Genomic DNA, 57671 nt, shown 5'->3' with positions numbered 1-57671 from the left:
TGGCGATGCGCAGCTTCCCCGGCCCCCGTCGGACCTCCTCCAGGTAGGGCCGCTCCGGCGGCGGCGCGTGGTGCGGGTCGCCTACCGCGGGCCCTTGCGTGGCATCCAGCATGGCCGCGCTGTCGCGGACCGAGCGCGTCACCACATGCTCGATACCCAGGCCGTTGATGGCTTCTCCCGAGTTGGGCCCGATGGAGTTGCGTCCGCGCGTGGGCTTCAGACCAAAGACGCCGCAGAGCGCCGCGGGAATGCGCAGCGAGCCGCCGCCGTCATTGCCATGGGCCACCGGAACGATGCCCGCCGCCACCGCCGCCGCCGAGCCTCCACTGGAGCCGCCAGGGCTGCGTCCCAGGTCCCAAGGGTTGCGCGTGGGCCCATGCAGCACCGGCTCCGTCGTCGCGTTGTTGCCGAACTCCGGCGTGTTCGTCCGTCCCAGCAACACCACGCCCGTGCGACGGAAGCGCTCCATCAGGAAGCTGTCGAACGGCAGCATCAGGCCTTTCGTCAGCCGGCTCCCCAGGTCCGTCGGGACGCCCGCCGCGTGCAGCGCCAGGTCCTTGATGAGGAACGGCACGCCCGTGAAGGGCCCCTGCGGAAGCCCCTGCTGCACGGCGTTCTTCGCGTCCGCTTCCCGGACATCGATGACCGCGTTCAGCTTCGGATTGACGCGGGCGATGGCGTCGAGCGCCGCTTGCGTCAGCTCCGCCGGAGTCACTTCCTTGCGACGCACCAGCTCCGCCAGCCCCATCCCGTCGTATCGCGTGTACTCGTCCAGGTGCATAAGCCCTCGTGGCGCACCGGACGGCGGTTTGCGTCCCTGGTGCGGCGCGAGGATACAGCCAGGCCTCGGGCCGCCGCGATGACGGCCCAAGGAACCCCCTGACTTCAGTACCGGCAGGCGCGGGTTTCGCAGTAGCCCTGTTGCCCCTTGCACACGCAGTCGGAGTCGTCGCTGCACCGCGTCAACGGGCACGTCGGACCCCCACCACCGCCACCTCCGCCAGGCAGGGTGTAGCGACACCCATTGGCGACGCAGCTCACGCTGCTCGCGCCGGGGCACGCGGCCCAGCACTCGCTCACCGTCGAGCACCGGACCGCGACACAGACGAGGCTGGCCGCGTCCTGGGGCTCGCTCGTCTCCGCGCGGAGCTCCTCGCTGGACTCCATCGGAGCGGCTTCGCTGGCGGCCGGCTCGGCGGAGACGGCCGTGGTGAACGACAAGAAGAGGGCGAGGCTCCACGGAAGGACACGGCGCAGGGACATGACGGCTCCATCGAGGCTCCAGTCGTCCTCGCGCCAGTGCGGGACGCCGTGAGCAGGGACAATCGTATCAGGATGGCTCTGGCATCGCGGGTGCGAGCCCGTCGCTTCCAGGCCGGCGGCTTTCTCGTGACGCACAGCGGCGTCCTCTGAAAACGCTGTGTCACGGTGGGCGGGGATTGCTCGATATGCCCGTCGTGCGGGGAGTATCCTCCCCCCTGGCGAAGACGGAGCCGTCCGTCCGCGCACATTCAGAAGGAATCTCCTCCATGTTCATGTCCCAGCATCGTCGGCGCCAGGCATCCCTGGCCCTCCTTCCTCTCACCCTCTGTCTCGGGCTCGCGTGTGGCCCCGTGCAGGAGGGTGAGGCCCCTGTCGCGCCCGCCCCCGAGGTCCAGTCACAGCCCCTGGCCGCGCCGGGCTTCGCGGAGCTGCACCACCACATGTTCGCGGAGGAGGCGTTCGGCGGCGGGTGGTTCCATGGCAGCCACACCGGCTCGCTGACGAGCTGTGACGGCGGTCTGCCGGAGAGCGACCACGCGCGGGTGCGCATGGACCTGAGCAACTTGCTGAACCTGTGCCCCGGCGTGGACCTGAGCGGCAACCCGCTGCTCGCGGCGCTCTTCGGCATCGGCGGCGCGGTGGGCTCGGAGTTCATCGGTAAAATCGAGGGCACCGAGGGCGACACGGGCATCCACCTGGGGCGCATGTCGGTCAACACCCAGTGGCCGCGTTGGGACACCATCGCGCATCAGCAGGCGTGGGAAGGGTGGCTGCGGCAGGCGCACCAGGGCGGCATGTCCCTGGTCATGGTGTCGCTGGTCAGCAACGAGTTCCTCTGCAAGGCGCTGCCGTACCAGAACATCTCCCGGCCCTGTGACGAGATGGCGGACGTGGAGCTGCAGCTCCAGATGGCGCGGGCCTTCGACGCGCGCACCGACTGGGCGGAGATCGCCCTGACGCCGTCGCACGCGCGCAACATCATCGCCGCGGGCAAGCTGGCCATTGTCCTCTCCATCGAGACGAGCAAGCTGTTCGGCACCAAGGACTGGCGCACGGAGCTGGACCGCTTCCACTCCCTGGGTGTCCGCTCGCTCCAGCCGGTGCACCAGTTGGACAACCGCTTCGGCGGCGCGGCGCTGCACAACCCCATCTTCCAGGCCGCGCAGTTCACGGAGAACTGCCACATCGACACCGACTGCGGCGTGACGACGGACACCATGACGCTGGGCTTCGACGTGTACCGCGACGCGGCCGGCAACTGCCGCAACACCAAGGGTCTCACCGCCGACGGCAAGGCCCTGCTCCAGACGATGATGGGCAAGGGCATGCTCATCGATGTGGCCCATCTGTCGGAGAAGGGCCTGCAGGACGCCTTCGCCGTCGCCCAGACGAACACCTACTACCCGCTGGTCATCTCCCACGGCCACTTCCGCGAGGTGATGAACCCGAAGCTCGCCAACGACGAGAAGACGACGCCCGCGTGGGTGGTGCGCTACCTGCGCCAGACGGGTGGCATCTTCGGCCTGCGCACCGCGCATGACGAGACGCGCGCGTACACCCGCTCCGGTGTCGCCAACAACTGCCACGGCTCCACGCGCTCGCTGGCCCAGGCCGTCGAGTTCGGTCGTCAGGGCCTCAAGGTCCCCATGGCCCTGGGCGCGGACCTCAACGGGTTCATCCAGCAGACGCGTCCGCGCTTCGGCAACAACGGCGCGTGCTCGGCGACGTTCCAGGCGGAAGCGGATGCGCACCTGCGCCAGCAGAACGTCTCCGGGCCCGCGCGCCTGGGCACGGGCTTCGACGAGTTCGGCCTCGCGCACGTGGGCTACCTGCCCGACTTGCTGAAGGACCTGGGCCGCGTGGGCGCGAACACCACGGGCCTGACGGGCTCCGCGGAGACCTTCCTCAAGGTGTGGGAGCGCGCGTCCAATCCGCGCACGGGCATGGCGGACGCGGCGGCGGATATCGACACCACGGGCGTGGCCACCTACGTGGACAAGGGCACGCGCGAGGCCGCGTACCCGGTGCTGTGCGGTGAGCACTACGCGCCGGACTCCAAGGCGGTGGGCGAGTCCTGCCGCTTCAAGGAGGAGTGCATCAGCGACGCGTGCACCGCGTCCGGGTGCAACATCGCGGGCACCTGCATCTGCGACGAGGAGGCCGATTGCTCGAGCTCCCAGTACTGCGGTTGGGGGCTCAACACCGGCAAGTGCCAGCCGAAGAAGGCCAAGGGGGCGACCTGCCTGTATGGCAAGGAATGCCTGTCTAATAGCTGCCGTTGGACGCTGACCTGTAACTGAGCCGGGAGCCGGGGTGCGCATCGCCGTTGCGCGGCGCACCCCGGGGGCGTAGGGAGTCGAGACTCCCATGTCCGCATTCGCCCAACTGCTCGAAGCCGTTCGGAAGGAAGCCCGCCCCGGTCTCTGGTCCAAGGGGGTGGGGCTCGCCCGTGACGGGGCCGTGGTCCTCCAGTCGAAGACGGACAGCGAGTTGGAGCTGAGGGTCCGCTCGGCGGGGCGCCCGGTCCCCTTCACGGTGGCCCTCTATCCCGCCGACGACGCCTGGGAGTGTGACTGCCCCAGCCTCGTGGACCCGTGTGAGCACGTCGTCGCGGCGGCCATCTCGCTCCAGCAGGCGGAGCGGGCGGACGCGCCCATGGAGACGGCGGCGACCCGCTGGTCTCGCATCGTGTATCACTTCACGCGCACGGGGGACGGCCTCCAGCTCAAGCGCACGCTGGCCCACGCGGACGGCAAGGAAGAGGCGCTGGACGGCAGCCTCGCGTCGTATATCGCCAAGCCCGCGCAGGCCGCGAAGCTCCAGGTGGAGCAGGCGGACCTGCTCGCCGACCGCATCCTGGAGCAGCGGCGCACGCGCGGCACGCTCAACCCGGAGACGCTCGACGCGCTCCTCAAGGTGCTGGTGCAGGCGCGCAACGTCCTGTTGGACGGTCGCCCCGTCGCCATCCCCGACGAGGTGGTGGTGCCCCGGGCGCTCGTCGAGGAGCGCGGCGGGCAGCTCGTGGTGACGGTGGCTCGCGACGCGCGCGTGTCCGAAGTCGTGAGCCCTGGCGTCGCCCGCGTGGGAGACGCGCTGGCCCGGATGGGGGAGACGGGCATGACGGGGCCGTGGCTCCAGAATCTCCCCATCGTCCGCACGTACAGCGCGGAGAATCTCGGCGAGCTGACGTCGAAGGTGCTGCCGGAGCTGGGCCGCCGGATGCCGGTGGACGTGCGCACGAAGCGCGTGCCGTCCATCGACCGCGAGCTCAAGCCGCGCATTCTCCTGGAGCTGAACCAGCTCGAGTCCGGCCTGTCCGTGCTGCCCACGCTCGTCTACGGCGCGCCGCCGACGGTGCGAATCGACAACGGGAAGATGGTGTACCTGCGCGGCGCGGTGCCGCTGCGCGACGAGGCGGTGGAGCAGCGGCTCATCCACGACTTGCGCGAGGAGCTGAACCTGGTGCCCGGCCGGCGGGTGACGGTGCAGGGGCCGGAGATGGTGCGCTGGGCGGACCGGCTGCGGCGGTGGGGCGGAGACCTGGCCGGTGACGGCGCGTCGGTGGTGAGCCCCGACGTGAAGCTGCGCCCGTCGCTCACGGTGGAGTCCGCGGGCGGGGTGGGCATCCCCGAGGTGCGCTTCACGCTCGAGTTCCAGGTGGAGGGTGGCAAGGGCGGCGAGGCCCGCTCGGTGGACGCCGCGGCGGTGGTCCGGGCGTGGCAGGAAGGGCTGGGGCTGGTGCCGCTGGTGGGGGGAGGCTGGGCGCCCCTGCCGCGCGCGTGGCTGGACAAGCATGGTCAGCGCGTCGCGGACCTGCTCGCCGCGCGCCAGTCGGACGGACGCGTCGCGAACCACGCGCTGCCGCAGCTCTCCTCGCTGTGCGAGACGCTGGAGCAGCCGCCTCCGCCGGGCCTGGACAAGCTGGCGCCGCTCGTCGAGGGCTTCGAGAAGCTGCCGCCGCCCGTGCTGCCCGAGGACCTCAACGCGTCGCTGCGCCACTACCAGCAGACGGGTGTGAGCTGGCTGGGCTTCCTCAAGAGCGCGGGGCTGGGCGGCATCCTCGCGGACGACATGGGCCTGGGAAAGACGCTGCAGACCATCTGCGTCCTGGGGCCGCGCTCGCTCGTCGTCTGCCCCACCAGCGTGCTGCCCAACTGGGTGGCGGAGCTGAAGCGCTTCCGTCCGTCGTTGAGCGTCTGCGTCTACCACGGCCCCGGCCGCGAGCTGGACCCGGCGGCCGACGTGACGCTCACCACGTACTCGATTCTGCGCCTGGACGCGGCGGCGCTGGGGTCCAAGGAGTGGGCGGCCCTGGTGCTGGACGAGGCACAGGCCATCAAGAACCCGGACAGCCAGGTGGCGCGCTCCGCGTTCGGCCTCAAGTCCAACTTCCGCCTGGCGCTCAGCGGTACGCCGCTGGAGAACCGGCTGGACGAGCTGTGGAGCTTGATGCACTTCACCAACCCGGGCCTGCTCGGGGGCCGGCGGCAGTTCGAGGAGAAGGTGTCGCGCCCCATCTCCGAGGGCAGCGCGGCGGCCTCCGCGGACCTGCGTCGCCGCATCCGCCCCTTCGTGCTGCGCAGGCTCAAGCGGGACGTGGCGCCGGAGCTGCCCCCGCGCATCGAGTCGGTGATGCACGTGTCGCTGGATGAGCGCGAGCGCTCCATCTACGACTCCGTCATGGCCGCGACGCGCAAGGAGGTGGTCGCCCTGCTCAACGAAGGGGGCAGCGTGCTCAAGGCGCTGGAGGCGCTCCTTCGGCTGCGGCAGGCGGCGTGTCACCCCGCGCTCGTCCCCGGGCAGAAGGCGACCTCTTCGTCGAAGGTGGAGACGCTGGTGGACGCGCTCGACACCGCGGTGTCGGAGGGCCACAAGGCGCTCGTGTTCTCCCAGTGGACGTCGCTCTTGGACCTCATCGAGCCGGCGCTGAAGCAGGCGGGCATCGGGTTCGACCGGCTGGATGGCACCACCGTGAATCGCGGCGATGTCACGTCCCGCTTCCAGTCCGAGGATGGGCCGCCGGTGTTGCTCATGTCGCTGAAGGCGGGCGGTACGGGCTTGAACCTCACGGCGGCGGACCACGTCTTCCTGGTGGACCCGTGGTGGAACCCGGCAGTGGAGGCGCAGGCGGCGGACCGCGCGCACCGCATCGGCCAGGAACGGCCGGTCAACGTCTACCGCCTGGTGTCCCAGGGCACCGTCGAGGAGCGCATCCTCGGGCTCCAGGACAAGAAGCGCGCGCTGATGGAGGCCGCCTTGAGTGAGGCGGCCGGCGCCGCGGCCATCACCCGTGAAGACCTTCTGGAGTTGTTCTCGTGAACTGGCTTCGACTGACCACCGTGGGGGTTTTCCTGATGATGTCCCTGGACGCCGAGGCGAAGAAGTCGGACGCGGCCACCCTGCTGCGCTCCCTCATCGAGCAGGATTGGCAGTACCAGCTCGAGCACAGCCCGACGTACGCGTCGGTGCAGGGGGACCGTCGCTGGAACGAGCGCTGGGATGACCTGAGCCTCGCGGCCATCCAGGCGGACCATCAGCACTCGCGCCAGGTGCTGGAGAAGTTGAAGAAGGTGGAGCGCGCGAAGCTGTCCGCCGAGGACCAGCTCAACCTGGACCTGTTCCGCAAGGACCACGAGACGTGGGTGGAGGAGCACCGCTTCGGCTGGTACCTGCTGCCCGTGAATCAGATGGGGAGCATGCCGGAGGGAATCAAGCAGCCGCCCGGCGTGCAGACGGCCTACCAGCTCGCGGACACGCTGCGCTTCGAGACGGTGAAGGACTACGAGGACTGGCTCGTCCGGCTCCAGGGCTTCGGCACCTATGTGGACCGGGTGGTGGCGCTGATGCGCGAGGGCCTGCGCCAGAAGAAGGTGCACCCGCGCGTCATCCTCGAGCGCATCCCGCCCCAGATTCAGCGGCAGTTGGTGGAGGACCCGACGAAGAGCGGCTTCTACAGCCCCTTCCTGCGCTTCCCGAAGAAGCTCCCCGCCGCCGAGCAGCAGCGCCTCGCGGAGGCGGGCCAGAAGGCCGTGCGCGAGGGCGTGGTGCCCGCGCTGCGGCGCTTCCACCAGTTCCTCACCGCCGAATACATCCCGGCCGCGCCCGAGGACGTGGGCATCTGGCGGTTGCAGGACGGCGCGGAGATGTATGGCTTCTTCGCGCGCAAGTACACGACCACCTCGATGACGCCGGAGCAGATCCACGCCCAGGGGCTGGCGGAGGTGAAGCGCATCCGCGGGGAGATGGAGGCCATCATGAAGCGGACGGGCTTCCAGGGCTCGCTCGCGGAGTTCTTCCAGTTCCTGCGCACGGACCCGCGCTTCTACGCCCGTACCGGCGACGAGCTGCTGATGCGCTACCGGGCGCTGGCCAAGCAAATCGACCCGCGGCTGGTGCGCCTGTTCAAGACGCTGCCGCGCCAGCCCTACGCGGTGGAGCCGACGCCCGAGGCGATGGCGCCCGACGTGACGACGGGCTTCTACTATCCGGCGGCCTCGGACGGCTCGCGCCCCGGCACGTACCTCGTGAACCTCTACCGTCCGGAGACGCGCCCGCTCTGGGAGATGGTGCCCCTCACGCTGCACGAGGCCGTTCCCGGACATCACTTCCAGACGGCCCTGGCCACCGAGCAGACGGGGCTGCCGGAGTTCCGTCGCTACGGCTACTACGTGTCCTACGGCGAGGGCTGGGCGCTGTACTGCGAGACGCTGGGCGACGAGCTGGGCCTCTACGCGGACCCGTACGACAAGTTCGGCCAGCTCTCGTACGACATGTGGCGCGCCGTCCGCCTCGTCGTGGACACGGGCATGCACGCGAAGAAGTGGACGCGCCAGCAGGCGCTCGACTACTTCATGGAGAACGCGCCCCGCCAGGCGTTGGACATCACCAACGAGGTGGACCGCTACATCGCCTGGCCCGGGCAGGCGCTCGCATACAAGGTGGGGCAGCTCAAGATTCAGGAGCTGCGCACGCGCGCCGAGCAGGCGCTGGGCTCGCGCTTCGACGTTCGCGAGTTCCACGACGTGGTGCTGCTGGGGGGCTCGCTGCCGCTGGACGTCCTGGAGCGCAAGGTCGACGCGTGGGTGGCGGGACAGCAGCCTCCCTCCGGAAAGAAGGGGGCTTCGTCCCACGCACCGGCGCCGTAGCTACTTGCCGAACTTCACGGTGGCCCGCATCAGTTGCTTGATGGCGCGGTGGGCGCGCGGGCCACCGGCCTTGATGAGGCGGTCATTCAGGTCGTCCACCAGCCGGTGGCGGAGGGGAGGCTCGGTGGTGAGCAGGGCCTCGTAGCTGGCCCGCAGCTCCTCCTCCCGCTCCGCGAAGGCGCGCAGCTCCTGCTCCCGCGCGGCGAGCTGCTCCTTCAGGGTGAACAGCTCCGCCCGCTCCTCGTCGCGCACGGCGAGCCGCTCGCGCAGGGTGGTCAGCTCCAGTTGCTCCGCCTCCCACTGCGTGCGCCGTGACTCCAGCTCTCGCAGCCGCGCCTGGGTGGCCTCGCTGTCCGCGAGCAGCGCGTGGTGACGTGCCTCGGCGTCCTGGGCCGCGGCCTGGGCCGTCCGGGCGTCCTCGCTCCGCTGGTGATGCGCCTGCCGCAGCTCCTGGCGGAGGTCCTCCATCCACAGGGATGCACGAGCCACCCAGCTCATGTCCTGGGGCGGCTGCTCCAGGCTGAGGGCCAGTTGCTCCAGCCACGCGCGGCGCAGCGCCCGCTGACCCTCGATGTACCCCGTGCCTCGCGCCAGGGACTGGCTCCAGTCACTCGCGAGGAACTCCTCCAGCGAGCCCTCCGTCTCGGCGAGGCCCGCCTTCTTCTGACGGTAGTAGTCATTGAAGGCGAACAGATGGGTGGGCACGCCCGCGACCTTGCCCAAAAGCGTCACGTGGTAGGACGAGGCCACCAGCACCTCGCTCTGGCGAATCTTCTCGACGGCCTGGGACAGCCGCCCCTGGAAGAGCAGGCCCACCAGGTCGATGACGTCCGCGAGCGGAAAGTGCTCCGGGAAGGCCGTCTTGCGCATGGCCGCGACGCTGTCCTCCACCACGGGCCGCTCGTCGATGTACGCGTTGAGGACGACGGGCGCGGCGCTCTCTCCGAACCGCGCGCGCAAGGCCTGGAGCTGCTCGTTCATCCGCGTGCTGGGCGTGGGCTGCACCTCCGGGTCCTCGCCCACGTTGGTGTAGACGTACGTGGAGAGGTTCATGTGCAGCGCGAAGCGGCCGGGGACAGGGGACAGGGCCCCCGCGAGCGCGGCCTCCTCCGTCGCGCGCTCCAGCTCCTCCAGCGCGTCGTCACCGGAGAGCCGCGCCTGAATCCCACAGGCCATCAGGGCCTCGGTGGACTCCGGGTCCCGACACCCGATGAGCGCGGGCCGCCACTGCCGCGCATGCGCCGCGACGCGGCCGGCGAACTCGGGCCCCACCTGGAGCCCGGACAGGACGTAGTGGACCGGGAGCCAGGTGCGCAGGACGGTCTCGATGAGCCCCAGCATCGCGTCTCCCCAGCGGGCGTTGAAGTACCCGCCGCCATAGACATGCAGGTGGGCGGGGCCCTGGAGCTGGAGAGGGGACACGGGCTCCAGTCCCAGCTCCCTCGCCGTGCGGTCCGCCTCCTCCTCGGGCGCGGACGAGAAGAAGACGAAGTCCTCCGTCCCGAGCACGCCAGGGAGCTGTCGCAGGGCCTGCGGGTCCGCCACCCTGCTCAGCTCATGCAAGGAGGCGACGACCGACGACTCCTTGCGCGCGCGGTGCCAGCGCACGACGCCTTGGAGCATGAGGATGTCCCCGAAGTTCCAGTAGCCGTTGAATCCTCCAGCGAGGAGGACCTTCGACAGTTCGGGGCTGTTGAGCTTCTTCAGGGTGATGGGCGTCGCGAAGAAGGAGAAGCGCATCCTTTTTCTTAACCACGGACATCACGACGCCGTCATCCGTAACCGACCTCAAGGGATGTGACAGTGCACGGTTTCACAGAGGCCCGGTCTCTTCCCGCGCGAATGTTTCACGCGCACCTCCGAGCACACCTCCCGCTCATCGCCCCGACTTCCTGGCGGGCGTCTGCTTGGGCGTGGGCGCGGGTGTGAGCCGTCCGTGTTTCCGCAGGGCCTTCACCAGTCCGTCATGGGGCAGGCCGTAGACGCGGACATTGTCCGCGCCCGTCATGGTGTCGGAGGCGAGCATCGCGTTGAGGATGGCTTCCTGCGTGGCCTGCACGGTGGCTTCGAAGAGGGGGTTGAGTCTGTCATTGCCGAGCACCATGACGTTGGCGAGATGGGCCTCCGTCGGAGGCTTCAGGTGCTGGGTGGAGAACGCGAGGAAGATGTCTCCCGAGTAGTTCTCACCCAACCCGCCCATCTTGGAGATGCCGAGTGGCACGCGTCGCGCGAGCCGTCCGAGCTGATGGGGCAAGAGGGGCGCATCCGTCGCGACGACGACGATGATGGAGCCCGCGCCCTCGAAGGGATTGGGCACGGCGGGCGGGGGTGCCTTGGTGTCGCAGGACGACAGGCCGTGCAGCATGGGGCTGCCAGGCTTCTGCGCGCCGAGGTAGCAGGGCTTGTTCCCCGGCAGCTCCTCGCCCACGGGGACGCCCTCGACGGAGAACAGCCGCCGCGAGCCGTAGTTGCATTGCACCAGCACCCCCAGGGTGTAGCCGCCCGCGGACTCGGGCAGTTTGCGTGAAGCGGTGCCGATGCCGCCCTTGAAGCCATGGCACACCATGCCGGTGCCTCCGCCGACGGAGCCCTCCACCATGGGGCCCGGGCGCGCCGATTCGAGGGCCTGGTGTGCGTGGTGGGGCTTGAGGTGGAAGCCGTAGATGTCATTCAGCATCCCGTCCCACGTCTCCGCGACGACGGGCAGGCCCAAGTCCCACGCGAGGTTCTTGTCCACCGCCCAGGAGATGACGGCCTCGCGCACCGCGCCGATGTCGTTGGTGTTGGTGATCATCACCGGGCCGTTGAGCTCACCGGACTCGTGAATCCAGTGGGTGCCCGTCATCTCGCCGTTGCCGTTGAGGGCGTAGGTGGCGGCGAACACCGGCTCGGAGACGCCGTCCTTGCCTCGGGGCAGCACCGCCGTGACGCCGGTGCGCACGGGGCCCTTGCCCTTCACGATGCGGCCCTCGCCGGAGATGAGCGTCGTGTGGCCCACCTCCACGCCGGGCACGTCGGTGATGGCGTCGAGCGGACCGGACTGGCCACCGAAGGTGATGCCCAGGTCCCTGGCACGAGCCCGAGGGCGCTCTGTCTGAGCGGCGCCGAGCGAGGGAGTCATTGACAGACAGAGCAGCACGGAGGGGAGCAGGAGTCGCCAGCGGTTGCGCATGCCCCGCTTCCTACTCCTCCCCGCCCCTCGCGTGTAGCGCGGAGGCGAGGGCGCCCGTGGATTCTCGAGCGCCCTCGCGGTGCGTCAGAACGCGGTGCCGTCCGCGCGCAGTCCGGGCGATGAAGAGAGTCCGGAGGGCAGCGCGGTGTGATGCACGAACACGCCGTTCGGGTCCGTGTCCGGAGAGCGGTTGTCGGACACGTTGTCCACGGTGGTGGCATAGCTGTATGTGTCCACGTCGGCGTTGTCCGGCTTGCGCAGGCGCACTGTGTCGCTGTCGTTGCCCAGGCCGAGCGCTCCACTGGAGGCGCGCACCGCGTTCGTCCTGCCCGGGGGAATGCCCGCCGTCCCTCCGAAGACGACCACGGCCTTGCCCGCGCCAAGCGTCGTCCCCACCGGGAAGACATGGCGTGAGAGGGCGGAGTCCCACACGCTCCACCCGGAGATGTCCAAGGCGACAGGGCCCACGTTCACCAGCTCCACGAACTCGTAGGCGACGTTGTTGCTGCCGCTGATGGCGGGCTCGTTGGCGAGCACCTCGTTGATGATGACGCGGCCGGTGCCGGTGGTGATGGTCAACGCGGCATCACTCTCGTCGAAGAGGGCGGCGTTTGATGCATCCACCACCCGCACGAGCGTGCTGCTGGACGCGATGGCCGGCAGCGTCCACGCGTAGCTGCCCTGGACGGCGGGCACGGAGGCGGCCAGCACGCTCCACGTCGTACCGCCGTCGGTGGTGGCTTCCACGCGCACGTCGGCGATGCCCCAGGCGTACCAGCGGATGGGGAGCATGGAGCCCGCCGCGTACGTGCCGCCATGGGGCTCCTTGAGCCGCACGAAGGGCGCCGTGGCGGAGCTGAACGCGTAGGTGCTCACGACGGGGCGATGGTCGCTCAGGGTGTTCAGGTAGTCGGGCACCCACTGGTCCGCGTAGAGGACCTCGGCGGTGTCGGAGAGGTAGCGGGCGGCCACCTCGTTGCTGGCCAGCGTGTGGTCCACCATGTTCTCGAAGCCGATGGCCGTGTCGTCGCCCACCAGCGACAGCTCTCGAGTGATGAAGGTGTAGCCGCTCGGGTCCGACACGAAGTCCTGGTACGGCGTGGGCAGCGGCTGCTGGGTGTCGGGGTCCAGGGTGATGGACTCGTCCACGTCGTCGTTCCAGTCGCCGATGACGAGCACGTGCGTCTGGGCGAGGTTCTGGTCCAGGTACTCCTTCAACGCGGCGCTCGCGCGCTCCCGGGCCTCACGGGGGCCGGTGGGGTCCGCGCTCTCCGCGCGCATGTGGACCACGATGGCGACGAGCGGCGTCTGCGCGCCCTGGATTTCGGTGGTGAAATTCACACGCAGGGGCGGGCGGTTGCCGAAGTCGCTCTCGCTGCCGATGCGCAGCAGCTCCGCGCTCTGGAAGGTGAGCGAGCTGTCGTAGAGGATGCCCAGCTTCTGCGTGCTGGCGCCGTACGGGCTGGTGCTGCCCGTGACGAAGCTGGCGTTGTTGGAGAGAAAGCCGCTGAACCCCGGGAGCTGGGCCTTGAGGGTGTCGAAGTCGGCGACGTCGACCATCTCCACCATGCCCCACAGGTTGGCGCCCGCCTCGAGCATGACGTCGCGCGCGTAGGAAATCTGCAGGTCATCCAGCGCGCCGCCCTGGGACGTGGAGTTCGGGGGGCCCTGGGTGTCCGAGCCGAAGTAGGTGAGGTTGTAGTGGCCCACCTTGAACACCGGGGGAGTGAAGCCGGTGATGGACAGCACCAGGCTCCGAGAGGCCGTGCGGGACGTGGAGTCCGTCGCGGTGACGATGAGGTCGAAGGTGCCCTGCACGGTGGGCGTCCCGGAGAGGACTCCCGAGGAGGACAGCGCGAGGCCGTCCGGCAGCGCGCCCAGGGGGACGGCCCAGGTCAGGGGCTCCATGCCTCCCGTGGCAGTGAGGGTGGACTCGTAGGACTCGTCCCGGGTGGCACCCGGCAGCGACGTGGTGGTGACGGTGAAGGACGTCAGGACGATGAGCTGGGATGCATACAGCGCCCGCTTGTTGTTGGCGTCCGTGGCCGAGACGACGAAGCTGAACTCCCCCGCCTGCGTGAGCGTTCCATGGAGGAGGCCCTGCCCGGACAGCGACAGGCCCGGCGGCAGGTCGCCCACGGGCGCGAAGGTGAAGGGCGCCTTGCCTCCGGAGGCAGTCAGCGTGAGCGAGAGGCTGTCACCCACTTGCTGGGTGGGGAACTGGAACTGGCCGATGCGCGGTGGCTCGTAGACGGTGAGGGAGAGGTCCGCGGTATCGCTCGCATCTGCCGCGTCCCGCACGCGCACGGTGAAGGTCGAGGTCCCCGCGGCGGAGGGCATCCCACTGAGCGTCCCGTTGGCGTTGAGAGTGAGGCCCGCGGGCAGCGCGCCCAGGGTGACGGCCCAGGTCAGGGGCGCCCGTCCACCGGAGACCGACAGGGCGATGGAGTACAGGCTGCCGGTGTAGGTGTCCGCCAGCGTCTCCGTGAGGATGGCCGGAGGCGTGGCGGGGCCGGCGTCCGTCTCGGGGCCCGCGTCCGGGACGAAGCCACCGTCCAGGTCGGGACCGCTGTCCGGGGTGAAGCCGCCATCCGTGTCGGGGCCCGCGTCCGTGTCGGGGCCACTGTCGGGTGTGGGGCCCGCGTCGGTGTTCGGGCCACTGTCGGGGTCGCCGCCATGGGGGCCCGCATCCGTCTGGACTCCGCTGTCCACCACTCCGGGAGTGGGGTCGGAGTCGGAGCAGGCGGCCAACAGGAAGAGGGCGAGCAGCGGCGCGAGTGCGCGATGCGACAACATGAAGAACTCCAAACGAGGAACGAAGTACGCGGAGAGAAGTGAATCCTAGCGCGGGGGCTTCTCGCGGACGCGGGTGGGTGGAGGCGGGGGCGTCAGGTCCGTTTCGGGCCCGGCGTCCGAGGCCACGAGACCGGCCCCCCGGCGCACGGTTCCTGGAGCTGGCCCCTCGGCTCCCTGCGCGAAAAAAGAACAGTCATGACCGAGCGTGAGCTGACGCATCTCGAGGTGCCGTGTTTCGTCGATTTCGCGGAAGCCCTCTCGGGGCGCGAGTTGATGGCCCAGGGCGTGGGACCCGACTTCGACCTGTGGCTCCTGGCCCTGGAGGGAGAACGGGATGACCGGGAGCAAGTCGCACCGGACCTTCCTTCCTTCGCGAAGTCGCTGGCGGACGCGCCCCAGACCTACGAGGTCCTTCGCTTCTCAGCGCCGGGTGCTCCACCCCAGTGCGTCCGCCTGCCCCCCAACCGACGCAACTTCCATTTCGTGCAGCCGCTCCCGGACGGTGAGCTGCTGCTGGTGGGCGGGCGCTGCAGGTACCTCGACAAAGACGCGCACGAGCGCAACGCGGTGGTCTTCTCCCGCGATGGGCGCGTGAGTCGCGAGCTGACCCTCGGGGACGGCATCCAGGACGTGCAGGCCACCGCCGATGGGCGCCTGTGGGTGAGCTACTTCGACGAAGGCGTACTCGGCAACCGGGGGTGGGGTCGTGGGGATATCGACAGCGAGCCGATTGGACGCAGCGGGCTGGTCCTCTTCGATGCGCGAGGCCAGCGACTGAGTGAGTACGACGCGAGGGCCGTGGGCACCGACGTCATCGTCGACTGCTATGCGCTCAACGTCGCGGCGAACGACGAGATGTGGCTGTACTTCTACACGGACTTTCCCCTGGTCCGGCTTCGCGAAGGAGGCCGTCCCGCCGTCTGGAAGACCCCCGTCGCCGGAGCGAGCGCGCTCGCCGTGGGCGCGACGCACGTGCTGTTCGGTGGCTCCTATTCAGCGCGCTCCACCTTCGAGCTGTTCGCCCTGCACGGTGGCGGCAAGGACACGCTCGCTCCCGCGGGCACCTTTGTCTTCGTGGACCCGGACGGAACGCGGTGGCAGCCCACGTGGATGTGCGGGCGCGGCCCCTGGCTCTATGGCGGCGAGGGCACGCGCGCTTTTCGTATCGACCTCGACACCCTGGTGGCGGCAACCCGGGTCTGGCACTGAATGCTCCTGACACTCACGACGACTCACTCTCCCGCGACGGACCTGGGCTACCTGCTGCACAAGAGCCCGCCCACGCCCCATTCATTCGACGTGTCGTTCGGTCAGGCACACCTGCTGTTGCTGACGTGTTCGTCGAGCAGGCTTATCTTCCCTGCGATGATGACCTGCAATGCAGCGTGGCCGAATGGCTGCTGTGACCGTGACGTGTGGCAAGCGGGGCTTTGTGCCGGGCACTACATGCAGCGTCGGCGCGGGAAGCCCTTCGCATCGTTGAAGGGGGCTCACGGAGTTGATCCGCGCGACCTTGTTCCCGTCAGATTCGAAGCGCCCCGTGCCGACGTCGAGGCACTGCAGGCCGAGGCGAAACGCCGGGACCTTCCCGAGGCTGCCCTTCACCGTGAGGCATTGGGTCAATGGGTGGCGAAACTCAAGGCCGAAGGGTAGGACACGACCTTGCCGCGCAGCCCGAAGATGAACGTGAGGTGCATGCCACCTGGGCACATGACCTTCAGAAAAGCCGCGCTGCTGTGTGGCCCGCCCCACGCGCGGGGCCGGGTGGTGCGCTTCCATCTCGCGGGCTCGGCGGGCCGCGCTCGAGGGGCAGGGCGCCGCCCTCTAGGCTAGGATTGCGCGGCAACCCTTCAAGGAGGACTCATGCGCACGTTCCTGATTGGTGGTCTGTTGGCGATGGCGGTGGGCTGTGGCGGTCCCATGGAACAGGAGGAGGACTCGAATCAGTCCTCGCAGGAATCGCCGCTCCCTAACTGCACCAACATGCCGACCAGCGTCAAAAGGTACTATCACGCGTCCATGACGAAGGTCATCGGTGAGCGCGGGTGCTCCTGCGGCAGCTATGTCAACTGGGGGCAGACATCCATCTACTACAACGTCCGCGACAACTGCTGACGCGAAGCGCAGGTGGTGAAGTTCATCGAAGGGCTGGTGTTCCACTACACACGGCCCGGAGTACACCGCTCCAGAAAACCTGGAGCGGCTGCGACAGCCCGGGGTCTCCACGAAGCGCTCGCTGGCGTTGCGTGAGCTGGTGCTGGGCGTCGAGGCCCTGGAGCGCTTCGTCCGGAAGGAGCCGCCGCGGCGCGTGCACGAGTGTGTCTTCGGCGTGTTCGCGCTGGAGAGCGAGCCGGTAGACCCAAGGCTGTAGGTCGGCGGAGTCAGTGCAGTCCAGGCGCTGACTCGGGCGTGATTCCAGGCTGGCTCGTCCGCGTGGCTTCCCGCCGCGCGTATGCCCCCATGCCTTCGAAGTCGACGACGAGGCAGGGCTCGTTGCCGAGGACCCACGCATCGTGCCCCGGTGAGATGGTGGCCACGTCGCCAGGGCCCAGCTCGCCCTGGGTGCCGTCGTCCATCTTCACCACCATCCGCCCGCTGATGACGTAGAGGGCGTGGGCCGTCTGGCAGCTCTCCGTGCCGGCGATGGGCTTGACGTCCTGGGACCACTTCCAGCCGGGCTCGAGGACGAGCAGTCCCACCATGCGCCCTTCGTCGAACTGGAGAATGTCCGCATGCCCGTGCCCCGCGAACGGCCGGCGCTCGTCGGGTGCCGAGAATCGCTTGATGAGTAACTCGCTCATGATGTTTCCCCCCGCGAGTCAGAGGAGGGGGGACGCTTCGCGCGCCCCAGGCACCCCGGGCCCGCCCATGATGTTTCCTATTGGAAACCTAGGGACGCGCCCGGCCTGTGTCAGCGCTCAGGTCATCAACTCCAGCGGCATGGACAACCCGGCCTCGAACCCAGGCTCCTCGCGCAGCTGCTCCAGCACGCCGTCCGTACAGTGCAGCGTCACCAGGGGAAGCAACCCCGGCTCGCTCACCCAGCGCACCGCGCTCATCAGGTGCCGCGCCCGCAGGAAGCCCAGCACCGCGTCGCGGAACTGCTGGCTCTCCTCGCCTGCCTGCTTGTGCACGGCCGCGCGACTGCGAGGCGCTGGGGCGGGTTGCTTGCCTGCCTGGCGTGAGGACGGCCGGGTCGCGGTGGGCTGCTCCCGGGGCATGACGATGGCTTCAATCCACATCGTGTCGCCCTCCTCGTGGCGTGGTGATTCCAGACCTGCTTGAAGATTATCGGACAAGGACGCGGTGCGGTTGTGTCCCTTTCGTCGTCGAACAAAAGGGTGGGGCGCCTGCACCCCCATCGCACGGGTTCGATTTGAACGGCCGCTGCCCGCCCCGTGGAGTCAGGGGACGACAGAGGGCCTGGTCGCTCGGCTGCTCCACGAGGCGGCGGCCGTCCCCATGAGGCGAGCAGGGCCTGTCACGTCGGGCAGGGCTCCGGCTCGCACGCGAGGGGGCCTGACTGGCGGAGCACCACTTCCTACCTTGTCGCCCATGAAGGACTCCAGTCGCCAGCTCCCGGTCTACGTGCCCGCCCGCACGGTCTGGGCCGTGGGGCTGCAGGTGTTGCTGCTCGCGATCTGCTGGTTGGTGCTCCGGCGGCTGTATCCGCTGCTCACGCTCCTGGCCGTGGTGATGCTCCTGTCCCTCGCCTTGGATCCGCTGGTGCGCAGGCTGGAGAAGTGGGGCCTCAAGCGCGGGCTGGGGGTGGCCGTGGTGGCGCTGCTGCTCCTGGGGTTGGTGGGCGTGTTGGTGGGCACGCTGGTGCCCGCGCTCGTCCAGCAGATAGAGGGGCTGGTTCAAGCGATGCCGGGGCTGTTGGAGCGGCTCTCTCAATCCCACTGGGTCCAGGAGCTGGGCGTGCGCTACGGCTTCGAGCTCAAGCCCGAGGAGCTCTTGCGCTTCGAGCCGGTGGACCTGGCGGGTCGCGCCGTCGGAGTCCTCTCCTCCACCCTGGGCCTGCTGGCGGCGGGCATCACCGTGGTGGCCCTCTCCGTCTTCAGCCTGCTGTTCGGCAAGGAACTCTACGAGAGCATCCTCCAGTGGGTGGTGCCGCGCCGTCGGCACCACGTGCGTGAGCTGGTGGGGCGCATGCGCGCCGCGGTGACCAACTACGTCGCGGGCACGCTGCTGGTGATGACCATCGGCGGCACCGTGGCCGCCACCGTCGCGCTCATCCAGGGCGTACCCTTCTTCCTGGCGCTGGGGCTCGCGGTGATGGTGCTGGGCGTCATCCCCTACATCGGCAGCGTCATCAGCGGCGTGTTGGTGAGCCTCACGACGCTGGCCACGGTGGGGCTGCGCCCGGCCGTCATCGCGCTGGTCGTCTTCATGGTCTACCAGCAGATTGAATCCAACGTGCTGGGCCCCATTGTCCAACGCCGCGCCATCCGGATGAACCCGCTGCTCATCTCCATCGTCGTGCTGTGTGGCGGCGCGCTGGCGGGCCTGCTGGGCGCGGTCATCGCCGTCCCTCTTGCCGCCGCCGTGCAGGTGCTCATCCAGGAAGTGCTCCGCGCGCGGCAACTGCGCTGGAGGCGCGCCCACCGGCGAGAGCACGCCCGGCGTCAGGCGGGGAGGGGCGCGGTGGAGGAGGGACTGTTGTTCGCCGGCCCCATGGACGACGCACCCGCGCGGGAGGGGCCTGGCGCCGCCGACGACCGCCACTGAGTGGTGGGCCCCGACGTGAAGAAGGGCTCCCGGCGGATGGCCGGAAGCCCTTCGGATTCAGCTCAATCCCTGGTCAGTGCCGCCCCTCCGGCCTGGGCCGCGCCGGAGGAGTGGCGCCGGGCTATCAGCGACCCGCGGGGGCCGCGCGGCCCTGCGAGGTGGCCGACTTGCCGGTGTCCACGGCGGCCACGGACGTGCCGACCGAGAAGACCATGTCGTCACGGTCGTTGTAGCCACCGGAGGTGCACGAGCTCGCCGTCCCGCTGAAGCGGAACTGCGGACGGATGGCGTGCGTGCCCGCCGTGGCGCCCAGGTTGAACGTGTGCGTGAAGGTCCGCGCGCCCGTCCCGGTGCAGGCGATGTTGGTGGTCAGCGCCGTCCAGGCCGGAGCGGACGCGTTCGTCGTGTAGTAGAGGTCGAAGAAGTCCGTCGTCCCCCAGCACCACACGGTGACTTCCACCGTCACCTGCTTGCCGACGGCGAAGGCGCCCTGGTCCGTCGTCTTGATGACCACCCGGTCGATGCTCTCGTCGACGTGGTAGGTGCCGGTCGTGCCATCCGCGCACGAGTCGTTGATGGTGTTCGGCTGGTTCGGCTCGGTGCCCGTGGAGAGCGTGCCGCGGCCGTTGACCAGCGTGGTGCCGGTGTCGCAGCCGCAGACGTTGCCGCACGTCGGCGCCTGGAGCGTGGTGTTGAACGTGGCCAGCGCGGGCGTGCAGACCGTGCTGGTGGTGAAGGTGCGAGCGGTGCTGTTGGGGCTGACGCCGCAGACGTCCGCCGCGCGGGCCCGCCAGAAGTACGACGTGGCGCTCGACAGGGCCGGAGTCACGGTCCAGTTGCTGGCCGTCAGACCGGTGCCGGTGCGGACGATGTTGGTGAACGCGGAGTCCGTGGCCACCTCGACCACGTAGCTCGCCGCGCTCGCGACATCCGACCAGTCCAGCGCCGCCGACGTGGCGACGCCCGTGGCCCCGTCCGCCGGAGTGGACAGCGTGGGCGCCGACAGCGTCGTGCAGCCGCGCGTGGTGTAGCTGAACGCGTTGGACCACTCGCCCACGCCACCGCACGAGTTGTTCGCCCTCACCCGCCAGTAGTAGGTGGTGTTGACGTTCAGCGCCGGGGACACCGTCCAGGTGCTGGAGACCAGCGAGTTGGCCGAGGCCGTCACCGTCGCGAACGTCGGGCTGGTGGAGACCTGGACCTCGTAGGTGGAGGCACCGGACACGTCCGACCAGTCGAGCACCGCGGCCAGCTCCGCGCCGGTGGCACCGTTGCTGGGGCTGGACAGGGTGGCGAGACCCGGCGCGGTGCAGGCCGGCGTGGCGCACGAGCAGGTGCTCGCCGGGCCGTAGCACGCGTTCGTGGACGCGGGGACGATGGAGTAGCAGTACTCGCGGCCGTTGGCGACCTCGGTATCCGTGTACGTGGTGCCGGACACGGTGGCGACCTTCGCCTTGCCGAAGTCACAGCCCATGCCCTCGGTCTTCATCACCCAGTACTGGCTGGCGCCAGAAGAGGCCGTCCAGTTCAGGGCAATCTGACCGTCACCCGGGGTGGCGGTGTGCGTGGGCTTCGCCGTGGGGGCGCCCGAACAGCCGGAGTTCACCGGGGCGATGGTGTTACAGGCGATGTTGTGGCGGGCGAACGCGGCGTGGATGGCCGTCATGTGCGGCGTGCCGTCGTTCAGGTTGCCGTTGTCGTCATCCGCCGCCAGCCACTGCATGTAGCCGTTGGTGGAGCCGCAGCCGTCGGACGTGCCGCCGGTGCAGTTGCAGGAGTGCCACGCGCCCACGTTGCCGCTGCCCTGGTAGAACAGCTTGTTGCCGACGATGAACGCGTTGTTGTCGTCGTAGTTGAACGGCGCGCCGGCCAGGTCGATCTTGACCAGGTCCCAGGCGGCCTGACGCGCGGGCGAGGCGGCGCAGTGGACCTGACGGCTGCACGGGCCGGTGCCGGAGCTGCAGTTGGGGCACACGAAGTTCTGCGGGGTGGCGGGAGGAGCGGCGACGCCGCCGTACGTGGCGGCCTTCCAGTCCGCGTCACGCACGCCGGAGCACTTGGTGTTGCACCACGCGGTGCCCACCTGCGACTCGTTCTGGTTCTGTCCGGTGCCGTCCGGCGTCACACCGCAGCCACGGCTGCCGGTCTGGAAGAAGCCGTAGCCCACGCACGAGGTCTGCAGGCGGTAGATGGCCGCGATGTCCGCGTAGCCCTCGCTGGAGTTCGACAGCACGCCGTTCGCGTCGAAGTTATCCAGGCCATGGCCCCACTCGTGGTCGAACACGGCGCCAATCTCACCGGTGTTCCGGCAGCCACCGCCGCTGCGGTAGAAGTTGACGGAAGAGCCGTTCCAGAAGGCGTTGCAGGTGCTGTTGATGTTGACGTTCGCCGGGAGCTGGCTGGACAGCCAGGTGTTGGCCGGCAGGTAGCCGCGGGCCTGCTCGGCCAGCTTGTTCAGCTCGTAGAAGCTGGAGCGCGACGCGGGGGTGTTGCCCCCGGCCGCGAGGCAATCGTGGTCGTTGTTCACGCCGCCCAGGGCGATGTTGCCCGTGGTGGAGCTGACGTTGATCGCGCCGCAGGTATCCGACACGCGGACATAGCGGCCGGACAGCGTGGTGGCCGTGGTGCCGGAGCTGTAGGCGAAGATGCCCGCGCCGTCCGTGAAGTTGTTGGGCGAGGTGAGGCCCGTGTTCGCCCAGGGCATGGGCGAGTTGGGCTTCATCGTGCCGCACACCGTGTTGTCCACGCAGGTGCCGATGTTGGTGGACGGGTAGATGCCGCCCTGGATCTGCGCGTCGAAGTAGTGGTTGTCGTCCTCGATGGCGAGCGTCTCGCCGGAGGCCGCATCCACCGTCACCTTCCAGCGCTGGTGGGCCGCGGGGTCCTGGAAGCCGTAGGCGTAGACCAGGCGATGCTCGTAGCCGGTGCCCGTGGCGCCGGCGAACGACTCACCCTGGGGCGCCATGGGGGCGATCTCCAGCGTGGGCTGCTGCCAGAGCTCCTGCTGGCTGGCATTGAGGCCGACGAAGCCGTTGCCCGAGATGAGCGCGTCGTTCGGCGCGAGCGCCGGGCGCGTGTCGATGCCGACGTTGGCCCACGCCTCGGTGCCGATGAGGATGAGGTTGCCGTGGCTGATGGTGGCGGCGATGCGCGCGTGGCGCACCGTCAGGCCGTTGACCACCTGCTGGATGTGGACCTGCCACAGGTTCTCGTTGACGCGCGAGACGCGGGGCGCGCCCAGCTGCATCAGGTCGATGTTGAACGCGGACTGGTTGTCGGCGATGAACTTGAAGACCAGGTCGCCGATGACGGACTCGTCCACGTCCGCCACGGAGCGGCCGATGGACTCACGCACGCCGTCCAGCGTCACGTTGTTGCGGAAGCCCTTGCCGGGGATGAGGGGAACAGAGCCCTCGATGCCAGACGGGGTGCCGGTGCGGGGGTCGATGTGGACGCGGAAGTCCTTCCCGTTGCGGGCGAAGAAGTCGTCCCAGCCCGCGGACGTCTCCTTGGCCATGGTCCGCGCGGCCTGCTCCAGCGGGGTGTTCTGGATGGGCAGGTAGAACTCAGGCTTGTAGAACGCCTTGCTGGCGATGGCGCTCTGCCCCTTGTCGGGGGGTTGCACCGCCCAGCTCGTCGCTGACACGAGCAAGGCAAGACATGCTGCTGACACCTTGGAGTGGCGCATGCAGTTCTCCTCTATGGGGGTCCCGAGGGTCGGACCCGAGGTGGCTCCCAGACAGACGGAGCCCGCAGACGCCTTACTGATGCCTCACTAAAAAATGAATATGCCTTATTCCCAGCCATCCCATTGAAACTGGATCCCTAGGAATTTCATGGGCCCGAAGTGTTGACTGGCCAACACGTTGGCGCACTATAAGTGAATACCGCTATGGCGCGGAGCATGGAAGTGTGCCACTCTCATCAGAATATTATTGACAGGTTGTCGCGGGTCAGCGCGGCCAGATGCGCACCCAGTCATCCTGGATGAGCTTGCCGCTGGCGCTGTCGGTGCTTCCGCTGGCCATGAAGCCGCGAGGCGCGCCGAGCGCCAGCGCTCCGGCCTCCACCCACAAGAGCAGGAGCAGCACCGCCGCGAGCGCGGGCACGCGCGTGGCCCATGCGGGGCGGCGCGCGGTGAGGACGACGAGCGGCAAGAGCAGCAGCGGAACGAGCGCGGGGAAGATGGTGAGCAGGCCGCGCGTGTAGCCGAAGAAGGCGACGGTGATGAGCGCGCGGTGGAGGACGACGAGGGTGAGCAGGCTGAACTCGCGCCAGGGCCGGGTGAGGGACAGCGCCGCGCCCGCGACGAGCAGCGCGAAGAGCGGCCACTTCAGCCCCGTGCCCTCGGGGACGAAGAGGTCCATCGGGGCGCGCGCGCCGCTCAGGCCCGAGGGGAGGTTGGAGGCGCCCAAGCCCAGGCTCAGTCCGTCCAGCCAGCGCGAGAGTTTGGTGCTCCAGAGGCGCGCGGCGTCCGCGGGGTGCTCGCGCATCCACTCGAGGCCCACCGCGTAGCCGTGCAGCAGGAGCTCGCGCTGGGCGGGGTTGGCCACGTCCAGGTGGCCCTCCTGGCCCAACTGGTTGACGGAGTCCGGCGTGAAGCCACCGGTGGCGCGGGCGTGGTTCGCCATGGCGAAGTTGATGGGGCCGTAGGCGGTGACGGGCGCGAGCACCGGCAGCGGCTCCAGCGTCGGCGTGCTCGCGTTCAGCTCGCCGAGCACCCGCGCGTTGCGCACGGCCCAGGGCGCGAGCACCAGGGCGCAGACGAGCGCCGCGGCGCCCCAGCGCGTGGCGAGCCTTGGCAGCGGCGTCGAGCCCCGGTACAGCCAGGCCCACGCGAGCAGGAAGGGCCACAGGTACAGGTGCTCGGCGCGGGTGAGCGAGCCCAGGCCCATGACGAGGCCCAGGAGCGCGGCGCCGCCCCAGCTCGGGCCCGCCTTGTGGCGCAGGACGAGCGCGAGGGTGGCGGACAGGAAGAGGGCGTAGAGGACCTCGTTGCTGTACGTGGTGGAGAGCACCAGCCAGCCGAAGCTGGAGGCGAAGAGGGCCGCGCCGACGAAGCTCCACGCGGTGCCCAGCAGCGTGCGCCACCAGGCCCAGGACAGCGCCACCGTGGCGGCGCTCAGCGCGGCGAGGCACAGCTTGTACGGATAGGCGTTGCCCTGGGGTTCACCCAGCACGCGGTACAGCACGCCCAGGAGCCAGGGGAACAGGGGCGGGTGGTAGGGCAGGGTGGCGGGGCCCTCGGTGCCTCTCACATGCTCCAGCGCGTACGCGTGGAAGAAGCGCGCGTCGCCGTAGAAGAAGATGGAGAAGGGCCACGCGCGGTCCGGCGCCGACTGGAGATACAGCCACCGCAGCAGCAGGCTGAGCGTGAACGTCACCGCGATGCCCAGCGCCACCGGGTGCCGCTGCCACAGTGCCCTCGCGCTGACGAAGAACCGGCGCATGCCACCCCCAGGAATCGGCGCAGGCTAACACCATGGGCGCGCGTGGGGCCCAGGCGTTCAGAAAAGCGCCCTTGCCATGCGTTGTGGATGGCGGGAGGCGCGACGCGCTTCCTAGAGTCCGGGCGCCGTGACGTCGACGGCATCCCCTCATCCCGGCTCGGAGGGCCGTGTGTCCCAAGCAGGTGAGAAGTCCATCCTGGCCATCGACCTGGGCACCTCGGCCGTGAAGCTGGCCGTCGTCACCCTGCGAGGCAGGATTCTCGGCGGAGAGGTGGAGCCCCTGGCGCTCGACCTCCTGCCCGACGGAGGCGCGGAGCAGGAGCCCGAGGCCTGGTGGAGCGCCGTCGTCCGGGGCACGCGCCGTCTGCTGGAGTCGGGGAAGGTGGCCGCGCGCGACATCGTCGCCGTCAACTGCGGCGCGCAGTGGTCCGGCACCGTGGCGGTGGACGCGAAGGGCAAGCCCCTGCGTCCGGCGCTCATCTGGATGGACTCGCGGGGCGCGCCCCACGTCCAGCGCGCGGCCGGTGGACTGCTTTCCATCGAGGGCTACGGCGCCGCGCGCCTGCTGACCTGGATTCGCCTGACGGGCGGAGTGCCCAGCCTCTCCGGCAAGGACCCGGTGGGCCACATCCTCTACCTCCAGGCCGAGCACCCCGACGTCTACCGCGACACCTACAAGTTCCTGGAGCCGAAGGACTGGCTCAACCTGCGGCTGAGCGGACGCTTCGCGGCGTCGTACGACTCCATCACCCTGCACTGGGTGACCGACAACCGCGCGCTCCACCGCATCGACTACGACGCGCGGCTCTTGAAGATGGCGGGGCTTCATCGAGAAAAGCTGCCGGACCTGGTGCCCGCGGCGAGCGTGCTGGGGCCGCTGAGCGCCCAGGCCGCGAGCGAGCTGGGATTGAGCCAGGACGTGCGCGTGGTGTCGGGGGCGCCGGACATCCTCGCGGCGGCGGTGGGCTCCGGCGCGGTGGAGGACCATGCGGCGCACCTGTGCGTGGGCACGTCCTCCTGGCTGTGCTGCCACGTGCCCTACAAGAAGTCGGACCTGTTCCACCAGATGGCGTCCGTCCCGTCCGCGCTGCCAGGGCGCTACCTGCTGGCCAACGAGCAGGAGTCCGCGGGCATCTGCCTCACCTTCCTCAAGGACAACATCCTGTATGGCCAGGGCGGCAAGCCCGGGGAGGTGGAGGAGGACTCCGCGGAGGTGTACCGGCTGATGGAGCGCGAGGCGGGGAAGGTGCCCGCGGGCAGTGACAAGCTCATCTTCATGCCCTGGCTCAACGGGGAGCGAAGCCCCGTGGACGACAAGTCACTGCGCGGGGGCTTCTTCAACCAGTCGCTCAAGACGACGCGAGCGCACCTGGTGCGCGCGGTGATGGAGGGCGTGGCCTACAACTCGCGCTGGCTGTTCACCTATGTGGAGCAGTTCGTCGGACGCAGGCTGGACTCGCTGCGCATCATCGGAGGCGGGGCCCGGTCCGCGCTCTGGTGCCAGATTCACGCGGACGTGCTGGGGCGGGTGATTCAGCAGGTGGACGAGCCGGTGCTCGCCAACGCGCGCGGGGCCGCGTTCCAGGCGGCGGTGGCGCTGGGCGAGCTGAAGGTGGAGGAGATTCCATCGCTCGTCCCCATCGCTCGCACCTTCGAGCCCGACCCGGCGAACCGGGCGATGTACGACGAGTTGTTCCGCGAGTTCGTCAATCTCTACAAGAGCAACAAGGCCATCTTCGCGCGCCTCAACCGCGCCCGGAGCGCCTGAAGCCCAGGAGTCCGCATGGCATTGCCAGACCCGAAGTCGCTCAAGCTGCTGAACCATGTCCCTCCCCGGTTGCTGTCGGCGGCGGAGCGCTACCTCAAGGCCGTGCCGGTGGTACGTGACCTGCTGTCGAAGGAGACGGACACGCTGTTGTCCGAGCTGGAGGGGAGCCTCAAGCCCTACCGGGGGAAGATGCCCGCCTTCGAGCGGCTGCCGGTGACGGGCCGCTCGCGCGAGGAGGTGCTGCGCGAGCTGCAGGCGCTGGAGGCGCAGGAGGAGGAGCGCTGGCGGGACGGCAAGGTGTCCGGCGCCGTCTACAACGGGGACCAGGAGCACATCGACTTCCTCAACCGCGTCTACGGGCTGCACTCGCAGAGCAACCCGCTGCACGCGGACCTGTGGCCCAGCGCCACCAAGTTCGAGGCGGAAGTCGTCGCCATGGCGGCGAGCATGCTGGGCGCGGATGCCGCCAACGCGGGGAAGGTGCCCGCCGAGCACGTCTGCGGCTCCATGTCGTCGGGTGGCACCGAGAGCATCATGCTCGCGGTGAAGACGTACCGGGATTGGGCCCGGGAGACGAAGGGAATCTCGAAGCCGGAGATGGTGGCGCCCTCCAGCGCGCACCCGGCCTTCGACAAGGCGGCGCACTACTTCGGCGTGAAGATGGTGCGCGTGCCGGTGGGGCCGGACTTCCGCGCGGACGTGGCGGCGACGCGCAAGGCCATCAATCGCAACACCATCCTCCTCATCGGCTCCGCGCCGGGCTTTCCCCATGGCGTCATCGACCCCATCGCCGACTTGTCGGAGCTGGCGCGCAAGAAGCGCCTGGGCTTCCACACGGACGCGTGCCTGGGCGGCTTCGTGTTGCCCTTCGCGCGCACGCTGGGGCGTCAGGTGCCGCCCTTCGACTTCCGGCTGCCGGGCGTGACGTCCATGTCCGTGGATACGCACAAGTTCGGGTACGCGGCGAAGGGCTCGTCGGTGGTGCTCTACCGGGGCACGGCGCTGCGCTCGCACCAGTACTTCACCGCCACCGAGTGGCCCGGCGGTATCTACTTCTCGCCCACCTTCTCCGGCAGTCGCCCCGGCGCCCTCATCGCCGTCGCGTGGGCGTCATTGGTGAGCATGGGGGAGCAGGGCTACCTGGAGGCCACGCGCCGCATCCTGGACACGGCGGATGTGCTCAAGCAGGGCATCCGCGCCGTTCCCGAGCTGCACGTGCTGGGAGACCCGCTGTTCGTCATCGCCTTCGGCTCCGAGACGCTGGACATCTTCAAGGTGATGGAGCGGATGGGCGAGCGCGGGTGGAGCCTCAATGGCCTGCACAAGCCCGCGGCGGTGCACCTGTGCGTCACGCTGCGGCACGCGCAGCCGGGCGTGGCGGAGCGCTTCCTCACGGACCTGCGCGAGGCGGTGGAGCACGTGAAGGCCCACCCCGGCGAGAAGGGGACGATGGCGCCCGTCTACGGCATGGCGGCCGCCGTCCCCTTCCGGGGCATGGTGAGCGACTTGCTCAAGAAGTACATGGACCTGCTCTACAAGGTCTGAGCGTCAGGCCCTGGCGCCGCGCGGCCTTCAGTGAGGTCGCGCGGCCCACTCCCACGTGGTGCCCTGGTGCAGCGCCGCGTAGATGTCGTCGCGCAGGACGTTGCACTCGTCATGCGTCAGCGTGCGCTCCAGCGCGCGCAGCACCACCCGGAGCAGCACGTTCTTCTGGTCGGCCCGAAGCGCCAGTCGCTTCACGGCACTGGGAGGCAGCGCGGCGTAGGGCGTCTCCGTGACGACTTCCACGCTCTCCACCAGCTCCGCCCGCTCACCGAGCGCGGCGCGCACCCTGTCCCCCAGCTCCTCGGACGTCCGGCCCTCGTCGATGACGAGCGACATGTCCCGGCGCACCGCTGGCATCGACGACACCGGGCGGTAGGGCTCCAAATCCAACAACTGGGTGGCGATTCGCGGGTTCGTGGAGCGCAACAGGCGGATGTCGTCCAGGCCCTTGCGCAACATCAGGATGCGGTCCATCCCCAGGCCCATGGCGAGCCCGGTGACGGGCCCTGCCTCCAGTCCGCTCTCCGAGAGGAGCGCGGGCAGGGCGAGGCCACACTCGCCAATCTCCACCCACTCGTCGCCCTCGCGCACGTCCACCTGGAGCCCGTCCGTCGTGTATGGGTGCACGGCGTCGGTGAGGCGTGTTTCTCGCCCGGGCAGCAGTGCGCCCACCACGGTGGCAATCATCTGTCGCAAGTCTTTGGGCGTGAGGGGCGGCCCTCGTCGCACGCGCCAGAGGTCCATCTGGTGCGGCTCGCCGGTGTGCAGCCGGTCGATGCAGTCGCGGCGGTAGACGAGGCCCGGACACGCCAGCAGCACGTCGTCCGGTGGAGCCGCGGCCAGCTCGCGCAGCACCGCCGGAATCATGGCGGAGGTCTGCGAGCGCAACAGCGCCGTGTCGCAGACGTACCGGGTGTAGCGCGCGTCGCGGGCCACGCCGCCCGGCGGGTAGTGGAGCCGGTCGTAGTTGTCGGCGATGGAGACGACGGGACTCCGTCGGTGGAGGAGGACGTCGCAGCCCCACGCGGAGCGCAGGGCGGCCAGCGCGGAGGCCACCAACTGCTGCAGGGCATGGGGGCCGGAAGCGGGGTCGGTCAAATCACGAACGGACAGCGCGCGCCGAAGCTCCTCGGCGCTGAGGATGGAGATGGAAGGGGACGACATGGAAACCTCTCGGAAGCGGTGGAAACGCGGTGGTCTCCGGCACGCCGAGCGAGAAGTCCGCCAGGCGCCGCCGGCCTCGGATGCCCCCCCGGCGGCTCCGGGTGGGCGTCGCGCCTGACGGCGTTTCACCAACGAGAGGTTCGTGCGCTCAGTGCGGCACGGCCTCCCGACACCCAGAGGGGGCCGGGGGGCGGCTAAATCGACGAGCACTGACGACGAGCACCATGCCCCCACGAATAACGCCAGCCGCTTCCGCTGGCAAGGGGGGCTGCCTCACCCGCTCACGCCGTGAGGGCGCGGCCGAACACGTCGAACAGCTCTCGCCAGTGCTGCTCGGACGCGTCCTTGTCATAGGCGCCGGAGCCGTCCACCGCGTAGCCATGGCGCGCGCCGACATGGAGGTGGGACTGGTGCCGGACACCGGCGGCCTTCAGCGCCGTCTCCAGGCGGAGGATGGCGTCGGCCGGCATGGAGCCGTCCTGGTCCGCGTGGCCGAACACCAGCTCTCCGCGAACGTCGCCGACGCGCAGGTGGGCGCTGTCCGGGGAGTCCGTCGCCAGCTTGCCTCCATGGTTGGACACCGCCGCGGCGATGGTGTCCGGGAAGTCCGCGGCCAGGCGCACGGCCATGGAGCCACTCATGCAGTAGCCGGCCACGCCGACCTTGGGGCCCTTCACCTGGGGCAACCGTGAGAGGAAGTCGAGCTCGGCGGCGCCGTCGTCGCGCACCCGCGCCGGTGTCAGCGTCGCGATGAGCGCGAAGATGTGCTTGCGGAAGGCCTCGTCCGCGAACGAGCCCTGCAGCGCCAGGTTTCCGGCGCGGCCCTCGCGATAGAAGACGTTGGGCAGCAGGACGACATAGCCGCCGTCCGCGAGCCGCTGGGCCATGTGTTCGAAGGCGGGCCGGATGCCCATCGCGTCCGTCAGCAGGATGACCGCGGGCCACGGGCCGCGTCCCTCCGGCTGGAACAGCTTCGCGTCCATCGTTCCCTCTCGGGTCGGCAGCTCGATGTCTTCCATGGGCACTCCTCGACAGCGGGGCAGTGTGGCTCGTTATGCGGCGCGGCTGGCTATAACGATCGGGTGGCGATCTCCGCCAGTTCGGCGTCGGTGAGCGTCAACGGATTGGCCTTCATGCTGCTCGCGGCGCGGGCCTTGGTCACCAGCTCGGGGAGCCGCGCGGGCGTGAGTCCGTAGGTGGCGAGGCCGGGAATGCGCAGGTCCGCGCGCAAGGCCTCCACCCACGACAGGGCATCTTCCTCGCGGGCCTCGGCGCGGCCGGTGAGCAGGACGGCCAGCTCCCGGAAGCGGGGCAGGGACGGGTGCTCCGGCGCGCGGGCACGCAGGGCCCTCAGGTTGACGTCGAGCACGGCGGACAGCAGGGCCGCGCACACGGCGCCATGGGGCGCGTCGAACATGCCGCCCACCGGCGCGGCGAAGCCGTGCACCGCGCCGAGCCCGGAGTTCGCCAGACACAGGCCACCGAAGAGACTGGCCAGGGCCAGGTCCTCGCGACCTTCCGCGTCCGGCCCCTCCAGGACGGCCCGACGCAGCGAGCGCGCGGAGCGGCGCAGGCCCTCTCGCGCCAGGGCGTCGGTGAGGGGATTGGCGCGCGCGGAGAGGAAGGGCTCGATGAGCTGCGACAGCGCATCCATGCCGCTCGCGGCGAGCACGGAGGCGGGCGCGCCGATGAGCAGGTCCGGGTCCACGAGCGCCACGGCCGGCAGCAGCTTCGGCCCGCGCAGGCTGGCCTTCACCTGGGCCTCCTTCGAGCCCAGCACCGCGTTGCGCGTCACCTCCGAGCCGGTGCCCGCGGTGGTGGGAATGGCCACGAAGGGCAGTGACGCGCGGGTGAGCGGCTGGCCGCGGCCGATGACCTCCAGGTAGTCGAGCGGGTCTCCTCCCTGCGTCGCCAGCGCCGCGAGCGCCTTGCCCGTGTCGAGCGCGCTCCCGCCGCCCATCGCCACCACCACGTCGCAGCGCGCCTGGGCGAGCAGGTCCAGGCCCTGGCGCACCAGGTCCACCGTGGGCTCTCCCTCCACGCGGAACCCCGTCACGGCGAGGCCGAGCGCCTCCAGTGACTCGCGCAGGGCACTGGCGCGCGCGGGCGTCTTCCCGGTGACGAGCAGCACGCGCTGACCGCCGAGCGCGCGCACCAGCTCCGGGGCTTCGGCGAGGCGGCCCGGGCCGAAGACGATGCGCGTCGCGGTGGCGAACTCGAAGGCGGCGGGACTCACGTCACCACCCGGCGTCTTCGGGGAACAGGTTGACGTACTTCCGGCTGGTGCGCGGCTCCGCCATCATCGGCGCCACGGTGTCGCGCCAGGTGAGGTAGTGGGCCGTCTCCTTGTGCTCCGCGGGCGCCTGGGCCGTCCGGTAGACCTCCACGAGCACGAAGCGCGTCGGGTCCTCGGAGTCCTGGAGGAAGTCGAAGCGGGCGATGCCGGGCTCCTTCGCGCTCGCCCGCGCGTTGACCACGGTGGCTTCGCGAAAGGCGTCCACGTGCTCCGGCTTGACGTGGATGTGGACCTGGACGACCCGCAGGCTGTTGGGCATGTCCGGAAACTACTCCGGGCCGAGGCCGCGTGGGGACGCGACCTCGGCCCGGTGGAGGGCACGGTGTGGGGTGCCATACAACCGTGACGTGCTACGGGGCCTTGATGACCGCCGTGGGGCTCAGCACGTCCTCGAGCTTCCGGGCCATCACCCAGCCGTCGTGGTAGACGATGCCCGTCTGCGTAATCGTGTCGTTCCGGTACAGGCCAATCTTCAGGTAGTTGACCTGGCCGGAGTACTGGGTGGCGATGTAGCGCTTGGGCATCACCAGCTTGCCGTCGAGGTACAGCTCCACGAAGCCCACCTTCGAGTTCGCGGACCAGCGCACGTGGAAGATGAAGTCCATCCACTTGCCGCGCGTCAGCGGGGCGCGCCAGACGATGGTGCCCGGGTTGCCGCCGATGTTGAGGCGGACCTCGTTGCCGTAGACATAGAACTCCACCGGCGGCGAGCCGCCCACGGTGTCGCTCTCCTGGTGCCACTGGGTGAAGAGCTGCCACGTGTTCACGTTGGGGAACGTGGAGTCGAACATCGTGCTCCAGCGGTAGTAGTACTCGGAGCCCGACGGCTCGCGCGTCATCCGCACCAGCTCGTTGCGGTTGCCGCTGGAGTTGATGGGGTCATCGCCCCGCTTCACGGTGGCCTTGAGCGCGTAGCTGCCCTGGCGCTTCGGCGAGGACACCATCGCCAGCCGGTCCGCGCTCACCATCTGCGCGCGCGTCCACTGGCTGATGTTGTTCGTCTCGAAGTCGCCCACCCACACCACGCTGTTGCCCGTGGGGGGAGGCGTCGTCGGAGGAGGCGTCGTCACCGTGGAGGAGCAGGCGCGCGCCTCGGCGATGGAGGCCCAGTCGTTGACGCTGTTGCCCTGGAAGGTGATGCGCACGCGGCGCGCGGAGGTCGCCGCGAAGGTGTACGTCTCCGCGGAGGACGACTTCCTGCTCGTGCCGCTGTAGATCTGCGTGTACGTGTAGCCATCCGGCGAGACGGACACCGTGAAGGTGTTCGCCCGCGTGGTGCCTTCGTGCCATGCGATGGTGACGCCCGAGATGGACTTGGTGGCGCCCAGGTCGTAGTCAATCCAGCCGCCCTTGCCGAGATAGCTCCAGCGAGTGGCGAGGCTGTCGTCCATCGTGTTGGCCGGCACGTTGCCGTCATGACCCTTGGCGATGACGGACGCGGCAGTGAGCTGGGTGCAGCCCGAGGCCGTCAGCGCGGCGGAGGAGACTGATGTGGCGAAGGCCGTGGCCTCGTCGAGCCCTGCGGGGGCCTCGCCCAGCTCCGTGACGTCGTCCTGGGGGCCACAAGCCATGACACCCAGGCCGAGCAATGCACCAGCCAGCAGAAGAGACTTCTTCATGTAGGGACCTCTGGGGATTCAAAAACAGACAGACGGGGAGTGTGTCCGGCGGCCGTCTCCCGACGGGCCGGTATCTGGTTTCAGCTAGGGGGCTTCTCCAAGGTCACGGCGGGGGGTTCGCCGCGTTGCGACGGAGACAACCATCGACCAAATTTATTTCGTATTCAACAGTTCTCGACATGCCTGCCTGCCCTCCAGGAAACGGGGCAGGACATACTCATGGTGGGGGTTCAGGCGGTGGGATTGGAAACGTCTGTCATTGGTGGCGGATTGAGGCGGATGGTGAGGGCTTGAGCGCACCGTGAGCGGGACCGAGGAGGCATGGGGTGGCCTGGAGGGCAGGGCCACAGGCGAATTCAATACACACACACCACCCCTGGGCCCAAGAGGCTCGGCCGCGCGGGAGCGTTAGAGGTTCGGGCTCTGGAGGTGCTCATGACCTTGTCTTCGGGCGTGTGCCTGGCCTGTGGGACGCGCCTCTCCCCTGGCTTGTCCACGTGCCCGCGCACGCCCCTCCGGAGGCCCCTGGCTGAAGGGGTGCGTCGGTGGGAGGTGGGGTCGTGTCAGCCGCCGCTCGTCGGGCGGACGGCGCTGCTGGAGCGGCTGAAGTGGTGCGCGGAGGAGGCGCGGCGAGGGCTGGGGCGCGCCGTGTGGCTGGTGGGCCCGGAGGGGATGGGCAAGTCGCGGCTGAAGGACGCGCTGGTGGAGTCGCTGGCCGCCAATCGCTTCGAAATCTGGGAGGGCAGTGGCCTGGCGCTGCCCGGGACTCCGGCGGGGCCGCTGCTGGAGTTGCTGGAGGCCACCCGGGGGCTGCGGCCCGTGGCGGGCGTGGGGCGGATGTCGAGCGCGGAGGCGGAGCGCGTCGCCCACTTCCTGGAGGGGCGGGAGTGGCAGGGCATCCCCGCGAGCCTCTCCGCCGAGAGCCTGGCGCTGTTCGACGCGCTCTGCCACGCGCTGCTGCCGCACCGGGGGCCGCGCATCCTCATCCTGGAGGACTGGCGGGACGCGGACCCGCTCAGCCGGGCATTCGTCGAGGTCCTCGTCTCGAGGTTGGCGCACACGCCGGTGCTCGTGCTCGTCCTGGAGCGCACGGAGGGGCCGGCGCTCGCGCCGTCGACGGCGGAGGTGCTGGAGGTGGGGCTGCTCAATCCAGAGGATGCCGCCGCGCTGGTCGCCACGCGCCTGCGTCCGGACTGGCCCAGGGAGGCGTTGCTGCGAGCGGGCGCGGGCCACCCGCTGCACCTGCTGCATGCGATGGCGTTCCACGAAGAGCATCCGGATGCTCCCCTGCCCGAGTCTGGGCCAGCGGTCCTGGCCGCGCGCTTCGAGGCCCTGTCGCCCACGCGGCGAGAGGCGCTGCACGTGGTGAGCGCGGTGCTGGGGCCCTGCTTCCCCCGGCCGGTGCTGGGGGCGCTCGTCGGCGGGCTCTCGTCGCTCGCCGGGCTGGAGGCGGGTGGCTGGCTGAAGGCCGTCTCGGGCGGGCGGTATGCGGTGGGGGCTCGTGTTCCGGTGCCGCGTGAGGGTGTGTCCTCGGACGCGGAGGGGCTGGGGCTGCATCGGCGGGCGGCGGAGGCGTACGAGGCGCTGCCCGAGGAAGCCCGGCGTCGCGCGTGCGCGGAGCTGGTGCGTCACTGGCGCGCGGCGAAGGTGCCGCAGCGGGCGTTGCCGCACCTGCTGGAGGTCGCCGGGTGGAACCTGGCGGCGCTGGAGCCCGCGGCGGCGCTCGCGGTGTATCGCGTCGCGCTGGAGGTGGCCGGCTCGTTGTCCCTGGAGGCCGCGCGAAAGTGGTCCCGCGTGCTGTGGGAGCGCATGGGCGACGCGCATCGCCTGGCGGGGGAGCGAGCGGAGGCCGAGTCCGCCTGGCGAATCGCGCTGTCGCTCGAGGACGCGCGCGCGGTGGTGGCGACGCCCGAGCGGCTCCAGTGTCTGCGCAAGCTGGCCGCGGTGGTGCTGTCGCTGGAGCGCTACGAGGAGGTGGTGGCGCTGAGTCAGTCGGCGGGCGATTTCGAGGCGTCGCGGGAGGCGCTGCTCTGCTGGGCTTCGCTGGATGCGCTGTGCGTGCTCGCGCTGTGCTGGCTGGGGCGCTTCGAGGAGGCGGAGGCGCGGCTGGTGGTGGCGCGGGGGCGGCTGCTCCAGGCGCCGTACCAGGAGGGGCCGGGCCGGGCGAGCGTGGAGGCCGCGCTGCACCGGGCCACGGGGACGTTGCTGATGGGGCAGGGGCGGCCGGGACAGGCGACGGTGGAGTACGCGGCGGTGCTGCGCTGGACGGAGCGCGCGGGGGACACGTGGGAGCACTCCACTGCCCTGTTCAACCTGGGGGATGCCTACGCGCGCGCGGGAGACAGGGAGCGGGCGGTGCACTACTTCCAGCTCGCGTTGGACTTGAAGGCGCGCATGGGGGACCGGGGCGGCATGGCGTACACGCACCACGGGCTCGCGCTGCTGCACAGCCAGGCGGATGCGCCCGAGCTGGCGAAGGAGGACGCGGTGCGGGGCCTCCAACTCGCGGGGATGCTCGGGGACCGGAAGCTGAAGTCACTGCTGCGCTGTGCCCTGGGGCGAGCCCACCTGCGACTGGGCGAGCGAGAGGAGGCGGCGAGGCAGCTCCAACTCGCCGCCCAGGACGCCGCCGCCGCCAATGCGCGTCCGGAGCTGCTCCAGGCCCAGGCCGCGCTGCGTGCCCTGGAGGCCCGGCGCTGAGGACGCGCGTCGGGTGGAAACGCGGGAGTTGACGGAACGGTCCTCATGCGTCGAGTGTCCAGCGCGAGTGACTTCCTCCGCGCCGCGCTCCAGGTTGCCGCTGCTGTGCCTCGCCTGGGTGCTGTCCGCCCAGGTCGCCACCGCCTCCACGCCGGATGTCTTCGAGGCCTGGCTGCGTCCCGAGCACTCGGTGGCGGAGGGCTTCGCGCCGTGGCCGGATTTCGCGCGGGCCAGGCCGGGAAGTGACGTGCGCGCGCTGGCCCGGGGCCGCGTGGTGACGGTGGGCGCGAGAGGTGACAGCGTCACGCTGGAGCACCTGTACCACGAGAACCACGAGCTGCTGCGCGCCCGCTCCGAGTACTCCGGGCTGAGCGGTGTGGCGCTGCGTCCCGGTGCGCTCGTCACCAAGGGCCAGGTGCTCGGTCAGGTGGGGACGTCCGAGCGACTCGGAGTCGTGCTGCACACCGACCGCGCGCTGTCCGTCGCGGAGTCCCGTCGTTTCACCGCCGAGCGTGCCCGCCTGCCCCAGCCCGCGAGCGAGCCGGTGCTGGTGCTCATCTCCCACGCGCTCAACCAGCTCCGCCTCTACGAGCGGGGCGTGGAGCGGGCGCGGGTGGAGGTGGGCTTCGGCCAGGAGGCGGGGCCCAAGGAGCAGCGGGGCGACAACCGCACGCCCGTCGGCATGTACTTCATCGTGCAGACGGTGCGCGGGGAGATTCCCGGGCCCTACGCCGCGTACTACGGCGGCCACTGGCTGCGGGTGAACTACCCCAACCCCTGGGACGCGAGCCGAGGGGTGAAGCAGGGCTGGCTCACACAGAAGACGCGCGAGCGCATCGCCCGTTCCTGGGAGGCCCGCGAGGCGACGGATGCCACCACGCGGCTGGGCAGCGGCATCGGCTTTCACGGGTGGGCGGGCGAATGGTCCCTGGAGGCGAGCGGCGGCCGGCTGTCCTGGGGCTGTGTCGTGTTCCACCCCCGCGATATCACGGCGCTGTATGACCGGATGCCGCTCGGCACCATGGTTGTCCTCTTCTAGTAGGGCCCGAGGCATGGAATCCTTCGCGGGTGATTGAGCTAGAGACTCCCGAGGCCTTCGAGCAGCACCTTCGCGACGGGCGCACCCTGGTCAACGTCGTCATCCAGGGGTTGGACCTGCGGGGCTACACGCGTGAGCTGAGCGCGGCGCCGCTCGCCGGAACGGTGTTCCTGGGCTGTGAGCTGGAGAAGGACGCGCTCCAGGCCGCGCTCGCGCATGGGGCCCTCGTCTTCCCGCCGATCTCCGGGGTGCCGTATCAACCGTACCGGGGCGGCCTGTACTCGCCGGAGGAGCTGTACGCGGGCTTCGACCGGACGCGGCCGGAGACGTACGCGGACACGCTGGACGCGCGCATCTACCGGCACTGGGAATCGCACGGACGGGGTACGCCGCCCACGCTGCTGGAGACGCTCGCGCAGCGGCTGCATGACCATGCCGTCACGGATGCGATGGAGGACCTGCTCGCCGCGTCGGGGCCGCCCCGGAAGGTGGTGGCCATCATGGGGGGACACTCCATGAAGCGTGGCAAGTCCGACTACCGCGAGGTGGCGACGCTGGCGAGGGAGCTGACGCGCGCGGGCTTCTTCCTCGTCAGCGGCGGAGGCCCGGGCGCGATGGAGGCCACTCACCTGGGCGCCTGGTTCGCCGTGCGTCCGGAGGCGGAGCTGGACGCGGCGCTCGCCATCCTCGCCCAGGCGCCCAGCTACACGGACCGCGAGTGGCTCGCGCGGGCCTTCGACGTGCGCGCGGCCTTCCCGCTGGAGCCCAAGGATGTCTTCGCGTGCTCCAGCCTGGGCATCCCCACCTGGCACTACGGCCACGAGCCGCCCAACCCCTTCGCCACGCACATCGCCAAGTACTTCGCCAACAGCGTGCGCGAGGACGGGCTCTTGACCATCGCCCGGGGCGGAATCGTCTACGCGCCCGGCAGCGCCGGCACCATCCAGGAGATCTTCCAGGACGCCTGCCAGAACCACTACAACAGCGTCGGCGTCATCAGCCCGATGATCTTCCTGGGCCGTGAGTTCTGGACGCAAACGCGCCCCGTCTATCCGCTGCTGGCGCAGCTCGCGCAGGGACAGGACTACGCTCGGCACCTGTTGCTCACGGATTCGCGGGAAGAGGTCCTTCGCGCGCTGATGGAGTACGACTCCGCGCTCGTCGCGGGTTGAGCCGCGGTCTTCGAGTGCATCGCGAGGAGGAGTCTCATGGAACCGTACAAGCGGTATCGCCACCTGTACGAAGACCAGAAGTGGATGAGCAAGCCGCGCGCGTTCGGCAAGTACGGGCCCGCGCGGCCGAAGGCCATCTTCTTCGACGTCGACAACACCCTGGTCGACCGCGAGTCCGCCGTCGTGCGCTACTTCGAGGACCTCATGACCCGGTTCTCCGACGTGTTTCCCGAGCATCGTCGAGCCGAGGACCTGGCCACCCTCCAGAAGTTCGACGAGCGGGGAGAGCGTGACAGGGAGGCCTTCTGCGCCGACGTGACGACCACGTTCTTGAAGGAGCTGAAGGCGAAGGAGTTCTGGTTGGACTTCCAGTCGAAGGTGTCGAGCTTCGTGGTCGGCGACCCGAAGCTGGCGGCGTGGCTCGACACGCTGGCGCGGCGCCAGCCCGTCCAGGTGGTCTCCAACGGCTTCTCGGGAACGCAGCGCTGGAAGCTGCTCACCGCGGGCCTCTACCACTCCGTGCCAGATGGCTTCTATTCGAGCGAGGTGGGCGCGGAGAAGCCGGACCCGGCCATCTTCAAGGCCGCGCTGAAGCACGTGAATCGTGAACCCTTCGAGGTCCTCCACATCGGCGATGACCCGGTGCGGGACATCGTCGGCGCGACGCAGATGGGCTTCGCCACGTGCTGGGTCTCACATGGGCGGGAGTGGCCCGTGGCGCTGCCGCCTCCGACCTTCACGGTGGAGCGCATCACCTCGCGACACGAGTCCGTCGCGGAAGTGATTACAAAATGGACATGAACACGGTGGTCGGCTCGCACGACCTGCTCTTCCTCACCCTGGACACCTTGCGCCACGACGTGGCGACCGAGCTGGCCATGGCGGGGCGCATCCCGAATCTGTCCGCGCTGATGCCGGGAGGTCAGTGGGAGGAGCGCCACTCGCCCGCGAGCTTCACCTACGCCGCGCACCACGCCTTCTTCGCCGGCTTCCTTCCCACCCCCGCGCGTCCGGGCCGGCACGCGAGGCTGTTCTCCATGCGCTTCGAGGGCAGCGAGACGACGGGGCAGGGAACCTGCGTGCTGGATGCGCCGGACCTCGTCACGGGCCTGTCGGCGCGCGGCTACCACACCGTGTGCATTGGCGGCGTGGGCTTCTTCAACAAGCTCAACCCCTTGGGCAGCGTGCTGCCAGGCCTCTTCGCGGAGAGCCACTGGAGCCCCGAGCTGGGGGTGCGCGAGCCTCGTTCCACCGAGCATCAGGTGGCGCTGGCCGTCCAGCGACTCTCGGCCGTGCCTCGGGAGCAGCGCGTGTTCCTCTTCATCAACGTCTCAGCGCTGCACCAGCCCAACCGCCACTATCTGCCGGGGGCCGCCGAGGATTCCGTCGCGTCCCACGCGGCAGCCCTGGAATACGTGGACAGTCAGCTCCCACCCCTTTTCGCCGCGTTGCGGCGCCGGGGACCGGCTTTCTGCATGGTCTGCTCGGACCACGGCACGGCGTACGGCGAGGACGGTTATAACGGTCATCGCGTGGGCCACCCCGTCGTCTGGACGGTGCCCTACGCCGAGTTCACCCTGTCGTGAGAGTCCTCACCATGACGCGCCTGGAGCAGATGCTGGGGGAGACGCCGTATGTGGCGTACCTCTATGGCTACCCGCACAAGACGGCCTACCGGCCCTTCACGCCGGCGCTCTCGTTGGAGTCGGTGTGGGCGGAGGAGCGGCGAGATGCCCTGTTCCTCTACTTCCACGTCCCGTTCTGCGAGATGCGCTGTGGCTTCTGCAATCTCTTCACGGCGGCGGGGCCGAAGCAGGACGTGGTGGAGGGGTATCTGGGGGCGCTGGAGCGCGAGGCGCACCGGGTGAAGGCGGCGCTGGGCACGGCGAGCTTCGCGCGGCTCGCGGTGGGAGGAGGCACGCCGACGCTGCTCGACGTGGCGGGGCTGCACCGCGTGTTCGACCTGGCGGAGAAGGTGCTGGGCGCGGACCCTCATCACATCCCCGTCTCGGTGGAGGTGTCTCCGGAGACGGTGGACGCGGAGAAGCTGCGGGCGCTGCGCTCGCGCGGCACGGACCGGGTGAGCATCGGCGTGCAGAGCTTCATCGAGGCGGAGGTGGCCGCGGTGAAGCGGCCCCAGCAGACGGCGCAGGTGGAGGCGGCGCTGGACCTCATCCGCTCGACGGGGTTCCCGACGCTGAACCTGGACCTCATCTACGGCATGGAAGGGCAGACGGTGGAGACGTTCCTGTACTCCATCCAGCAGGCGCTGCGCTTCACGCCGGAGGAGGTGTATCTCTATCCGCTCTACGTGCGCCCGCTCACCTTCCTGGGGAAGAAGGCGCGCGCGTGGGATGACCTGCGAATCGCGCTGTATCGCGCGGGCCGCGAGTTCCTCCTGGCGCAAGGCTACACGCAGGTGTCCATGCGGATGTTCCGCGCGCGCCACGCGCCGGACGCGGGAGGCCCGGTGTACCGTTGCCAGGAGGACGGCATGGTGGGGCTGGGGTGCGGGGCGCGCTCGTATACGGGACAGGTGCACTACTCGTCCGAGTACGCCGTCGGTTCGCGCGAGGTGCGCTCCATCATCGCGTCGTACAGCGCGCGCACGTCGGAGTCCTTTGGCGAGGTGGGGTACGGCTTCCGGTTGGACGGTGAGGAGCGGCGGCGTCGGTACATGCTGCTGTCGCTCCTGGCGGAGGGCGTGGACTTCGCGACGTACCGCGAGCAGTTCTGCACCGACGTGCTGGAGGACTTCCCGGAGCTGCTGGAGCTGGAGGTTCACGGGCTGGCGCGGCGGGACGAGACGGCGCTGCGGCTCACGGCCGCGGGCGTGGAACTCTCGGACCTGATTGGCCCCTGGTTGCACTCGACGGGGGTGCGTGAGTTGTCACAGGAGTACGCCTGGCGATGAAGCTCACCGTGCTCTATCGAGGTCCGCTGTCGAGCTGCAACTACGGCTGCGAGTACTGTCCCTTCGGCAAGTGGAAGCACACGGACGAGGAGCTGGAGAAGGACCGCGCGGACCTGGAGAGGTTCCTGGCGTGGGTGGAGTCGCGCACGGGGGACACGGTGTCCGTGTTCTTCACGCCGTGGGGTGAGGCGCTCATCTGGCCCTGGTATCAGCAGGCGCTGGCGCGGCTGACGCATCTGCCGCACGTGGAGCGGGTGGCGGCGCAGACGAACCTGTCGTGCAAGCTGGACTGGGTGAAGGACTGCCGAGCGGAGAAGCTGGGCATCTGGGCGACGTATCATCCGGAGTGGATGAAGCGCCGTCGCTTCGTGGCGCAGTGCGAGACGCTGACGGCCCTGGGCGTGCGGCACAGCGCGGGCATGGTGGGGTTCCTGCGCTTCGCCGAGGAGGCGGAGGCCTTGCGCCGCGAGCTGTCCGACGACACGTACCTGTGGATCAACGCGGTGAAGGACGGGCAGGAGGAGCCGTACACGCCCGAGGACGTGGCGCGCTTCACAGCGGTGGACCCGCTGTTCCCGGTGAACAACGTGCGGCATCCGAGCCTGGGGCGGGCGTGCAGGGGAGGCGAGTCGGTCATCTCCGTGGATGGAGAGGGAACGGCGCGCCGGTGTCACTTCATCGATGAGCCGATTGGGAACATCTACGCACCGGACTTCGACCAGGCGCTGCGTCCCCGGCCGTGCGCGAAGGCGACGTGCGGGTGTCACATCGGCTACGTGCACATGGACTATCTGGAGCTGGACCGGGTCTTCGGCTCGGGGATTCTCGAGCGTGTGCCGGTGAAGCCGCTGTGGCGGAGGCAGGACGTGCCGCTGCGCGAGTAGCGGAAGCTCCTCTCGTGAGTCACGACAGCAGCGTCAACTCGTGGCGAAGGTGCTCCAGCCATTCGATGAGCTGCGCGTCCGGCAGGTGATGTGAGCGGCTCTTCCAGAGGGCTCGCTCCAGCCCGCGAGGTGGACGCAGGCGGGCTTGCAGGGCCTTGAGCACGCAAGGCTCGGAGTAGGCGCGCAGGAACGCCATGGCGAAGGAGCGTGCCTGTTCCCGCGTCGAGCACCCCCTCAGGTCGAGCAGGAAGACGAACAGGTCATCCGCGTGTCGCTCGTCGGAGTTGAGGTGGGCGTCGTGCTCGGTCTCGAAGTCGATGAGCCAGGCTCGCTGCCCCGCTTCGTCATAGAGGACGTTCTTCAGGTGGGCATCGCCGTGGGACCACGGATGCGAAGCGTGGGGCGGTGTCAGGCCATGCGCTCGATGCAGCTCCCGCGCGGCGGCTTCCACCATCGGCGTCGTCAGTCGTCCTTGCGCGAGCAGGAGGTCGAGGCGCTCACCCGGAAGCGCCTCGAGGGCGACGGCGCGGGCGCCCCGTGTTTCCGCGGTGTGGCCCGGGTGGAGGAGAGCGAAGGTGGACAGCTCCCAGTCGCGCCAGCTCTTCGTGGAGGGAAACATCCGGATGTGGCTGCGAGACAGGCGCAGGAAGACGTTACCGGCGGCAATCACCGCGCCCATGCCGAGCCGGCGCTGCTTGTGCCAGAGCGAGACGTCCTGACGGACCTCCAGTGCCACGGTGTTGACGCGCACGGCGTCCACCGCGAGGGCGAGTCCTCGACTCCACAGCTCCGCGAGACTCACGCTCGCAGGTCCTCGTACCAGTGGACCACCGCGAGACATCCCAGGCACCAGCAGCGGACCCAGCCGCGACCGACGAGTCCACCGAGGAGCATCACTCCGGCCAGCATGAGTACGGTGCCGACGGCGTGCGAGGTGCCACCGGCTCGGCGCAGCAACGCGCGCCCGCTGCGCCAGGGGTGCTCGACGCCATCCATCAGCAGGGGAAACAGGAAGAGGCCCTGGACCTCGGCGGCATAGAACGCGAGCACCGCCAGCCCCAGACCGATGGCGTGCGGCAGGCCGAGGCCCACGGCGAGTCCCCAGCCACAGAGGGCAGCGAGGAGCGCGCAGCCATACTTGAGTGCGCCCCAGCGGCCCGCATGTGGCAGTGCGGTGGGGACGGGACGCCCCCGGACCTGGGCGAGCGCGTGGGCCATCCACGTCGCGCTGCTGGCGAAGCCCCCGCGCCATGCGCTCCGCGCTTCATGGGCGAGTGTCGAGCCCGGCGCGTCGTAGAGGTGGGCGGCGCGAGTCAGCAGTTCGATGCCCCGGCTCCACGGGGAGCGCGGATACTCAGCCATGAAGGTGCTCACGAACGAAGCAGAAGTGCGCCCAGGCGAGGAACGCCGTCGCATGGCCGAGGAGCAGGGTGCGATGCAGCAAGGACTCCCAGCGGTCGCACCGCCGACGGTGAAAGACAAATTCGTCGTAGCAGATGAGGACCACTGTCCCCATGAGGAGGACGAGCACGGGGAGCAGGAACACGAGAGGGCGGTGTGCCACCGAGGCGGCGCACATCAGCAGGAAGAGCGGGAAGCCGCCGCCAGCGAGGGCGAGGAACTCCGCGCGGTGTTCATTGGGGCCGACCCGGAGTTGTGCCACGCGGTGGTAGCGCCAGTCCGCCACGCCAGCGACCGTCGCGGTCGTTCCGGCGAGCGCAATCACCCAGAGCTCCCACGGGTAGCGGAGGGGCTCGGCGAGCCATGAGAAGCGCGGTTGGCTCGACACCACGAGCAGGGCCACTGCGAAGAGCGCGCCTGGGGCGAGAGAGGCCAGGAGATTCGCGGAGTCGCGCAGCCGCGCCAGGGGCACGCGAGTCGGGGGGACGGTGAGCTGGGAGGCTGCATTGTCCATGGAGGACCGCCGGGAGCACGGCGACGCCCCAAGAGCGTCGATGCGCGCGATTCTCGGGGCAAAGCCCCAGGAGAATCCAGGTTCAGCCCGAGGTTCGGGGGCGACCTGCGCTGACCTGCTCTGGATCCGGCCCCCAGGTTTGCCCGCTGAGCCATTCCCGGCGCTCCGTCATGGGCCAGCGCGGTGCAGGCTCTCACCCCCACTCAACCTGTTCGAAGAGGGCGTGCAGTCTGGCCACGCGCGTTGTCCTCGGCGTTCAGGGAGAGCGAGCCCGTGAAGTCGAAGCTCGCCCACCCTGAACGCTCGCGTCAGTGGGTGATGGACTCCGCGGGACGAATCGTGTCCAGCGTCTCGTCACGGAACTCGGAGGCGAACTCCTTGCGCAGGTCGAATATGGCCTTCACGGTCTCACGGTCCTTGATGGGGCCGGGCTTGAACGGCTCGTCGCCATCGACCGGGCCCACGGGGTCGATGGGAAGCACGCCCGCTATCTCGGCAATCCTGTCCAGCAGCTCGGATTTGAGCACGGCGGTCTTGGTGCACGAGGTGCACAGCGCCAGTTCGTTGAGTCGGCGCCAGCGGCGGTCCAGGTCGGCGAAGCGCCACCTGTAGCCGCTGCCAGGGAACTGCGTGTCGCGGACGGAGAGGAAGAAGCCGGGCCCGCCGCCCGTGAGGAACCTGGAGAGCGCGGCGGGAATCCCACCAGTGGGCTTCACGTGGGTGAAGCTGGTCGCCGTGTCCTTGCTGTGGCAGCCCTGGCAGGTGTTGAGCGAGAAATCATGCCGCGCGCAAACCTCCCGAGTGTCCGCGGGGTTGATGCTCACGGCGCGCCAGAAGTCGGGAGGCACCAGCGAGTTGCCACCCCGGAAGTCCTGGCCCAGGTAACGGTAGGGCACGGTGTAGTTCGACGTGCACTGGCCGGGAGCGGGCCCCGAGCCGAAGGGCACGGTGGGCAGCACCACATTGCGCACGTAGTCGTCGACTTCCAGACTGCTGTTCGAGTCATAGACGTCGTCATCGGGGCTCTGGGCCACCGTGTGGGGACGCAGCGGCCCATTCGCCGGGGTGTCGGAGTTGCTCGCCGGCTTCTCCACCGAGAGGGTGAACTCCCGCAGCTCCCACCCGCCATACCGAGGCTGGAGGGAGACCTCGTTGGTGCGCAGTTGGTTGAGCGCGCTCCGGTTGCCCTTCTTGGGCGCTGCGTTCGCCGTGACCACTCGCCTCGTCAGCTTCTCCAACGCGTTGAGATAGTTGTAGTCGAATGACGCGAACGTGCTGAGGTCCAGCCAGTTCCGGGCCCACGCCACCACCGGGCCGCAGCCATTGATGGGCACGCCGTACTCGATGATGACGGTGAACTCCGACTCGGAGCACCAGGTCTCACCGAGGCCCATCTGAACGGCGAAGACGAACCGCAGCTCTCCAGCGTCCACTGGCTCGGCGGTGGTGGTACCGCCATAGCCGGACTTTCCCTTCGTCGTGCGGCCCATGTCCGTCCTGTTGACGATGGCACGCAGCGCAAGGGGCGCCATGTCCAGGTCAAGCGCTCCGCTCAACACGACGCGCATGCGTCCGGTGGCATCCGTCACCAGGGTCGCGGAAGCGCCACTGGCGGTGGCCCAGGGCTGAATGACCCTGGGGAAGATGAAGGTGCGGGCCGCCACCTTGTCGCCGTTGATGACCTGCTCGTTGAGCCAGGTCTCCAGCCAGCGCAGGGTGAACTGCTCCGGCGACATGCTCGAGTTGGCCGCCATCTGTCTCATCAGATGGGCGAACGTCCATGCCCCACCGGGAGTGCCCCACTGCGTGCAGGCGTTCCAGGTGCGGAATGGATCCGCGACGACCTCCTCGGCGGTGATGAGCAGGGACTTCTCCCACGCCGCCCAGGAGGACCTCGGCGTCCGGGCGCACAGCGCGCCGGCCACGGTTGCGCCCTGGCGGAAGACCTCCTGTTCGAACAGCTCTCCCTTGATTCGCTTCGTGGGCGACAGCCCCTCGAACACGACGGTGTCCTCGGTCGTGTCTCCAAAAACGCCCTTGGCGAGAAGCTCCTCGTTTTCGAAGCGCCGCGCGAGCTCATGCTCCTCATCAAACAGCGACAGCGAGGTGAAGAACTCAGGACCCGGCGATTTGGAAATGACCCCCATCTCTTCCAGGACATCCGAACGGAAGAGGACCACGGGGCTCTCCCGCGTTCCCATCACCCGAATCAAGCTGTCCTTGAGGCTTTCATTGGCGGGGGGTGGCAGGCGCGTATGAATCGCCAGGTTCTCCTCCAGGTCGGTGGGCGATTTCGTCCGCTGGATGAAGGTGTTGGTGACCTTCCTTGTCTCTGCCTCGGGCAGATCGTCCAGCCGCTGGAGTTCGGCCTCCGGGTCCTCGGCGGGTTCGCCTGGGTTTGCTTTGTCCTTCCGCGCCGGTTCGGAGCGGTCCTCTGCTGTCGTCTTGTCCGTGCAGCCTGTGAAGAGAGTCAACATCCCAGTCAGACAGAGCACGAAAGACACCGCGCCCGGCCTACGACGGATATCCCTGTCCATTGGCACCCCCGCGCGAGCAGGCGTGACAGGTCGTCACGCAAGTCGCGCCTGAAGTGTATGAGGATTGCCTGTGAAGGAAAGACTGGGTTTGAGGGGACTCGCGGGCTTCCCCTTGGTATCGCGATGTCTGGATGGGACGTCTGTGGCGTGGAGCGCTACAGGAATAGTGTGGTGGCGTGTTTGGACAGAGCGCTTGTAGCGTGGGGTGTTACAGGTGCATTGTGTGTGAATGTGGACCGGAGGCTGTCTGGTTTTCCGGAACCGCGCTGATGGACAGGCGCGTGGACAGTTCGCGCAGGGACGGGCCGCTCACCACCTCCATCGTGGACAGCTTCACGCCCAGCTCGCGCTCCACCGCCGTGACGATTTCCAGGGCCATGATGGAGTCCATTCCCAGCTCACGGAGGGGCTGGGTGGGATTGAGTGAGCCTTCCTGGGTGCGCATGACCCTCGCCACGATTCGAGAGAGGGTTTGGGTGACGAGCCCGCGTCGGGTGTCCTCGTCCATGCCCGCGAGGGCGCCAGGCTCGTTGCTGGGGGCTTGCTCCGCGGTCTTCAGCAGTCCGACGAGACGCCGAGCCCCACTCCAAGGCACGAGCGCCGCACCCAGGCGATTCCAGTCCACGTCCGCGATGGCCAGTTGCACGGGAGGGGCGTCCAGGACGCGCCCGAGTGCCTGGAGCGCGGCACGGGTGGACAGGCCGCGCAGCCCCAGGTGTTCCAGGTGCTGCGCCACGTTCGCGTTGCGCGCGACGAGCCCCGCTTCTCCCAGGGCCCCCCACTGGAGTGCCGTCGCCGCCAGGCCCTGCTGTCGCCGGTACACCGCGAGCTGGTCCAGGAACGCGGTGGCTGCGACGTAGCTGCCTTGCCCCGCGTTGCCGATGAGCGAGGAGATGGAGGAGAAGAGAATCAGGTGGTTGAGCGGCGACGCGCGAGTCAACAGATGCAGGTTCCAGGCTCCTTGGGCCTTCGCGGCCATCACCCTGTCCAGTGAGGCCCGGTCCAGGCGCTCCAGCGGCTTGTCGTCCAGGGCGACAGCGCAATGGAAGACGCCTCGGAGCGGAGGGAGTTCGGCGCGCAGGCGCGTGAAGACCTGCTCCAGGTCCTCGTACCGGGCCACGTCCGCAGACACCGCGAGGACGGTGACACCGCGAGTGCTCCAGGCCGCGAGAGCCTCACGTGCCTCCTCGGACGATGCGCCTCTCCGACTCACCAGGACCAGATGCCGCGCGCCTTGCTCCACGAGCCAGCGCGCGACTTCCAGTCCAAACCCTCCGAGGCCACCCGTGACGAGATACGTGCCGTCGGCGAAGAGTCGCTCGTGCCGCGCGGGCGGAAGGACGCGCAGCGCCGGGTCCTTCAGGGAGATGCACACCTTGCCAATGTGCTTGCCTCTCGCCATGGTCCTGAAGGCCTCCTCCACCTGACTCGCGGGCCAGGAGCGGGAGGGCAGGGGGTGGAAGCTCCCTTCCTCGAAGCGCTGCAGCACCTCCTGGTACAGCTCGCGCACTTCTTCGGGACGGCAATCCAGGAGTCGGTCGAAGTCGACCGCCGCGTACATCAAATTTTCGTTGAACGGACGCAGGCGGAGCAGTTCGTCCTGCTCGAAGCTGGCCTTGCCCAGCTCGATGAACCGTCCGAACGGAGCCAGACAGCCGAGGCTCCTCGTCATGACCTCACCGGGCATGAAGTTCAGCACCACGTCCACGCCACGCCCTCCTGTCCAGGCGTGCACGTCATCCGCGAAGCTCACGTCGCGGGAGCTGCTCACGTGGGTGAGGCCGTGCTCGCGCAGGTACTGACGCTTCTCGTCACTTCCGGCCGTGGCGATGATGTCCGCGCCGCACCAGCGGGCGACCTCGATGGCCGCGAGCCCGATGCCTCCCGTGGCTCCATGGATGAGGATTCGCTCGCCCCGGCGCAGTCGCGCCACCCGCACCAGCGCGTGGTACACGGTCATGAAGACGATGAGGTTGGCACCCTCCTCGAAGGTCAGGTGCGCGGGGAGCTTCACCACGTGCCCGGCGGGCAGGACCACGTGGGATGCCACGAAGCCCGGGGCGACACCGTAGACGCGGTCTCCCACCGCGAAGTCCGTCACTCCCGCGCCCACGGCGCTGATGCGCCCGGCTCCCTCCATGCCGATGGCGTCGCCGATATAGGTGTTCTGCTTCACGCGCGCGGAGAGCAGGCCCAGGGCCTTCATGATGTCCTTGAAGCCCAGGGCGGTGGTCTCGACCTCGATTTCGACTTCACCGACGCCGGGAGCATGGCGCGCGCGTGGCACGAAGCCGAGCGTGTCGAGTCGTCCTTCCTCTCCGAGCACCAACTCGTAGCCCATTCCCTCGGGGACTGGCATCAGTGGTGGGCCCTCCGCGAGGGATTGCGCTGAGGTGAGGGTGCCACGCACGAGGCGCGAGGCATGGAACAGCCCCTCGCGCTCGGCGACCTCCTGCTCCTCGCCGAGTCCACGCAGGCGGACCAGCAAAGCCTCGACGCTCGTCGGAGCCGCGTCGAGGTCCACCCACGTGAAGCGGAGGTCAGGGCGCTCCGTCATGACGGTCCGGGCCAGCCCGAGCAGCGGCGCATGTTCCAGCGAAGGCAGGTCTGGCTGTTCCACGGCGAAAGTCGGAGCCGTGTTCCCGAGGACCGTCGCGTCTGACGCACCCGGCAACGGCTTCGCACCTGGCGTGCCCTCGACCGAAGCGGACACCAGCTCGGCACGAGTGGTGATCAGGTAGTAGCGCTCGATTCGACCGGGACGCAGCGCTTGGACTCCTCGCAGGAGCGCCTCCGCGGCATCCGTTCCCCGAAACACGGGTGTCTCGCTCTCGGGAGCCGAGTCGAGCCAGCGCAGGTCGACGAGCCGCACGCGCTCCTGCTCGGGCAGCCCTCCAACAATCGTGTCCAATGAGATGGCGTCAGTGACGTGGTGCCAGCCACGCGCACCTGCCTCTGGCGCCGAGCCACCCAGCACCACCCAGGTCACCTCTTCCCGCGCAGCTGGCTCCGCGGGCTCGATTCGCTCCCACTGACGCAGGTACACGGAGCGCTCCATCAGTGCCGCATCGTCCGAGGCAACCCGAGGCAACAAGCGGCACGTGAAGCCCGTGATTTCGGCCAGGACGGTGCCGTCTTCCGTCATCAGCGTGATGTCCCCACGCAGGGTGGCTCCGCTCACGGAGAGGAGTCGCCCATGGGCGAACAGCTCCCGGCCCGGGAGGCCGAGCACCTGGAGGCGCTCGATGCCCGTGGGCACGATGTCGTGCTTCGCCTCTTCCGTCGCCGCCGCGATGAGGCTGTGGAACGCCGCATCGAGCAACACGGGATGCAGATGGTAGCCCCGCTCGTCCACGGAGGAGGGGAGAGACAGTCGCGCGAGCACCTCGCCTGATGCACGGTGCAGCGTCGTCACCGCGCGGAAGGCAGGGCCGTAGCTCAACCCCCGGCGCTCAAGCGCGGCATAGAGCGTGTCGGCGTCCGTCAGGTCCGACATTCGCGCCTGAAGCGCCGCCACGTCCACGGTGTGGGTCGCGCGCCCGGTCGAGACCAGCTTGCCTCGAGCGCAGACCACCGGCTGTTGCTCTTCCTCCTGTCGCTGGACGTGGAAGGACGACGTCTCGGACGAGAAGCTCAGCCGTACACGAGGGCTCGAGTCCTCGCGGAGCAACATCGCCGACGTGAGCTCCAGTTCTTCGATGCAGCAGCGCGCATCCCCCGTGAGCGCGTGCCTCGCCGCCAGCGCCAGTTCCACATGTCCCGCGCCAGGAAAGAGGAGGCTGCCAGCCACCCGATGGTCCGCGAGATAGGGCAACGCCGCGAGGTTCAACTCCGCCGTCCACGTGGGGGCGGGGCCCGGCTCGGAGTCCATCAGCAAGGGATGCCCCACGAAGGCGCGCCGTCGACGTGCGGAGCGTGGGCTCTCTTCCCAGTAGGTCTTGCGTTGCCAGGGCGTGCGCGGCGCTCCTGAGTAGGCGCCCGCTCCGAAATACCCCGGCCATGAGAGCTCCGCCCCCAGGACATGGAGTCGTCCGAGCGCGGCGGCCATCGTCTCCTGCTCGGGCGCCTCACGCACGAGCGATGCGATGACCTCGCCGCGCGCCTTGGACGCGCTCAGGACGTCGCGGATGGACGAGGCCAGCACCGGGTGCGGGCCCACCTCCACGAACGCTCCATGCCCGTCCTCCACGGCTTGACGAAGCGCCTGCGCGAAGCGCACCGAGCCTCGGACATTGTTCCACCAGTAGGTGGCGTCGTGACGCTCGCCCGGCTCCATGCGTCGGCCGGACACCGTCGAGTAGATGGGAATGCCCGGCGCGCGGGGCCGCAGGGGTTTCAGGGCGGTGAGCAGCTCTCCCTGGAGCGGGTCCATGAGCGGGCTGTGATACGGCACCTCGACCTGCAGGAAGCGGTGGAAGCGTTGAGCCGCGGCCAGCTCGGAGGCCACGCGCTCCAGCGGGGCACGTTCGCCCGCGAGGGTGACGGAGCGCTCACTGTTGATGGCCGCGACGGCGATGCCAGGGCCGTGACGCTGGACCCATTCGAGCGCCTCGTCCGGCCCGAGTCCCACCGCCAGCATGGCGCCATGCCCCGCGAGCCGTTGCTGGAGCCTGCTCCGATGGAAGGCGGTGAGCAGCGCGTCTCGCAAATCCAGGGCCCCTGATGCCCACGCCGCGCCGACCTCGCCGATGCTGTGCCCCACCACGGCGTCGGGGACGACTCCCCACGAGGCCCACAGCCGCGTGAGCGCCACCTGCAACACCGCGTTGGCGGGCTGTGCCACCTCCGTGCGGGTGATGCGCGAAGACGCCTCGTCCCGCGCCAACTCCTCGGCGATGGACCTCCCCGCCAGCTCGCGAAAGAGGACGTCGCACTCCTCCACTGCGTCGCGGAAGACGCGCTCGGTGGCCAGGAGCTGTCGTCCCATGGCCCACCACTGCGGACCCATCCCTGTGTAGACGAAGAGGACCTTGTGGCGCTCGGGAGGCTCCGCGAGGAAGTCCAGGCCGGGGACATCGCGCTGACCCTTCGAGAAGGCGCGCAGTGAGGTCGCCATGGTTTCGCGACTCGTGCCGCGGAGGGCCAGTCGATGACGAGGATGGGAGCGGTGCACGGCCGCGTCGCGGCAGAGTTGCTCCGGCGTTCCTCGTCCTGTCTCCAACCAGGTGGCGTAGCGACCCGCGAGCGCGGACAGGGCTTCGGGTGACTTCGCGCCCAGGGGCAGCAGCAGGGGGCGTCCTTCCGGGCGTCGGGGAGTCAGGGTGGCCACTCGCGGAGGTGGCTCGGCCAGGACGACGTGAGCGTTGGTGCCTCCGTAGCCGAAGGAGTTCACTCCCGCGATGCGAGGCTCCGTCCCGCGCGGCAACGACTCCGGACGCGTGGGGATGTGCAGGCCGAGCGCGTCGAGCGGAATCTGGGGGTTCACCTTCTCCAGATGCAGGTGCGGCGGCACGGTGCCGTGCTTGAGGACGAGGGCCGCCTTGATGACGCCCGCCACACCCGCCGCCGCTTCCAGGTGCCCCAGGTTCGTCTTCACCGAGCCCATCCGGCAGCGCTCGCCGTCACCGCGTCCCACGCCTGTCACCGTGCCGATGGCCCGCGCTTCGATGGGGTCACCTACCGGCGTGCCCGTGCCATGGGCTTCGACATACGCGACGCTGTGCGGGTCGACGCCTGCCTTCGCGTACGCCTCGCGCATCACGGCCACCTGCGCTTCAGCATTGGGCACGGTGATGCCCGGCGTTCGCCCGTCTTGATTCACGGCGGTGCCGAGGATGAGCGAGTGGATGGGATTGCCATCGCGCAGCGCGGATGACAGGGGTTTGATGACCAGCATCGCGGCGCCCTCGGCGCGCACGTAGCCGTCGGCCTGGTCGCTGAATGCGTGGCAGCGGCCTCGGGGAGAGAGGAAGCGCCCCTTGGACATGGTGACCTGGGTCTCCGGGAGGAGGAGGACGTTGACGCCACCGACGAGCGCCGCGTCGCTCTCCTTCGCCCAGATGCTCTGACACGCCAGATGCAGCGCGACGAGCGAGGACGAGCAGGCCGTGTCCATGGAGACGCTGGGGCCTCGCAGGTCATAGAAGTAGGACAGCCGGTTGGAGAGCATCGTCAGCGTGCTCGCCGTCGCCGAGTGGCTGTCGAGCCGCTCCCGGTTGTCCGGGCTCGCGTGCAGGATGAGGTTGTCCATCATGAAGCCACCGACGAAGACGCCGGTGCGGCTGCCCGCGAGGGTGCTCGGTGGCACGCCCGCGTCCTCGAGCGCTTCCCAGGAGACCTCCAGCATCAAGCGCTGCTGCGGGTCCAGGGCGTTGGCCTCGCGCGGGGTGATGCCGAAGAAGCCCGGCTCGAACTCGCGGAGGTCCTGCTGGAGCAGCCCCGCTCTCTGCACGTAGGTCCGGCCGGGCGCCTTGCCAGAGGCATCGTGGAACTTCTTCGCATCCCATCGCTCCTCGGGGATATCGACGATGCACTCGCGCCCTTCCATCAACACCGTCCAGAAGCCGTCTGTGTCTTCGATGCCGCCAGGAAGACGGCAGCCGATGCCGACGATGGCCAGCGGCTCGCGCGTGGAAGCCGCGGCGGTGTCGGCCCGCGCGCCTCGCAGGTCGAAGCGGCGGCGCAGCTCCTCGTCGGGCTCCGGGCTTCGCGCCTCATGTCCCAACACGCTCTGGATGATGCGGGCCGGTGGGACGGAGCCCTTCGCGTCGCGGAAGACGGCGCGCACATAGCCCGTGGCCACGGGGCGCTCGGGCTCCGATGGCCTCCGGAACTCCTGCTGGAAGTAGAGCCAATGGTCGTCCCAGGCGGCCAGGCGGGTGCCCAGTGCGTACTTCTCGAACAGGCGCAGCGAGCCTCTGAACTGGAGCGATGTCTCGCCGACAGGGACGACCCAGCGGTGCTGGAGCAGGTCCGACAAGAGCCCCGCGCGCACGAGCAGGTCGACGCGGCCCAGATCCATCATCGCCAGATAGCGGCTGTTGTTCATGTGGCCGAAGAGGTCCAGGTCCGTGGGCAGGACGCGCCAGTGCGTGACGCTCTCCTCCAGGGGGGCCAGTCGTCCTCGAGTCGGTCCGCGCAGGAGGGTCTGGAGCAATCGCAGTGAGGGCTTCATGGTGGGGCCTTTCGCGCGAGCCAGGAGCGTCCAGGCATGCGCCGGTACAGCGGTCGCCCGGTTCTCGGGCGCCGTCGGAAATGGAGAGAGGGCGGGAGTGCCTCGCGGCTGTCAGGCCGCGCGGCGGTAGGCGGATGACTGGCGCTCGATGTCGCCGAGGACGTTGCGCCGCAGGATGACGGAGGCGGCCAGGACGCCGGACATCAGGGACGCGCCGACGCCCACGGAGACAGCGTCCTGTCCCACGAGGAGCAGGTCGCGGATGGGAAGTCGCGAGCGCAGCCAGGGTTGGCGGAAGCGCTCCGGGCTGTGCTCCAGCCCGTAGATGGAACCACGAGGCCGATGAGCGAAGTGCGCCGTGCTGAGCGGTGTGGACAGCTCCTGGTGCTCCACCCGTCCACGGAGCTGGGGGAACTGGTCGAAGACGACGGAGAGCAGCCGCTCGGTGAGCTGGGCCTTGAGAGCCTCATACTCGGGCCCTCGTCGGTGCCAGCGCGTGCCCTCCCAGCGCTCGAACCAGGAGTAGGGAGCCGGGCACACGGCGGTGAGCGTGGAGCGCCCTGGATGTCGTTGCGTCCACGCGGGGTCTCTCGCGGACGAGGAGCTCAGGTAGACGACGGGCAGCGGGGACGAGGCGTCGTTCCTGAACGCGCGCAGGTTCGCGTCATGGTCATACCCGGCATGGACCCACACGTTGGTAGCGGGCAGGCCTACCTCCTCGGGCGAGCCTCGGAGGCCGAGATACAGGCCCAGGTGTCCGATGGACTGGGGAATCCGTTGGAGGGCCCGCACGGCGTCAGGAGGACGCCAGCGCTCCGGCAGCAGCACGCCCAGCGTCCGTGCCGCGCCCGCGCCGCTGATGACATGCCGGGCCAGGAGCTCTTCTCCGCTCGTCAGGCGAACGCCCAGGGCGCGGCCGTCGCGCACCAGAATCTCTTTCACCTCGGCGCGGACGCGAAGCTGTCCTCCGGCGCGGGTGATGACCGGGGCAATGGTGTCCAGGATGCTCCCGGCGCCTCCCACGGGATAGCAGCCGCCCTCCAGGTAGTACTCGGCCATGAGGGCATGCATGGCGAAGCTGCTCTCTCCGGGTGGCAGCGCGTAGTTGCCCCACTGTCCCGTGAGCACCCCCAGCAGTCGCGAGTCCGACGTGAGCGAGCGCAACACGTCCCCCGTCGTGCGATTCGAATGGCGCCGGAAGGGCCAGCCGAGCACGGGATACGTGAGCGGTGTCATCCAGCGGGGAAGGACGTGCTGGATGAAGTAGCGCTGCGAGGCCCGCTCCACTCCGCGCAACAGGCCCAGGTATGTGGCGATGGCCTTGCGCTCGGACGGAAAGGCGCGGCCCAGCTCCTCCTGGAACGCCTCCGCCCCAGCGATGAAGTCATGGCTCCGGTCGCTGAAGACGAGCCTGTCATACACAGGCGCCATGCGCGCCCAGCCGAGCGCGCCGTCGGTGACGAAGTCGAAGACCTGGCGCAGTTGCGCGTTCGGGTCATGCACCTTGCCCAGACAGTGCACGCCGACGTCCCACTCATAGCCCTTGCGTCGGAAGGTGTGGGTCATCCCTCCGGCGATGGAGTGCTGCTCCAGCACGAGCACCTTCATTCCGTGCCGGGCGAGCACCGCTGCGGCGCCCAGGCAGCCGATGCCCGAGCCGATGAAGATGGCGTCGAAGGACGCACCACTCGCGGACGCGTCGCCGCGTGGAGAAGGGGAGTTCATGGCGTCAGGCCTTTCAGTCCCGCGTCGGGGCGGGAGGTGTCGCGGTGGCCAGTCGCCAGAGCAACGAGGGGATGCCGATGACGGGCCGCGGGAAGAAGTGGCTCCGCTGCTCCGGGCTCAACACACGGCGCAGGAAGAAGTGCAGCCGGAGCTGCTGGTACCAGGGCAGCGCGGGCGCCAGATGATGCGACAGATGACAGGGTTGTCCCCACGGCCCGCCGCCGAGGAGCAGTCCCCAGAAGCCCAGGCCCAGCTCCCTCGTTCCATTCACCCGGTCCAGGGGCATGAAGAGGTGCTCGGTGCTCTCGCGCAGCCTGTCCAACACGAAGCTGAGCCAACTGCCGACGAGGAACAGCGCCACGCCCGTGAAGAGCCACCCATGGAGCCACGTCGCCAGCACCGCGCAGAGCACCAGGTACACGTTGGTCAGGGCGACGGAGAGCCTGCGGCTGCGCGTGTGCTCCTGGGGGCGCCAGGGGAAGTAGTCGGAGTGACTGAGCATGGGCGCCAGCGGGAGCAGGCTTCCCAGGAGCCGGCGGAAGCGGACGAAGTGGGTGAAGGAGCCGTCGTCCTCTGTCCCCAGGCTCCGGTGATGGCTCGCATGGGCCTCCCTGTAGTGGAGCGGGTCCGCGAGGAAGAGCCGGCAGGCATTGTTCGCGAGGACTCGCAGCGTGCGCGCCAGCCGTCCCTCGCCGATGATGATGAGGTCGTGCGCGGCGCCTTCGTGCACGCTGAAGGTGACGATGCCGCACACGAGGAAGCCATGCGCCGCGCCGGACACCAGCCCCGCGAGCACGGTGTTGCCCGGTGTCGACAGCGTCCAGGGCAACACGGAGGGCAGCAGCGTCAGTGACAGCACATCCGCCGCGAACAGGCCCAGCAGCAGCAGGACGTTGACGGTGTCATGCAACACGGGGTGGGCGCGGAACTGCTCCAGGAAGTCCCGGGCCCGGTGCCGGATGGCTTCGAGCTGGGACGGCGTCAGGGAGGGAAAGGCTCCGAGCGCGGACGCGTGGTGCGCGGCTGCTCGCCGCTGGTCATCGGGATGGAGATTCATGAATGGAGAGCCGTCGAGACAGGCGCTGGAGGTGCAATCAGGATGTATTTGATTGCACCCCGGCTCAACTCGCATGGGGGCTCACATTCTCGCCACCGAGGGGAAAGGGGCCTTCGTCGCGCGCTCCCCGGGGCTACTGCTCATATTTCCGTCGAGGCGCGGCGGACCGGTGGGGCGGAGGGCGCAAGGCCACGGGCTCGGGGCGCAGATAGCCGAGCACGAGCGCGCACAGCTCCTCCGGGAACGGCTCGTTCGTGAGGTAGTCGGGGCGGTCCACCCCCGCGGCGTGGCAGAGCGCCTCCAACGTGTGGACGATGATGAAGACCGCCATGTCCAGCTCGCGCGGCCGGATGTCCTCCAGGCGCGCCGCGAGGAACGCCCGCACCAGCCGGAAGAGCTGTTGCTCGAACGTGTCCACGTATCCCAACGGACGCAGCACGGGCAGCAGGGCATACCGGAGCGGATCCAACTGGGGATGGAGCCGCTTGAGCGTGAGGATCTTCTGGATGATGGCGCGGACCGCCACGTTCAGCGACGCGGAGGCGGAGTCGTGCAGCGCCGCCTCGAACCCCGCGAGCCACTGGGCGCCGTGGTGCTCCAACACCGCGAACACCAACCCCTCCTTGTTCGGGTAGTACTGGTAGAGCGAGCCGATGCTGACCCCGGCCTCCTGGGCAATCCGGTTGGTGCTCGTGGTCTCGTAGCCATCACGAATGAGGATGCGGGCGGTGGCCGTGAGGATGGCGTCGCACGTGGCCTGTGCCCGCTGCTGGCGAGGTTGCTTCCGACGAGTGGGGGACGCGCTGCGCGGCATCACGACTCCTTGAGCTGGAGCCGAACCATTTCAAGGAGCAGCGCTCAAGGTCCAATCGGGAAAACCCGCGCCTGTCAGACTACCGGGGGCACTTTCGTAAGTGTCCAGCGATTTTCCGCCAAGAGGTTCCACTCCGATGTGCATGCGGTTTTGGTGGCGGGAACTCGTGCATTCGGTAGAGGAAGGGCCGCGCCGAGGTCTGGCGCCCTGTTTTCATCCCCGCTCCCGAGGTTGTCATGTGGTCTCGCTCGCGCTCGCTTCGGCTGGCGCTCGTTGGTTTGTCGTCCGGCGCCGCGCTTCTGGCCGCCTGCCAGAAAGCCGCCCCTCCGCAAGAGGCCTACGGGCCGTCGCAAGTCACCGTCGTCACGCTGAAGGCGGAATCCGTGCTCCTCACCCGGGAGCTGCCGGGCCGCACCAGTGCCTTTCTCGTGGCGGAGGTCCGCCCCCAGGTCAACGGCCTGGTCCAGCGCCGGCTCTTCACGGAGGGTGGTGTAGTCAAGCAAGGGCAGCCGCTCTACGAGCTTGACGACGCGACCTACCGCGCGGACTACGGCAGCGCGAAGGCCGCGCTGGAGCGTGCCCAGGCGACCTTGACCTCGGCCGCCCTGACGGCCAGGCGCTCGGCCGAACTGCTGCGGCTCGAGGCCGTCACCCCGTCGGACAACGAGAAGGCCGTGGCCTCGCTGGGACAGGCGGAGGCGGACGTCAAGGCCGCGCAGGCCGCGTTGCAGCGGGCGAGCGTGACGCTGGGCTACGCCCGCATCACCTCACCCATCTCCGGGCGCATCGGCAAGTCGTCCATCACCCAGGGCGCGCTCGTCACCGCCAACCAGCCGACGGCGCTCGCCGTG

The 57671-nt window shown here is 69.3% G+C and carries 39 protein-coding genes and 1 pseudogene (2 of these 40 cut by a window edge); 18 read left to right on the top strand and 22 right to left on the bottom strand.

All coding sequences use genetic code 11. From position 1 onward, the window contains the following. Positions 1–781, bottom strand: partial view of an amidase gene (locus G4D83_RS16565; RefSeq protein ID WP_163865721.1) — the 5' portion only. It extends 665 nt beyond the left edge of the window; the window shows 781 of its 1446 coding nt (coding positions 1–781); its start codon is at positions 779–781; its stop codon lies off the left edge, out of view. A 104-nt stretch (positions 782–885) separates the two neighbouring features. Next, the gene (locus G4D83_RS16560) at positions 886–1263 is read right to left on the bottom strand and encodes a hypothetical protein (protein ID WP_163865720.1); all 378 of its coding nucleotides are present in this window, start codon (positions 1261–1263) and stop codon (positions 886–888) included. A 272-nt stretch (positions 1264–1535) separates the two neighbouring features. On the opposite strand from G4D83_RS16560, the gene G4D83_RS16555 reads away from it, so the two are divergent. The 3 genes from G4D83_RS16555 (at position 1536) to G4D83_RS16545 (ending at position 8408) form a co-directional block, all read left to right on the top strand. After that, complete coding sequence (locus G4D83_RS16555; RefSeq protein ID WP_240356361.1) at positions 1536–3563, top strand: membrane dipeptidase; 2028 nt, start codon at positions 1536–1538, stop codon at positions 3561–3563. A gap of 67 nt (positions 3564–3630) precedes the next feature. Further along, positions 3631–6582: a DEAD/DEAH box helicase gene (locus tag G4D83_RS16550; RefSeq protein ID WP_163865718.1), complete on the top strand. Its 2952-nt coding sequence runs from the start codon at positions 3631–3633 to the stop codon at positions 6580–6582. A 38-nt stretch (positions 6583–6620) separates the two neighbouring features. Next, positions 6621–8408 carry a DUF885 domain-containing protein gene (locus tag G4D83_RS16545; protein ID WP_163865877.1) on the top strand — a complete coding sequence of 596 codons (1788 nt, stop codon included), beginning with the start codon at positions 6621–6623 and terminating at the stop codon, positions 8406–8408. On the opposite strand, the gene G4D83_RS16540 is transcribed toward G4D83_RS16545, so the two are convergent. The 3 genes from G4D83_RS16540 to G4D83_RS16530 form a co-directional block, all read right to left on the bottom strand. Then, positions 8409–10148, bottom strand: coding sequence for a hypothetical protein (locus tag G4D83_RS16540; protein ID WP_163865717.1), 1740 nt, complete (start codon positions 10146–10148; stop codon positions 8409–8411). 136 nt (positions 10149–10284) lie between these two features. Further along, positions 10285–11580, bottom strand: a complete 1296-nt coding sequence (locus tag G4D83_RS16535) for a DmpA family aminopeptidase (RefSeq protein WP_163865716.1) — start codon at positions 11578–11580, stop codon at positions 10285–10287. 84 nt (positions 11581–11664) lie between these two features. Continuing rightward, complete coding sequence (locus G4D83_RS16530; RefSeq protein WP_163865715.1) at positions 11665–14376, bottom strand: putative Ig domain-containing protein; 2712 nt, start codon at positions 14374–14376, stop codon at positions 11665–11667. Positions 14377–14571: 195 nt separating this feature from the next. On the opposite strand from G4D83_RS16530, the gene G4D83_RS16525 reads away from it, so the two are divergent. From G4D83_RS16525 to G4D83_RS46125, 4 genes and pseudogenes are all read left to right on the top strand, one after another. Beyond that, positions 14572–15585 (top strand): hypothetical protein, encoded by a 1014-nt coding sequence (locus G4D83_RS16525; protein WP_163865714.1) that lies wholly within the window; start codon positions 14572–14574, stop codon positions 15583–15585. Beyond that, on the top strand, positions 15586–16029 hold the full coding sequence (locus tag G4D83_RS16520; RefSeq protein WP_163865713.1) for a hypothetical protein: 444 nt from the start codon (positions 15586–15588) through the stop codon (positions 16027–16029). 210 nt (positions 16030–16239) lie between these two features. Next, entirely contained in the window at positions 16240–16491 is a 252-nt protein-coding gene (locus G4D83_RS16515; protein ID WP_163865712.1) for a hypothetical protein, read from the top strand. 61 nt (positions 16492–16552) lie between these two features. Beyond that, positions 16553–16747: pseudogene (locus G4D83_RS46125) on the top strand (hypothetical protein); the annotation flags it as partial. 10 nt (positions 16748–16757) lie between these two features. On the opposite strand, the gene G4D83_RS16505 reads toward G4D83_RS46125, so the two are convergent. Then, positions 16758–17177, bottom strand: coding sequence for a cupin domain-containing protein (locus G4D83_RS16505; protein WP_163865711.1), 420 nt, complete (start codon positions 17175–17177; stop codon positions 16758–16760). Between the two features lie 117 nt (positions 17178–17294). Next, positions 17295–17618 (bottom strand): hypothetical protein, encoded by a 324-nt coding sequence (locus G4D83_RS16500; protein ID WP_163865710.1) that lies wholly within the window; start codon positions 17616–17618, stop codon positions 17295–17297. 313 nt (positions 17619–17931) lie between these two features. Between G4D83_RS16500 and G4D83_RS16495 the strand changes: the two genes are divergently transcribed. Then, positions 17932–19107, top strand: a complete 1176-nt coding sequence (locus G4D83_RS16495) for an AI-2E family transporter (RefSeq protein WP_163865876.1) — start codon at positions 17932–17934, stop codon at positions 19105–19107. A 124-nt stretch (positions 19108–19231) separates the two neighbouring features. Here G4D83_RS16495 and G4D83_RS16490 read toward each other — a convergent pair whose 3' ends face one another. Further along, positions 19232–22795, bottom strand: a complete 3564-nt coding sequence (locus G4D83_RS16490) for an endopeptidase (protein ID WP_163865709.1) — start codon at positions 22793–22795, stop codon at positions 19232–19234. Positions 22796–23060: 265 nt separating this feature from the next. Continuing rightward, positions 23061–24557: an ArnT family glycosyltransferase gene (locus G4D83_RS16485; protein ID WP_163865708.1), complete on the bottom strand. Its 1497-nt coding sequence runs from the start codon at positions 24555–24557 to the stop codon at positions 23061–23063. Between the two features lie 169 nt (positions 24558–24726). Here G4D83_RS16485 and G4D83_RS16480 point away from each other — a divergent pair, with 169 nt between their 5' ends. After that, a complete protein-coding gene (locus tag G4D83_RS16480; protein ID WP_163865707.1) occupies positions 24727–26325 on the top strand; it encodes a xylulokinase in 1599 nt (532 codons plus the stop codon). Positions 26326–26340: 15 nt separating this feature from the next. After that, positions 26341–27870: a pyridoxal phosphate-dependent decarboxylase family protein gene (locus G4D83_RS16475; protein ID WP_163865706.1), complete on the top strand. Its 1530-nt coding sequence runs from the start codon at positions 26341–26343 to the stop codon at positions 27868–27870. 27 nt (positions 27871–27897) lie between these two features. Here G4D83_RS16475 and srmL read toward each other — a convergent pair whose 3' ends face one another. The 5 genes from srmL to G4D83_RS16450 form a co-directional block, all read right to left on the bottom strand. Continuing rightward, on the bottom strand, positions 27898–29034 hold the full coding sequence (gene srmL / locus G4D83_RS16470; RefSeq protein WP_163865705.1) for a PheS-related mystery ligase SrmL: 1137 nt from the start codon (positions 29032–29034) through the stop codon (positions 27898–27900). Positions 29035–29315: 281 nt separating this feature from the next. Continuing rightward, the gene (locus tag G4D83_RS16465) at positions 29316–30053 is read right to left on the bottom strand and encodes a dienelactone hydrolase family protein (protein ID WP_163865704.1); all 738 of its coding nucleotides are present in this window, start codon (positions 30051–30053) and stop codon (positions 29316–29318) included. A 50-nt stretch (positions 30054–30103) separates the two neighbouring features. Continuing rightward, entirely contained in the window at positions 30104–31270 is a 1167-nt protein-coding gene (locus tag G4D83_RS16460) for an iron-containing alcohol dehydrogenase (protein WP_163865703.1), read from the bottom strand. A 1-nt stretch (position 31271) separates the two neighbouring features. Continuing rightward, positions 31272–31589: an antibiotic biosynthesis monooxygenase gene (locus G4D83_RS16455; protein WP_163865702.1), complete on the bottom strand. Its 318-nt coding sequence runs from the start codon at positions 31587–31589 to the stop codon at positions 31272–31274. Between the two features lie 91 nt (positions 31590–31680). After that, positions 31681–32949, bottom strand: coding sequence for a heparin lyase I family protein (locus G4D83_RS16450; RefSeq protein WP_163865701.1), 1269 nt, complete (start codon positions 32947–32949; stop codon positions 31681–31683). A gap of 435 nt (positions 32950–33384) precedes the next feature. Here G4D83_RS16450 and G4D83_RS16445 point away from each other — a divergent pair, with 435 nt between their 5' ends. From G4D83_RS16445 to G4D83_RS16415, 7 genes are all read left to right on the top strand, one after another. Then, complete coding sequence (locus G4D83_RS16445; RefSeq protein WP_163865700.1) at positions 33385–35649, top strand: AAA family ATPase; 2265 nt, start codon at positions 33385–33387, stop codon at positions 35647–35649. Between the two features lie 67 nt (positions 35650–35716). Beyond that, complete coding sequence (locus G4D83_RS16440; RefSeq protein WP_163865699.1) at positions 35717–36688, top strand: L,D-transpeptidase family protein; 972 nt, start codon at positions 35717–35719, stop codon at positions 36686–36688. A 29-nt stretch (positions 36689–36717) separates the two neighbouring features. After that, positions 36718–37860 (top strand): LOG family protein, encoded by a 1143-nt coding sequence (locus tag G4D83_RS16435; protein ID WP_163865698.1) that lies wholly within the window; start codon positions 36718–36720, stop codon positions 37858–37860. A 36-nt stretch (positions 37861–37896) separates the two neighbouring features. Further along, positions 37897–38661: an HAD family hydrolase gene (locus tag G4D83_RS16430; protein WP_240356359.1), complete on the top strand. Its 765-nt coding sequence runs from the start codon at positions 37897–37899 to the stop codon at positions 38659–38661. Beyond that, on the top strand, positions 38652–39446 hold the full coding sequence (locus G4D83_RS16425; protein WP_163865697.1) for an STM4013/SEN3800 family hydrolase: 795 nt from the start codon (positions 38652–38654) through the stop codon (positions 39444–39446). Before G4D83_RS16430 ends, G4D83_RS16425 begins: the two co-directional genes overlap by 10 nt. An 11-nt stretch (positions 39447–39457) precedes the next feature. Continuing rightward, complete coding sequence (locus G4D83_RS16420) at positions 39458–40774, top strand: STM4012 family radical SAM protein (protein ID WP_163865696.1); 1317 nt, start codon at positions 39458–39460, stop codon at positions 40772–40774. Beyond that, positions 40771–41658 (top strand): STM4011 family radical SAM protein, encoded by an 888-nt coding sequence (locus G4D83_RS16415; RefSeq protein WP_163865695.1) that lies wholly within the window; start codon positions 40771–40773, stop codon positions 41656–41658. Before G4D83_RS16420 ends, G4D83_RS16415 begins: the two co-directional genes overlap by 4 nt. 19 nt (positions 41659–41677) lie before the next feature. On the opposite strand, the gene G4D83_RS16410 is transcribed toward G4D83_RS16415, so the two are convergent. From G4D83_RS16410 to G4D83_RS16375, 8 genes are all read right to left on the bottom strand, one after another. After that, positions 41678–42460 (bottom strand): BUD32 family EKC/KEOPS complex subunit, encoded by a 783-nt coding sequence (locus G4D83_RS16410; protein ID WP_240356358.1) that lies wholly within the window; start codon positions 42458–42460, stop codon positions 41678–41680. Next, entirely contained in the window at positions 42457–43020 is a 564-nt protein-coding gene (locus G4D83_RS46120) for a hypothetical protein (RefSeq protein ID WP_240356357.1), read from the bottom strand. Before G4D83_RS46120 ends, G4D83_RS16410 begins: the two co-directional genes overlap by 4 nt. Then, the gene (locus G4D83_RS16400; RefSeq protein WP_240356356.1) at positions 43013–43573 is read right to left on the bottom strand and encodes a hypothetical protein; all 561 of its coding nucleotides are present in this window, start codon (positions 43571–43573) and stop codon (positions 43013–43015) included. The genes G4D83_RS46120 and G4D83_RS16400 overlap by 8 nt, the downstream gene beginning before the upstream one ends. 308 nt (positions 43574–43881) lie before the next feature. Beyond that, a complete protein-coding gene (locus tag G4D83_RS16395) occupies positions 43882–46050 on the bottom strand; it encodes a hypothetical protein (protein ID WP_163865694.1) in 2169 nt (722 codons plus the stop codon). Positions 46051–46318: 268 nt separating this feature from the next. Further along, on the bottom strand, positions 46319–53224 hold the full coding sequence (locus G4D83_RS16390) for a type I polyketide synthase (RefSeq protein WP_163865693.1): 6906 nt from the start codon (positions 53222–53224) through the stop codon (positions 46319–46321). A 111-nt stretch (positions 53225–53335) separates the two neighbouring features. Next, positions 53336–54949, bottom strand: coding sequence for a phytoene desaturase family protein (locus G4D83_RS16385; protein WP_163865692.1), 1614 nt, complete (start codon positions 54947–54949; stop codon positions 53336–53338). Between the two features lie 13 nt (positions 54950–54962). Beyond that, positions 54963–56006, bottom strand: coding sequence for a fatty acid desaturase (locus G4D83_RS16380; RefSeq protein ID WP_163865691.1), 1044 nt, complete (start codon positions 56004–56006; stop codon positions 54963–54965). Positions 56007–56139: 133 nt separating this feature from the next. Continuing rightward, a complete protein-coding gene (locus G4D83_RS16375) occupies positions 56140–56820 on the bottom strand; it encodes a TetR/AcrR family transcriptional regulator (RefSeq protein WP_163865690.1) in 681 nt (226 codons plus the stop codon). 236 nt (positions 56821–57056) lie between these two features. Between G4D83_RS16375 and G4D83_RS16370 the strand changes: the two genes are divergently transcribed. Further along, positions 57057–57671 carry the 5' portion of an efflux RND transporter periplasmic adaptor subunit gene (locus tag G4D83_RS16370; RefSeq protein WP_163865689.1) on the top strand. Its footprint extends 579 nt past the window's final position, so 615 of the gene's 1194 nt are visible here — the first part of the coding sequence; the start codon lies at positions 57057–57059; its stop codon lies off the right edge, out of view.

Origin of the sequence: Myxococcus eversor, assembly GCF_010894455.1 — a bacterium.
GTDB lineage: Bacteria > Myxococcota > Myxococcia > Myxococcales > Myxococcaceae > Myxococcus > Myxococcus eversor.
This window is presented reverse-complemented; position numbering and strand designations above follow the sequence as displayed.

Bases quoted from the DNA above. Each gene is read 5' to 3' on its own strand.
- srmL (WP_163865705.1), bottom strand. From the start codon at position 29,034: ATGTCGTCCCCTTCCATCTCCATCCTCAGCGCCGAGGAGCTTCGGCGC.
- G4D83_RS16530 (WP_163865715.1), bottom strand. From the start codon at position 14,376: ATGTTGTCGCATCGCGCACTCGCGCCGCTGCTCGCCCTCTTCCTGTTG.
- G4D83_RS16560 (WP_163865720.1), bottom strand. From the start codon at position 1,263: ATGTCCCTGCGCCGTGTCCTTCCGTGGAGCCTCGCCCTCTTCTTGTCG.
- G4D83_RS16420 (WP_163865696.1), top strand. From the start codon at position 39,458: ATGACGCGCCTGGAGCAGATGCTGGGGGAGACGCCGTATGTGGCGTAC.
- G4D83_RS16450 (WP_163865701.1), bottom strand. From the start codon at position 32,949: ATGAAGAAGTCTCTTCTGCTGGCTGGTGCATTGCTCGGCCTGGGTGTC.
- G4D83_RS16425 (WP_163865697.1), top strand. From the start codon at position 38,652: ATGGACATGAACACGGTGGTCGGCTCGCACGACCTGCTCTTCCTCACC.
- G4D83_RS16505 (WP_163865711.1), bottom strand. From the start codon at position 17,177: ATGAGCGAGTTACTCATCAAGCGATTCTCGGCACCCGACGAGCGCCGG.
- G4D83_RS16545 (WP_163865877.1), top strand. From the start codon at position 6,621: ATGTCCCTGGACGCCGAGGCGAAGAAGTCGGACGCGGCCACCCTGCTG.
- G4D83_RS16525 (WP_163865714.1), top strand. From the start codon at position 14,572: ATGACCGAGCGTGAGCTGACGCATCTCGAGGTGCCGTGTTTCGTCGAT.
- G4D83_RS16535 (WP_163865716.1), bottom strand. From the start codon at position 11,580: ATGCGCAACCGCTGGCGACTCCTGCTCCCCTCCGTGCTGCTCTGTCTG.
- G4D83_RS16540 (WP_163865717.1), bottom strand. From the start codon at position 10,148: ATGCGCTTCTCCTTCTTCGCGACGCCCATCACCCTGAAGAAGCTCAAC.
- G4D83_RS16555 (WP_240356361.1), top strand. From the start codon at position 1,536: ATGTCCCAGCATCGTCGGCGCCAGGCATCCCTGGCCCTCCTTCCTCTC.
- G4D83_RS16415 (WP_163865695.1), top strand. From the start codon at position 40,771: ATGAAGCTCACCGTGCTCTATCGAGGTCCGCTGTCGAGCTGCAACTAC.
- G4D83_RS16515 (WP_163865712.1), top strand. From the start codon at position 16,240: ATGCGCACGTTCCTGATTGGTGGTCTGTTGGCGATGGCGGTGGGCTGT.
- G4D83_RS16395 (WP_163865694.1), bottom strand. From the start codon at position 46,050: ATGTTGACTCTCTTCACAGGCTGCACGGACAAGACGACAGCAGAGGAC.
- G4D83_RS16390 (WP_163865693.1), bottom strand. From the start codon at position 53,224: ATGAAGCCCTCACTGCGATTGCTCCAGACCCTCCTGCGCGGACCGACT.
- G4D83_RS16490 (WP_163865709.1), bottom strand. From the start codon at position 22,795: ATGCGCCACTCCAAGGTGTCAGCAGCATGTCTTGCCTTGCTCGTGTCA.
- G4D83_RS16485 (WP_163865708.1), bottom strand. From the start codon at position 24,557: ATGCGCCGGTTCTTCGTCAGCGCGAGGGCACTGTGGCAGCGGCACCCG.
- G4D83_RS16500 (WP_163865710.1), bottom strand. From the start codon at position 17,618: ATGTGGATTGAAGCCATCGTCATGCCCCGGGAGCAGCCCACCGCGACC.
- G4D83_RS16385 (WP_163865692.1), bottom strand. From the start codon at position 54,949: ATGAACTCCCCTTCTCCACGCGGCGACGCGTCCGCGAGTGGTGCGTCC.
- G4D83_RS16455 (WP_163865702.1), bottom strand. From the start codon at position 31,589: ATGCCCAACAGCCTGCGGGTCGTCCAGGTCCACATCCACGTCAAGCCG.
- G4D83_RS16430 (WP_240356359.1), top strand. From the start codon at position 37,897: ATGGAACCGTACAAGCGGTATCGCCACCTGTACGAAGACCAGAAGTGG.
- G4D83_RS16550 (WP_163865718.1), top strand. From the start codon at position 3,631: ATGTCCGCATTCGCCCAACTGCTCGAAGCCGTTCGGAAGGAAGCCCGC.
- G4D83_RS16380 (WP_163865691.1), bottom strand. From the start codon at position 56,006: ATGAATCTCCATCCCGATGACCAGCGGCGAGCAGCCGCGCACCACGCG.
- G4D83_RS16375 (WP_163865690.1), bottom strand. From the start codon at position 56,820: ATGCCGCGCAGCGCGTCCCCCACTCGTCGGAAGCAACCTCGCCAGCAG.
- G4D83_RS16465 (WP_163865704.1), bottom strand. From the start codon at position 30,053: ATGGAAGACATCGAGCTGCCGACCCGAGAGGGAACGATGGACGCGAAG.
- G4D83_RS16400 (WP_240356356.1), bottom strand. From the start codon at position 43,573: ATGGACAATGCAGCCTCCCAGCTCACCGTCCCCCCGACTCGCGTGCCC.
- G4D83_RS16495 (WP_163865876.1), top strand. From the start codon at position 17,932: ATGAAGGACTCCAGTCGCCAGCTCCCGGTCTACGTGCCCGCCCGCACG.
- G4D83_RS46120 (WP_240356357.1), bottom strand. From the start codon at position 43,020: ATGGCTGAGTATCCGCGCTCCCCGTGGAGCCGGGGCATCGAACTGCTG.
- G4D83_RS16445 (WP_163865700.1), top strand. From the start codon at position 33,385: ATGACCTTGTCTTCGGGCGTGTGCCTGGCCTGTGGGACGCGCCTCTCC.
- G4D83_RS16520 (WP_163865713.1), top strand. From the start codon at position 15,586: ATGCTCCTGACACTCACGACGACTCACTCTCCCGCGACGGACCTGGGC.
- G4D83_RS16475 (WP_163865706.1), top strand. From the start codon at position 26,341: ATGGCATTGCCAGACCCGAAGTCGCTCAAGCTGCTGAACCATGTCCCT.